The organism is Chitinophaga sp. (assembly GCF_019236475.1).
GTDB lineage: Bacteria > Bacteroidota > Bacteroidia > Chitinophagales > Chitinophagaceae > Chitinophaga.
In genome coordinates this window covers 1-57,671 of record NZ_JAFAIX010000013.1, presented here as the reverse complement: position 1 = coordinate 57,671, position 57,671 = coordinate 1, and the positions used below count along the sequence as shown (strand labels likewise).

The 57,671-nt window shown below is 45.1% G+C and carries 48 protein-coding genes (1 of these 48 running past the window's edge); 23 read left to right on the top strand and 25 right to left on the bottom strand.

What is annotated here, in order from left to right; genetic code table 11:
- The 4 genes from JO154_RS22305 to JO154_RS22290 form a co-directional block, all read left to right on the top strand.
- Positions 1–458 carry the 3' portion of an SDR family oxidoreductase gene (locus tag JO154_RS22305; RefSeq protein WP_291949885.1) on the top strand. Its footprint begins 325 nt before the window's first position, so only the last 458 of its 783 coding nucleotides appear in the window; its start codon lies off the left edge, out of view; it ends in the stop codon at positions 456–458.
- 51 nt (positions 459–509) lie between these two features.
- Complete coding sequence (locus JO154_RS22300; RefSeq protein ID WP_291949882.1) at positions 510–1,748, top strand: sugar MFS transporter; 1,239 nt, start codon at positions 510–512, stop codon at positions 1,746–1,748.
- 70 nt (positions 1,749–1,818) lie between these two features.
- Positions 1,819–2,595 (top strand): MbnP family protein, encoded by a 777-nt coding sequence (locus JO154_RS22295; protein WP_291949879.1) that lies wholly within the window; start codon positions 1,819–1,821, stop codon positions 2,593–2,595.
- 16 nt (positions 2,596–2,611) lie between these two features.
- Positions 2,612–3,676, top strand: a complete 1,065-nt coding sequence (locus JO154_RS22290; protein WP_291949876.1) for a cytochrome c peroxidase — start codon at positions 2,612–2,614, stop codon at positions 3,674–3,676.
- On the opposite strand, the gene JO154_RS22285 is transcribed toward JO154_RS22290, so the two are convergent.
- The 4 genes from JO154_RS22285 to JO154_RS22270 all read right to left on the bottom strand — a co-directional run bounded on the left by JO154_RS22285 (position 3,673) and on the right by JO154_RS22270 (position 11,081).
- Positions 3,673–4,242: a DNA-3-methyladenine glycosylase I gene (locus JO154_RS22285; RefSeq protein WP_291949874.1), complete on the bottom strand. Its 570-nt coding sequence runs from the start codon at positions 4,240–4,242 to the stop codon at positions 3,673–3,675. The genes JO154_RS22290 and JO154_RS22285 overlap by 4 nt on opposite strands.
- A gap of 189 nt (positions 4,243–4,431) precedes the next feature.
- Entirely contained in the window at positions 4,432–6,633 is a 2,202-nt protein-coding gene (locus tag JO154_RS22280) for a DUF4954 family protein (protein WP_291949871.1), read from the bottom strand.
- Positions 6,634–6,649: 16 nt separating this feature from the next.
- Positions 6,650–8,485, bottom strand: coding sequence for a glutamine--fructose-6-phosphate transaminase (isomerizing) (gene glmS / locus JO154_RS22275; RefSeq protein WP_291949867.1), 1,836 nt, complete (start codon positions 8,483–8,485; stop codon positions 6,650–6,652).
- A gap of 235 nt (positions 8,486–8,720) precedes the next feature.
- On the bottom strand, positions 8,721–11,081 hold the full coding sequence (locus JO154_RS22270) for a prolyl oligopeptidase family serine peptidase (protein WP_291949864.1): 2,361 nt from the start codon (positions 11,079–11,081) through the stop codon (positions 8,721–8,723).
- A gap of 104 nt (positions 11,082–11,185) precedes the next feature.
- On the opposite strand from JO154_RS22270, the gene JO154_RS22265 reads away from it, so the two are divergent.
- Complete coding sequence (locus tag JO154_RS22265; protein ID WP_291949861.1) at positions 11,186–11,716, top strand: histidine phosphatase family protein; 531 nt, start codon at positions 11,186–11,188, stop codon at positions 11,714–11,716.
- 300 nt (positions 11,717–12,016) lie between these two features.
- Here JO154_RS22265 and JO154_RS22260 read toward each other — a convergent pair whose 3' ends face one another.
- The 3 genes from JO154_RS22260 to JO154_RS22250 form a co-directional block, all read right to left on the bottom strand.
- The gene (locus JO154_RS22260) at positions 12,017–14,887 is read right to left on the bottom strand and encodes a TonB-dependent receptor (RefSeq protein ID WP_291949859.1); all 2,871 of its coding nucleotides are present in this window, start codon (positions 14,885–14,887) and stop codon (positions 12,017–12,019) included.
- 178 nt (positions 14,888–15,065) lie between these two features.
- Complete coding sequence (mgtE, locus tag JO154_RS22255; RefSeq protein WP_291949857.1) at positions 15,066–16,442, bottom strand: magnesium transporter; 1,377 nt, start codon at positions 16,440–16,442, stop codon at positions 15,066–15,068.
- 57 nt (positions 16,443–16,499) lie between these two features.
- A complete protein-coding gene (locus JO154_RS22250; RefSeq protein ID WP_291949855.1) occupies positions 16,500–17,378 on the bottom strand; it encodes a bestrophin family protein in 879 nt (292 codons plus the stop codon).
- 144 nt (positions 17,379–17,522) lie between these two features.
- Between JO154_RS22250 and JO154_RS22245 the strand changes: the two genes are divergently transcribed.
- From JO154_RS22245 to JO154_RS22215, 7 genes are all read left to right on the top strand, one after another.
- On the top strand, positions 17,523–17,969 hold the full coding sequence (locus tag JO154_RS22245) for an SET domain-containing protein (RefSeq protein WP_291949852.1): 447 nt from the start codon (positions 17,523–17,525) through the stop codon (positions 17,967–17,969).
- A 120-nt stretch (positions 17,970–18,089) separates the two neighbouring features.
- Positions 18,090–18,569 carry a MarR family transcriptional regulator gene (locus JO154_RS22240; RefSeq protein ID WP_291949848.1) on the top strand — a complete coding sequence of 160 codons (480 nt, stop codon included), beginning with the start codon at positions 18,090–18,092 and terminating at the stop codon, positions 18,567–18,569.
- Between the two features lie 40 nt (positions 18,570–18,609).
- Complete coding sequence (hutH, locus tag JO154_RS22235; protein WP_291949845.1) at positions 18,610–20,178, top strand: histidine ammonia-lyase; 1,569 nt, start codon at positions 18,610–18,612, stop codon at positions 20,176–20,178.
- A complete protein-coding gene (hutU, locus tag JO154_RS22230; RefSeq protein WP_291949842.1) occupies positions 20,156–21,826 on the top strand; it encodes a urocanate hydratase in 1,671 nt (556 codons plus the stop codon). Before hutH ends, hutU begins: the two co-directional genes overlap by 23 nt.
- Positions 21,827–21,870: 44 nt before the next feature.
- The gene (hutI, locus tag JO154_RS22225; RefSeq protein WP_291949839.1) at positions 21,871–23,067 is read left to right on the top strand and encodes an imidazolonepropionase; all 1,197 of its coding nucleotides are present in this window, start codon (positions 21,871–21,873) and stop codon (positions 23,065–23,067) included.
- A complete protein-coding gene (hutG, locus tag JO154_RS22220; RefSeq protein ID WP_291949836.1) occupies positions 23,064–24,068 on the top strand; it encodes a formimidoylglutamase in 1,005 nt (334 codons plus the stop codon). Before hutI ends, hutG begins: the two co-directional genes overlap by 4 nt.
- A 145-nt stretch (positions 24,069–24,213) precedes the next feature.
- The gene (locus JO154_RS22215; RefSeq protein ID WP_291949833.1) at positions 24,214–25,041 is read left to right on the top strand and encodes a CHAD domain-containing protein; all 828 of its coding nucleotides are present in this window, start codon (positions 24,214–24,216) and stop codon (positions 25,039–25,041) included.
- On the opposite strand, the gene purU is transcribed toward JO154_RS22215, so the two are convergent.
- Positions 25,038–25,901, bottom strand: coding sequence for a formyltetrahydrofolate deformylase (gene purU, locus JO154_RS22210; protein WP_291949830.1), 864 nt, complete (start codon positions 25,899–25,901; stop codon positions 25,038–25,040). The two genes, JO154_RS22215 and purU, sit on opposite strands and share 4 nt — an antisense overlap.
- Before the next feature lie 63 nt (positions 25,902–25,964).
- On the opposite strand from purU, the gene JO154_RS22205 reads away from it, so the two are divergent.
- Positions 25,965–26,438: a metallophosphoesterase family protein gene (locus tag JO154_RS22205; protein ID WP_291949827.1), complete on the top strand. Its 474-nt coding sequence runs from the start codon at positions 25,965–25,967 to the stop codon at positions 26,436–26,438.
- An 87-nt stretch (positions 26,439–26,525) separates the two neighbouring features.
- Positions 26,526–27,587, top strand: a complete 1,062-nt coding sequence (locus JO154_RS22200) for a DUF4421 domain-containing protein (protein WP_291949823.1) — start codon at positions 26,526–26,528, stop codon at positions 27,585–27,587.
- Here JO154_RS22200 and JO154_RS22195 read toward each other — a convergent pair.
- Together JO154_RS22195 and JO154_RS22190 are read right to left on the bottom strand one after the other, a co-directional pair.
- Positions 27,556–28,140 (bottom strand): TIGR00730 family Rossman fold protein, encoded by a 585-nt coding sequence (locus tag JO154_RS22195; protein ID WP_291949820.1) that lies wholly within the window; start codon positions 28,138–28,140, stop codon positions 27,556–27,558. The two genes, JO154_RS22200 and JO154_RS22195, sit on opposite strands and share 32 nt — an antisense overlap.
- Position 28,141: 1 nt before the next feature.
- Positions 28,142–28,771 carry a hypothetical protein gene (locus JO154_RS22190; protein WP_291949817.1) on the bottom strand — a complete coding sequence of 210 codons (630 nt, stop codon included), beginning with the start codon at positions 28,769–28,771 and terminating at the stop codon, positions 28,142–28,144.
- Between the two features lie 80 nt (positions 28,772–28,851).
- Between JO154_RS22190 and JO154_RS22185 the strand changes: the two genes are divergently transcribed.
- Positions 28,852–30,510 carry a hypothetical protein gene (locus JO154_RS22185; protein ID WP_291949814.1) on the top strand — a complete coding sequence of 553 codons (1,659 nt, stop codon included), beginning with the start codon at positions 28,852–28,854 and terminating at the stop codon, positions 30,508–30,510.
- Between the two features lie 72 nt (positions 30,511–30,582).
- Here the strand turns inward: JO154_RS22185 and JO154_RS22180 are convergent, their stop codons facing one another.
- Positions 30,583–32,853, bottom strand: a complete 2,271-nt coding sequence (locus JO154_RS22180) for an aconitate hydratase (protein ID WP_291949812.1) — start codon at positions 32,851–32,853, stop codon at positions 30,583–30,585.
- Between the two features lie 255 nt (positions 32,854–33,108).
- Between JO154_RS22180 and JO154_RS22175 the strand changes: the two genes are divergently transcribed.
- Together JO154_RS22175 and JO154_RS22170 are read left to right on the top strand one after the other, a co-directional pair.
- Positions 33,109–33,330 (top strand): PspC domain-containing protein, encoded by a 222-nt coding sequence (locus tag JO154_RS22175; RefSeq protein WP_111592056.1) that lies wholly within the window; start codon positions 33,109–33,111, stop codon positions 33,328–33,330.
- Between the two features lie 110 nt (positions 33,331–33,440).
- Complete coding sequence (locus JO154_RS22170; protein WP_291949805.1) at positions 33,441–33,644, top strand: hypothetical protein; 204 nt, start codon at positions 33,441–33,443, stop codon at positions 33,642–33,644.
- Between the two features lie 228 nt (positions 33,645–33,872).
- Here JO154_RS22170 and JO154_RS22165 read toward each other — a convergent pair whose 3' ends face one another.
- Positions 33,873–34,277, bottom strand: coding sequence for a hypothetical protein (locus JO154_RS22165; RefSeq protein WP_291949802.1), 405 nt, complete (start codon positions 34,275–34,277; stop codon positions 33,873–33,875).
- Between the two features lie 79 nt (positions 34,278–34,356).
- The gene (gene kdsA / locus JO154_RS22160; RefSeq protein ID WP_291949798.1) at positions 34,357–35,172 is read right to left on the bottom strand and encodes a 3-deoxy-8-phosphooctulonate synthase; all 816 of its coding nucleotides are present in this window, start codon (positions 35,170–35,172) and stop codon (positions 34,357–34,359) included.
- A 242-nt stretch (positions 35,173–35,414) separates the two neighbouring features.
- Between kdsA and JO154_RS22155 the strand changes: the two genes are divergently transcribed.
- Positions 35,415–36,353 carry an NAD-dependent epimerase/dehydratase family protein gene (locus JO154_RS22155; RefSeq protein ID WP_291949795.1) on the top strand — a complete coding sequence of 313 codons (939 nt, stop codon included), beginning with the start codon at positions 35,415–35,417 and terminating at the stop codon, positions 36,351–36,353.
- Between the two features lie 90 nt (positions 36,354–36,443).
- On the opposite strand, the gene JO154_RS22150 is transcribed toward JO154_RS22155, so the two are convergent.
- From JO154_RS22150 to JO154_RS22110, 9 genes are all read right to left on the bottom strand, one after another.
- Entirely contained in the window at positions 36,444–37,691 is a 1,248-nt protein-coding gene (locus tag JO154_RS22150; RefSeq protein WP_291949792.1) for a GTP-binding protein, read from the bottom strand.
- A gap of 103 nt (positions 37,692–37,794) precedes the next feature.
- Positions 37,795–38,703 carry a sulfate adenylyltransferase subunit CysD gene (gene cysD, locus JO154_RS22145; RefSeq protein ID WP_291949789.1) on the bottom strand — a complete coding sequence of 303 codons (909 nt, stop codon included), beginning with the start codon at positions 38,701–38,703 and terminating at the stop codon, positions 37,795–37,797.
- A 47-nt stretch (positions 38,704–38,750) separates the two neighbouring features.
- Complete coding sequence (locus JO154_RS22140; RefSeq protein WP_291949786.1) at positions 38,751–39,434, bottom strand: phosphoadenylyl-sulfate reductase; 684 nt, start codon at positions 39,432–39,434, stop codon at positions 38,751–38,753.
- A gap of 147 nt (positions 39,435–39,581) precedes the next feature.
- On the bottom strand, positions 39,582–40,001 hold the full coding sequence (locus tag JO154_RS22135) for an Rrf2 family transcriptional regulator (protein ID WP_199074298.1): 420 nt from the start codon (positions 39,999–40,001) through the stop codon (positions 39,582–39,584).
- Positions 40,002–40,103: 102 nt separating this feature from the next.
- The gene (gene dapB / locus JO154_RS22130; RefSeq protein WP_291949780.1) at positions 40,104–40,820 is read right to left on the bottom strand and encodes a 4-hydroxy-tetrahydrodipicolinate reductase; all 717 of its coding nucleotides are present in this window, start codon (positions 40,818–40,820) and stop codon (positions 40,104–40,106) included.
- Positions 40,821–40,855: 35 nt separating this feature from the next.
- Complete coding sequence (locus JO154_RS22125; protein WP_291949777.1) at positions 40,856–41,578, bottom strand: DUF5683 domain-containing protein; 723 nt, start codon at positions 41,576–41,578, stop codon at positions 40,856–40,858.
- Complete coding sequence (locus JO154_RS22120; protein WP_291949774.1) at positions 41,571–42,494, bottom strand: ParB/RepB/Spo0J family partition protein; 924 nt, start codon at positions 42,492–42,494, stop codon at positions 41,571–41,573. Before JO154_RS22120 ends, JO154_RS22125 begins: the two co-directional genes overlap by 8 nt.
- Positions 42,478–43,299: an AAA family ATPase gene (locus JO154_RS22115; RefSeq protein WP_291949771.1), complete on the bottom strand. Its 822-nt coding sequence runs from the start codon at positions 43,297–43,299 to the stop codon at positions 42,478–42,480. Before JO154_RS22115 ends, JO154_RS22120 begins: the two co-directional genes overlap by 17 nt.
- A gap of 68 nt (positions 43,300–43,367) precedes the next feature.
- Positions 43,368–44,048, bottom strand: a complete 681-nt coding sequence (locus JO154_RS22110) for a metal-dependent hydrolase (protein WP_291949768.1) — start codon at positions 44,046–44,048, stop codon at positions 43,368–43,370.
- 497 nt (positions 44,049–44,545) lie between these two features.
- On the opposite strand from JO154_RS22110, the gene JO154_RS22105 reads away from it, so the two are divergent.
- From JO154_RS22105 to lon, 4 genes are all read left to right on the top strand, one after another.
- Positions 44,546–45,718 carry a metallophosphoesterase gene (locus JO154_RS22105; RefSeq protein WP_291949766.1) on the top strand — a complete coding sequence of 391 codons (1,173 nt, stop codon included), beginning with the start codon at positions 44,546–44,548 and terminating at the stop codon, positions 45,716–45,718.
- A gap of 139 nt (positions 45,719–45,857) precedes the next feature.
- On the top strand, positions 45,858–46,766 hold the full coding sequence (locus JO154_RS22100) for a hypothetical protein (protein ID WP_291949763.1): 909 nt from the start codon (positions 45,858–45,860) through the stop codon (positions 46,764–46,766).
- 108 nt (positions 46,767–46,874) lie between these two features.
- Positions 46,875–47,480 (top strand): porin family protein, encoded by a 606-nt coding sequence (locus JO154_RS22095; RefSeq protein ID WP_291949760.1) that lies wholly within the window; start codon positions 46,875–46,877, stop codon positions 47,478–47,480.
- Positions 47,481–47,666: 186 nt separating this feature from the next.
- Positions 47,667–50,069, top strand: coding sequence for an endopeptidase La (lon, locus tag JO154_RS22090; RefSeq protein WP_291949757.1), 2,403 nt, complete (start codon positions 47,667–47,669; stop codon positions 50,067–50,069).
- 277 nt (positions 50,070–50,346) lie between these two features.
- Here the strand turns inward: lon and JO154_RS22085 are convergent, their stop codons facing one another.
- The 3 genes from JO154_RS22085 to ahcY all read right to left on the bottom strand — a co-directional run bounded on the left by JO154_RS22085 (position 50,347) and on the right by ahcY (position 53,531).
- Complete coding sequence (locus tag JO154_RS22085; protein WP_291949754.1) at positions 50,347–51,093, bottom strand: hypothetical protein; 747 nt, start codon at positions 51,091–51,093, stop codon at positions 50,347–50,349.
- A 281-nt stretch (positions 51,094–51,374) separates the two neighbouring features.
- A complete protein-coding gene (locus JO154_RS22080; RefSeq protein ID WP_291949751.1) occupies positions 51,375–52,106 on the bottom strand; it encodes a pyridoxine 5'-phosphate synthase in 732 nt (243 codons plus the stop codon).
- A gap of 96 nt (positions 52,107–52,202) precedes the next feature.
- Positions 52,203–53,531 carry an adenosylhomocysteinase gene (ahcY, locus tag JO154_RS22075; protein ID WP_291949747.1) on the bottom strand — a complete coding sequence of 443 codons (1,329 nt, stop codon included), beginning with the start codon at positions 53,529–53,531 and terminating at the stop codon, positions 52,203–52,205.
- Positions 53,532–54,038: 507 nt separating this feature from the next.
- On the opposite strand from ahcY, the gene JO154_RS22070 reads away from it, so the two are divergent.
- The coding region (locus JO154_RS22070) for a hypothetical protein (RefSeq protein WP_291949746.1) at positions 54,039–57,671 on the top strand (3,633 nt) is incomplete at its 3' end.

The following is a 57,671-nucleotide window of genomic DNA, read 5'->3' as shown; positions in this document are numbered from 1 at the left end:
TGAAATCCCTGCAGAACAACCTGTCCCACTACTATAACCTGGCACACTATGCACTGCCGTACCTGAAAACCACAAAAGGTAATATCGTTAACATCGGTTCTAAAGTAGCGAGTACCGGACAGGGAAATACTTCTGGTTATGCAGCCTCCAAAGGCGCTATCAATGCCCTCACCCGCGAATGGGCGGTAGAACTGTTACCTTATTCCATCCGTGTCAATACAGTTATTCCTGCAGAAGTATGGACACCGCTGTATGAAACCTGGATCAATTCACTGCCTAATCCGCAGGAGAAACTAGCGTCCATCACCGCAAAAATTCCTTTCGAAAAAAGAATGACCACTTCCGAAGAAATTGCCAACACCACTGTGTTCCTGCTTTCCGGAAGATCTGGGCATACAACCGGACAAATTCTATACGTAGACGGAGGTTATACACACCTCGATCGTTCCATTAGCTAGGCAGAGCCAACTGATACACACTTTATATTCACTTGAACACAACATCTCATTATGGCCGGAGGCGCAGTTAGTAATTCCACCTATACCAGCAAAGCTCCAGTAGGAGGGAAACAACCTAGTTACCTGTTTCCGTTTATCCTGGTAACAAGTCTTTTCTTTTTATGGGGCCTTGCATATGGCCTGCTGGACGTGTTGAATAAACATTTCCAGGAAGTTTTAAGTATTACGCCACGCAGATCTACCCTGTTACAAGGCGCTTATTTTGGCGCATACTTCCTGATGGCATTGCCTGCTGGCGCCTTCATGAATAAATTCGGGTACAAAAAAGGTATTATCATGGGACTCCTGCTGTATGCTGCAGGTGCTTTCCTGTTCTTCCCGGCTGCTAATGCACTGAGTTTTGACTTTTTCCTGATGGCATTGTTTATCCTGGCTTGCGGACTGGCATGCCTGGAAACGGCTGCAAACCCTTATGTAACGGTATTGGGTTCGCCTGCTACCTCTGAACAGCGTCTGAACCTTTCCCAGTGTTTTAATGGCTTAGGCTCCTTCCTGGGCCCCATCATTGGCGGTGCATTGTTTTTCGGTAGCGGTAAAGACGACCTGTCAACTGTAAAACTGACCTACATTGTTATTGGGGTGGTGGTACTGTTGATCGCAGGATTCTTCTACAAAACACAACTCCCTGAAATTAAAGAAGATGTAGCCGAAGGGCCGCAAGTAGTAGCAGATGAACGTCCGCTGTTTGCACACAGACATTTTGTACTGGGCGTAGTAGCGCAGTTCTTTTATGTGGCTGCTCAGGTGGGCGTAGGCGCTTTATTCATCAACTATGTAACCACTTACTGGCAAGGCGCTTCCAACGAAAAAGCGGCGTATCTGCTGTCGGTAGGTATGGTGCTGTTCCTGGCAGGTCGCTTTGTAGGTACAGCTATCATGCGTAAAATAGCGCCTAATAAAATGCTGGCCCTCTTCGCCATCATCAATGTGGCGTTATGCGCGGTAGTGATGAGTGGTAGCGGCGCAGCATCTGTATATGCGCTGATCGCTATGTTCTTCTTTATGTCTATTATGTTCCCTACCATCTTCGCACTGGGTGTGAAAGATCTGGGAAGAAATACCAAAAAAGGTGCTTCCTTCATCGTAATGTCCATTGTGGGCGGTGCTGCGGTACCTTACCTGATGGGAGTTGTTACAGAAGCGCAATCACTAGCTTTCTCCTATGGTATCCCGTTAGTATGTTTTGTAGTAGTGTTCTACTACGGCGCATTGGGTTATCGCAGAAAATAATATCACTAGGCTACTGGTGAGTAGTCAAATCCGCAAAATCATCGTACCTTCCTGACATAAACAGGATATCATGATTTTGCGGATTTTTTATGCCTGGCTGACTATCCTCCTATCCGGAACCCTGCTTGTAATGGCCGCTTGCTCTAAATCACTGCAGCCACAAGCCAATGCCCCTATTACCGCCGTTCATATTCAGTTTAACAATTATGTAGGCAATGTTCCCCTCCAGCTTAACGCAGGCGCCTATATGAATACCGCCGGCGAACAGTATACCGTTTCCAAATTTCTCTATTACGTCAGCAATTTCCAGTTGACAGATATCAACGGTAAAACGATCACCTTGCCCCAACGATATTTCCTCGTGGATCAAGCCACCGATTCCACCAAGAAAATAACGCTGGACAGTGTTCCTGTAGGGCAGTATACGGCCATTAAATGGACGATCGGAGTAGATAGTATCCGCAATGTCAGCGGGGTACAGGCAGGCGCACTTGCGCCGGAAAACGGGATGTTCTGGACCTGGAACAGCGGTTATATTATGGCCAAAATGGAAGGACATTCTCCCCAGGCAACTACTGCACTGAATGTATTCCTGTTTCATATAGGCGGCTTTAAACAGCCTTATAATGCCTTGAAAACAATTTCCATTACCTTACCGTCTACATTAACCGCAGGTGCTAATCATCAAGCCAAAATCAATATAAAAGCAGATGCAGACAAATGGTTTCATACACCCAATACCGTTAGTATCGCGCAAAGCAGTATCATCATGGCTGCTGGCGTAAATGCGATGGCTATTGCAGAAAACTACCAACAGATGTTCTCTGTTATGTCTATAGCAAACTAAGCTGCAAAAATGCCCTATGAATCGTAAAGTATTATTTATCGTAGGCGTGATATGCCTCGTGGTGGCGATCGCTGACGCCTGTAAGAAAGGTGGCTCCGGCGGCCCAGACGGCTTCGTGTCTCCCGAACCCTATACCCTGCAACTCCCGCCAGGATTCCCTGCGCCTGTATATGACCTTTCACAAAATCCACTGACAAAAGAAGGCATTGCCCTTGGCAGGTTTATGTTCTATGACTATCGATTGTCGAAAGATAGTACCGTTTCCTGTGGCTTCTGTCACCAGCAATTTGCGGCATTCGGCCACTTCGATCATGCGCTTGGTCACGGTGTTGGCGGCCGCCAAGGCAATCGTTCAGTGCCCGTTATCTTTAACATGTTGTTTCAAAAAGAATTCATGTGGGATGGCGGTGTGAATAACCTGGAGATACAGCCACTTACACCATTGACAGACCCTAATGAAATGGGCGTAGATCTGAAAGTGCTGCTCAGTAAAATGCAATCAGACCCGCAATACAGAAAAATGTTCCGGGATGCCTATGGTACAGAGGAAATTACCAGCCAGCGCATGTTTCGGGCTATTACCCAGTTTGTAGTAACAATGGTTTCCGGTAATAGTAAATATGACTCGGTGATCAATCATGTGGGCGGGGCCTCCTTTACGGCAGAAGAACAAGCGGGCTATCATATCTATCAACAGAAATGCGCCGCCTGTCATAAAGAACCGCTGTTTACGGACCTCTCTTATCGCAGCAATGGCTTACCTTACCTGAAACAACTCAACGATGTAGGCAGAATGAAAATCACAGGAAATACCGCTGATTACCTGAAGTTCAAAGTGCCTTCACTGCGCAATATTATCAAAAGCGCTCCGTATATGCATGACGGCCGCTTCTTCGATATATACCAAGTATTTGATTTCTATGATCATGGGGTGGAAGTCACTTCGGCTACTGATCCACTGGTGAAAAACGGTATCCCGCTTACAGATGCAGAAAAACGACAACTCTACTTTTTCTTGAATACCCTCACGGATTACACATTAATTCAGCGCTCCGCGTTAAGTGAAGTACGGATTAACTAAGCCTTTGCCTTCCAGCAATCGCCAAAATGGTCATTTACCATGCCCACTGCTTGCATATAAGCATAACAGATAGTGCTGCCAACAAACTTAAATCCACGCTTCAGCAAATCCTTACTCATGGCGTCGGAGATAGCTGTTTTTGCAGGTACCTGCTTCATGTCTTTGAACTTATTTTTGATGGGCTGATGATTTACAAATGACCAGATATATTTATCGAAACTGCCAAATTCTTTCTGCACTGCCAGGAAAGCTTTGGCATTGGAAATAGTGGCATTTATCTTCAACCTGTTGCGAATGATACCTGCGTTACCCATCAAGGCTTCTACCTTTTTATCGTCGTATTGCGCGATTTTTTTGGCATCCCAATTATCAAATGCTTTGCGATAATTTTCACGTTTTACGAGCACAGTATACCAACTTAAACCTGCCTGTGCGCCTTCCAGGTTCAGCATTTCAAAGAGATGTGTATCGTTGTGCTGAGGGGTACCCCATTCGTTATCGTGGTAGTCGATGTACAACTGATCTTTCGTGCACCAGTTGCATCTTGCTTTTTCTTTCGTTGCCATAACTCAAATATACTTGCTTTTACAAGGCAACCCAACAACAAAGAGGGTGCAAAACGCTACTATCTATTGTCCCTGCCCATCGGGCAGGGACAACAGAAAAAAATAAAACAACAAAATTGACGTCGCAGACGTCAATTTTGTTGTTTTTGATACACCCTCTTTCAATTAATACAGGTAAAACGAATTTGATTACAATTCCCATTCATTGATCATGCGGCGTACTTTTTCTTTGTACTCGCCCAGCTCATTCATGGTTTCATTGATAAAGCTGTTATGTTCCAGGCTTCCTACAACGATGTTCATTTCTTGCTCGTTGCTGTAAGCCATTTTACGGAATGGATTGATATAATCTTTTTCTCTGGATTTATAGATGCCTTCCGCCATCCATTCCAGGGTTTGCACGCTGTCTACCAGCCATTGTGAGAGATGTTCGGTACTGAAATTCTTCAATGGCACTTCCTTAATTTCCAACATACTGGCTACGGCGTGTTGTAGTTTGTCGCCTAAGTATTCCTTGCTGATATCGCTGTAAGCTTCATGCAGTTGAGGCCATCCAGAAATACGGTTTTTGCGTATCCTTTGTTTCAGTGCCTCTACTGTTTCTGCTTTCATCAACTGACCGCCGATATTCAGCCATGGCGTACGTTTGGCGTTCTTTATGGCTGCTTGTAAAGCCAGGAAAGAAGGCTTGCCAGCGCTTATGATATTTTTGATACCATAGTATACAATCAGGTCCCTGAAAATAGGATAGGCTTTATGTACCTTCAGGAGTTGCGTACGACGGCTGCTATTCTCGAAGTTTTCTGCGTAGATAGTCAACCTGCTTACGTCTTCTGGTTTTTCCAGGAGCAGTTCCTTCCCTTTTTTTCGTAGGTCCTTTTCCGTTAGGTCCTTTTTAGGTTTGTTTTCCGGCAGTGCTAACCAGGCTTTGGCAGTAGCAATTTCCATGATCGCCATCGCGTGGAACATTTCTTCCACGGAGTCTGGCGCCAGGAAATCGTATTCTATCAATTGTACTTTATCTGTACGCCTGTCTCTGTCCACATATTTCCAGGAATTCCTAGCGATGGCGTACATGTTATACATGAACCAATAGGCTGGCATTACCCGAAGGGTATTGTCATGCTCGTCATTGCTGACGAGGGAGAATGGAATCGGGATGTGTAACTCCGACATATAATTCCCTTTAGACAGCAGTGTGAAGTTGGCGAAGCGAGAATTATGCTTCAGACTAACACATAGACCAGGCCAGAACCCTCTGCCGGCAATGATTTCACCATCGGCGCCACGGGAGTTGTGGTTGGAACCAACCGTTGCTCCTGCCGCCATATTACTTTGTCCCATCACGAGGGAGGCACAAAGGAAGGAGTTGTTATGGTGTTGCTCATGTGCTGGAAATATGAGAGAATTCAATACTTCACAGCAGGAAATAGTAGAATTATTACCGAGATAAGAGTTGATCAGACGTGCGCCATATTTCAGTTGACTGTGAGACGCCATTACAAAACGCACTGCCTTTACACCATAGAAGGCACGACAGCCATAACCAACAATACCATTCACCATTTCGCAGCCTTCTCCAATCTGGGAGCGGGCTTCCGCGCTACTGTTGATGGTTAGGTTTTTTAGTTTGTTAGCTCCTTTTAGGTAGGCATCCGTACCAATGGTAACGTCTTTGATCATGCGACAGTTCTTAATAACGCTGCGATCGCCTACCATGCCATAATAGCCACGTCTTTTATCAAATTGCTTTTCGGTAAAGTTGCGGAACTGTTGTTGTAATTGCTCATCATCCCGGTAGCGGGTCCACAGATAAGCGTCTCCCGGCAACATCCCATCGAAGGGCAGTACTGCACGGCCACCGTTTTCATTACAGAGTTCCAGTTCTATACGGAGATTTTCCTGCTCTCCGCTTTTCACCACACCATTCCCGAATTTGGCTACATCGGAGGTCACCATCTCATTTACATTGGCAATGATGACTTCATTACCCAGGATGTAGTGAGAGAGATAATTGACATTATGGACCACCACATTATCCCCGAAATCGCAAGCGCAGATCGTACTGTTATACAGTCCCACCGGCAGTTTCAGGTTACGATATTCGAGGTAATAGGGCTCTAATTTACCGATGCGTACCATTCCGAAGAAATGGCAGTGTTGTACCAGTTTCGGATTGAATTCATTGGATACGAAGATATTATTCCAGTTATCGGAAGTATTGTCATTACGCACCAGTGCTTCCACCTCGTAGGCTGTCAACTGGCGATACTGATCCTGACGTTGCCATTGTTCATTGCGCAGGTAGTATTCGTCTTTCCCTTTTGGAATTTCGTCTTCAATAAAATTATACCCCAGTTGTTCCAGGGGCATTTTTCGGATGTTGTTCATGGATACAAACTTAAGTCTATTCAACAGTTACACTCTTTGCGAGGTTTCTGGGTTTATCCACGTCATATCCTTTTGATACGCCGATATGATAAGCCAGTAACTGCAAAGGTATAACACTAATGATTGGCGCCACCAACTCATCTGCGGATGGAACTACAATCACATCATCCACCATAGACGGAATAGTATCGTCGCCTTCTGTTACAATGGCTATCACTTTGCCTTTGCGGGCTTTTATCTCCTGAATATTGGAAACAATTTTTTCGTAATAGCTATCTTTTGTTGCAACAATCACTACTGGTAAATTTTCATCTACCAGTGCGATAGGACCATGCTTCATCTCTGCAGCAGGATATCCTTCTGCATGTATGTATGAAATTTCTTTGAGTTTGAGTGCGCCTTCCAGGGCAACAGGGAAATTGTATCCACGGCCGAGGTAGAGGAAGTCGCGCGCATTTTTATATTTCTCTGCCACTTTATGCACTTGTGCATTCAGTTCCAGCGCAACGGCTACTTTATCTGGTACCTGGTTCATTTCATCCAGGAGATGCTGGAATCTTTGCGTAGTAATGGTACCTTTTTCCATGGCTACTTTCAGTGCAATGAGTGCGAGTACGGTCAACTGTGCCGTGAATGCTTTGGTGCTGGCTACGCCGATTTCCGGACCTGCGTGTGTATAAGCGCCGGCGTCGGAGATACGTGCAATAGAGGAGCCTACCACATTACATACGCCCAGGATGATCGCCCCTTTTGCCCTGGCGCTGTCTATGGCCACCAGTGTGTCGGCTGTCTCCCCAGACTGTGATATCGCAATAATCACATCACCTTTGCCTACTACCGGATTCCGATAACGGAATTCAGACGCATATTCTACCTCTACTGGAATACGACATAATTCTTCGATCATGTATTCTGCCACCAGGCCCGCATGCCAGCTAGTACCACATGCAACGATGATGATACGATTGGCATTTTTCAGCAGGTCCATATGTTCGCGAATACCACCTAATGTGAGCGTGCCTTTTGACGCATCCAAACGGCCGCGCATACTATCGTAAATAGTTTGTGGCTGTTCGAAAATTTCTTTCAGCATGAAGTGATCATAACCGCCTTTTTCAATGGCTGCCAAGTCCATATCCAATTTTTGGATATAAGGCGTCTGACGTTCATTGCTGATATTTTTCAGGATCAGTTCATCCGGTTTGATAATGGCAATTTCATAATCATTTACGTAAACTACTTCCTTGGTATACTCGATGATAGGAGAAGCATCGGAAGCGAGGAAATGTTCATCTTTGCCTACACCGATTACCAGCGGACTACCTTTCCTGGCAGCGATGAGCGTATCCGGATTTTCTTCATCGAGGATAACGATCACATAGGCGCCTACTACGCGTTTCAGGGCAATGCGCAGGGCTTCTTCCAGCGCGCAGTTGTTGCTCCTTTTGATTTCTTCAATGAAGTGCAGGAGTACTTCTGTATCCGTGTCACTTTCAAAAATGTGACCTTTACTTTCCAGCTCTTGTTTCAGTTGTATGTAGTTTTCAATGATACCGTTATGTACCATCGCTAGTTTACCATCGCTGGAAACGTGAGGGTGGGCGTTACGGTCGCAAGGTTCGCCGTGTGTGGCCCAGCGGGTGTGGCCAATGGCAATGCGGCTGCGCATATCTTTACTGGAAGCATAATCTTCCAATGCGGCCACTTTGTCCTTCTTTTTATAAATTTTGAGGCCATCATTGATGATAGCAACTCCGGCGCTGTCATACCCGCGGTATTCCAGCCTTTTAAGGCCTTTCAGGACGATCGGGTAAGCTTCACGCTGCCCGATATAAGCTACGATTCCACACATATGGTTCTTATATTTTTTGTTGAGGTTTTGAATTGGGAGATAGAACTAAATACAATTGAGCTGCCTGCTGAGAGACAGCTAGTTTAACATGACGCGTGCATTCAAAAAGTTTTTAAAAATTTAAAATAAAAAAAGGGATACGGTGAGATGACAACCAGTCATTAACATAGTGTTAATACTGTTTTTCATCATTCACCGTATCCCTATAATGTTTTTCTATTGGGACAGGAACGAGTTACTTCAGAAGTGTTTCGTTAAAGAGTTTCAAAATTCTTTTGTACTCGTCTGTCCAACTGCTGGGGGTAGTAAATCCGTGATCTTCCACGGGGAATACCGCCAACTCCCAATTATCTTTCTTTAGCTCAATGAGGCGTTGTGATAGTCGCACAATATCCTCAAAGTGTACATTCGTGTCTACCATTCCATGACACATGAGCAGTTTGCCTTGCAGTCCTTCCGCGTGGTAGATGGGGGAGGAGCGAATATACGCAATACTATCCTTAAAAGGTTCATTTAGGATATTGCTGGTATACCCGTGGTTATAGTGCGCCCAGTCTGTTACGCTTCTCAGCGCTGCTCCTGCGGCAAAGGTACCTGGTTTGGTGAACATAGCCATCAAGGTCATAAATCCGCCGTAACTACCGCCATAAATACCTATGCGTTTGGCATCTACACCTGCTTTTTCTGCCATATATTTAGCCGCATCCACCTCGTCGTCCAGGTCTTTTCCGCCCATGAAGCGGTAAATACCTGTTCTCCAGTTCCTACCATACCCTGAGCTGCCGCGGTAATCCACGTCCATCACGGTATAACCGAGGTCTGTCAATAGATTATGGAACATATATTCCCTGAAATACTGACTCCACCAACGGTGGGCATTTTGCAAATATCCGGCTCCATGTACAAAAATTACGCCTGCTCCATTTTTCTTCGCTGGATCAGGGGTATAGAGTCTGGCATACACCTGCTGATTGTCGCCGGTAGTATAAGTGATAAGCTGTGGTACGCGCCAGTTATAGCTTTTGAATTCGGCTGATTGTGCCAGATTCGTTACCTGTTGGGCTTTTGCGCCTGGTGTATTGGGCTGGATGTATAATTCCCAAGGTTGATTGGAAGAGGAATAACGGAAGGCGATCCATTTTTCATCCGGACTCACACTCACTTCGTTGGCGCCTTGCATTGTGGTGATTCGTTCCGTTTTTCCACTAACCAGACTCAACTTGTAGAATTGTTTCTCACCCGGATGCACTTCATTCGTGGTGATATAGAAAGTCTTTTTATCATGGGAGAGATCGGCTTCCTGTACTTCATAATTGCCGCTGGTGAGCTGTTTTGCTGCACCTGTCAGCACATTGCTCGTGTACAAATGAGAATAACCGCTAGCTTCAGATTGATACCAGCAGGTATTTTCATCTATCCAACCCAGGTTAGCATTCCATCCAATACCAGGGCCTGCAATCCAGGCTTCATCCCGCTGACGATTAATGGATTTCAGTTTGCCGGTGGCAGGGTCCAGCAAGGCAATCCAACGATCCTTATTATCCTGGGAGCGAATATCCACTATGGCATGTGTACTATTTTCAGACCAGTATGGACCAAGAATAAGTACCTCCCGTACTACAGGGGAGTCTTTTTTCGTATAGTCTTTTACGTAATCAGGTAAATCCTTAATACCAGGTAATTCTTTGATACTGACAGGCAATACGGTATCTGCAACACGGTCGTAAATGAAGCTAGCAAAGCTACCTTCAGGGTTACCTACCTTTTCTCTGGAAGGGATATCCGTAGTAAAACCAGTGCTGGTAACGAAATCAGGAACTACCGTGTTTTTCGCATCTTTAGGAGCGGTAAATAATCGGTAAGTGATATATCTGCCGTCCGGACTTATCGTGGCATCCTGTAATTCTTTATCCTCAATATAGATGGGACGAAGTGGCTTAGGAATATATTGTTTATTGAAAGCGGTGGCGGCATCGGCTTTTGCTTTTTTGTCGCGGATCACTTCCAATAATTCCAGTTGCTGTGCTTTCAACCATTTTTCTTGGGCATTACCTTTTTCAAGGTCTGGTTTGACGGCTGGGGGAGCGGCACTGAATTTGAAATTGGTGAGTTGGGAAATACTGCCATCATTACGGTTCCAGGCATAGAAATCACCGCCTTGCTTGAAGGCAACCGCCTGACTGTTGTTGATGAAAACAGGCGCATATTCCTGTGCAGTCGTATTGGTGACACGGATTACCTTGCCTGTTTTGGTTTCCATCAGGTAGATATCACCATAGAGGGAATAGGCGAGGAGGGAGCGATCCGCATTATAGGTGCCATTTTTCCGTGCATTCAGGAGTGCCCTGTCGGCGGCAACGGTTTTATGTGGATTAATATCCTTTGTATGAATAAAATACAAGGAATCGGCCATAGCTTGGTCTGGATTCCAGTTGAAATAGACCGTTTGATTGTCTGTACCCCAGAATACACGGTCTGGGGAAGTGCCCATCCACTTAGGATCGCGCATGATTTTGTCCACTGTTAATGGCGACAATTGGGCATAGGCGGTATGGGCAGATAAAAAAATAATGGCAGGAAGAAACCATTTTCTCATAGCGGTTGATAAATTTGTTGGGAATTAAAAGTAATGGATAATGTCAGAAAATCCTCTTTTATAGGGATATTCGGTTCCATTATTATATGCCTTAACTTTACAGTATGCGAATCCTGTGCTTAATAGCCCTGGTGAGTCTTGCGGCATGCAAGCCCAAAACTCCCGCCCGATTGCCGATACCGGTTTCGGAAGACACGACTTTTCTAACAGGCACCTTTTACTTGGTGCGGCATGCGGAGCGATACGAAGGGCCCGACTCTACACTGACGCCGGAAGGGCACGCCAGGGCTGGAGCATTATATCATCTGCTGAAAGATTCTGCTATCAAAAAGGTATATATTACCCCTTATCGTCGTAGTATTCAGACTGCGGATAGTCTGCGTTTATTATTACCGGTAGACACGAGCTTCTACAAACCGGATACCTCCGGCGAATCATTGATTTATGAACTCACACGTCATGAGGACTGGGGAAAGCATGTAGTCATCATTGGACATGCAAATACCTTGATACCTATTATCCGTAGCCTAGGGGCTAAGTCGCCAGTGGATTCTATTGGAGATAAAGAGTTTGATCGGTTGTTTATCATCAGGAAAACCCATGAAGGAACTACGATAAAATCGACTTGCTATTAATAGGCAAAACGCTACTGTCAATCGCCCTGCCCACTAGGCAGAAGCAACAAAAACGCTACTGTCTGTCGTCCTGTTCACTAGACAGAGTAACAAAAAATCTACAGTCAGTCGCCCTGCCCACTAGGCAGAAGCAACAAAAACGCTACTGTCTGTCGTCCTGTTCACTAAGCAGAAATAACAAAATCTTTCCTATCTGTCGTGCCTGCCCAGCGGGCAGGCACGACGAAAAAAATAAGAAAGGGGATTTGACGTCGCAGACGTCAAATCCCCTTTCTTATAATAAAAATACACTATAGACGCCTAGAAATTAAACGCCACTTTAGTAAACAACCTTATCCCATTGAATCCCATCTGCACCGCATCCCAAGCACCACCGGTTTCTCCGTCATAGGCAGATAGTTTGGCGCCAGGTACATAACCAAGACTAGGATGTACATTGAAAACATTATCCGCCCCTAGGAACCAACTGATATGTGAAGAAAACCGCCAGCTCGCATATACATCGGTGACGGCTTTGCCTTTGTAGTTGAATTCTTCTGGAACCAAAGCGCCGTTGCTGTCGAGCGCTACGAGGGGACTGATACCGGTACCTTCCAGGTTAGGGTCTCCTGGAAGCCCAGTGCCCGTTTTAGCGGGATCTCCCGCAAAGCCATAGCCCAACAACACAATCTTACCGAAGTAGGTAACGCGTGCACCTACACTGAATTTATTGACGCCATATTCCACGTTTAATCCCAGCTTTACGGGCGGGGCAGATGCGAGCACAAAATGTTGTTCACGCTCACTGAAAAATTCGCCGCGGTGCAGATAGCTGTCATTCAGTTTATCCGGCACATTGATTTTATTGATATCCATGTGTTGCAGGTTGCCGGTAAACAAAGTTCTGAAATGCTTATTGCTCCATTTTTTGTTGTAGTCTATTACGATGTCCACGCCATAGTTGGTAGTGTTTACGGCATTGGCAAAGAACTGAGCATTATTGATCCTAAGTGAATTGAGCGTATCCCGGAATTGTGGATTAAGCGTAGCATCGCTGGCATCAAACTGTCCGGATAATACGATACGGTCTTTCACCTTTACGAGGTAACCATCAATTGTGATGGTCAGTTCGTTGAGCGGTTTCCAGGAGAATCCGAGACTGGCATTCACCGACTTTTCCTGTTTCAGTTCAGGGATACCAGCGGCTTTTGTAATAGGACTATAATTGGGTGCTATTTTTACTTCCGTAATACGACCTCCTTGTACATTGGTGAATTGTGAGCTATAATTAATCTGTTGCAGAGAAGGAGCGCGATAACCAGTACTAACGGAACCGCGTATATTAAAATGTGGTGCTACCTTATAACGTGCTGCCAGCTTGTAATTGCTGGTAAAACCAAAATCGCTGTAGTTTTCTGCCCTAATAGCAGCGCCCAACAGGAATTTAGTAGTAATATCCCATTCTGCATCTACATATCCTGCAATATTGGAGCGTTTGGCATTTACCACATCGCTAGGGCGATATCCCGGAAAGCCCTGTGCACCGCTGGCCTGAATGGTATCCGGGTCAAAGTTGCGCCATGATTTTTCTTCACCCGCATAAATCTTATAATTCTCATAACGGTATTCTGCGCCCAGTGCCAGGTTGAAGCCTGCGCCCATGTTAGGGATTTCTTTGGTGAAAGTGAGGTTGGCAGTATTTTGTAAGAAAGAGAAACCACCATCATCAAAGTGGGTAGGACTGGCGGTACCTATCAATGATGCATTGAAGGTCTTATCGCCGTAAAAATGGAAATCATTTCTGCCTAATGTATTACTGAGATCCCATTTCCAGTTGTTGCCCAAGCTACCCTTCACGCCTGCTGCCAGCGAGGCATCTTGGATATGTGTCTGTATATGCGGATTATACACAGTATCTGGAAGATCGCCTGGAGTAGGAATACTTTCCATAATGCCTGGAACAAAAATAGCATTGCCGCCTTTCTGTGTAATGGGGAACCGGTTAGGATGTGCGCTGGATAAAGGATTGAAGCCATGCAATGTTCTTGTATAGGCATAAGCGTCGGAAGCTTTATAGTTATAGCCACCAAATGCATAAACCGTGGTATTGCTATGCGCTACAGGTATTTCCAAGTTTACCATACCGCCACCAGTGGTCACGGAGCCATCGCCATGCGCACGACGACCGGGATTGATGGGCAATCCGTCGGGATGGGTTAAATTGGTATCCAGCACCTGCCGGAAGGTTTTACCCTGCCGCAGGAAGTTGCCTGATAAATTGAGAAATCCGCCGTTCTTTCCTATAGGGAACCCGTAATTGGCGCCTATAGTGACCGTGTTACCATCTATAGCACTGGCAGATTCATATTGATTTAAACTGCGCTTAAACCAGGTATTAAACTTATGATCGTAAAAGCCTGCATAGCCGGCATTTACCGTTAGATGGTTCACATCCTTTTTGAGGATGATATTGATAACGCCAGCGATGGCATCAGAGCCATATTGTGCGGAAGCGCCATCACGGAGAATTTCCACCCGGTCGATGGCCGATTCGGGAATGGCATTCAGGTCGGTACCGGAGTTACCACGACCACGAGTGCCAAACACCGATACAAAGGCGGTTTGATGTCTTCTTTTACCGTTGACCAATACCAGTGTTTGATCCGGGCCTAATCCACGAAGGGTGGCCAGGTCTATCTGGTCGGCGCCATCACTACCACTTTGTTTATTGTAGTTGAAAGAAGGAGCGGCGGCATTGAGCAAAGAAGTCAGTTCCATTTTAGCGCTGGGTAGTCCGGCCTGATTGACACTGATAACATCTACTGGTACCGGTGTTTCTGTTTTGGCGCGTCCGCCACTGCGACTACCTACCAGCACCACCTGCGTCAATTCGGCCACTGCCGACGCTAGGTGTATATTTATTTCCGTTCGTCCGTCCACACTCACCTCCTGAGGGATAAAGCCCACAGAACTGAACTCCAGCACACCATTGGCCGGAGCTTCCAGGGTATAGATCCCATCTTTATTGGTTTGAGTGCCTTTGGGTGCCGATTTCACCCTAACGGTAATTCCTTCCAGTGGCGCGCCTGAACTAGCATCAGTGACTTTACCACTGATTTTTAGATTTTGGCTGAATGCGTGACCTGCACATAGCAAGAGGATTGCCAGACAGGATAGTAATTTGAGGTTCATATCTGGGGGTATTTGGGTATTTCCTATAATTTAAGGAAAAAAAGTCATAATTACCGTATAGGCGGTATAGTTGTTTTGGTATGCATGTGAAACGCCCTTTAACAAAGCATAATCAATTATCCCCTAAACGTCAAAAGGCGCCGATAGGCGCCTTTTGACAAAAAAAATATCTCCTTGATTAAAGTAAAATCCCACGCATAAGCGTATAGGCAACAGTAAAATAGATCAACAATCCCGTTACATCAACGAGCGTCGCTACAAACGGCGCCGAAGACGTCGCCGGATCCGCCCCTAATCTCTTCAACAGCAGCGGCAGCATAGAACCCGAAAGGGTCCCCCACAACACCACCCCGATCAGGGAAAGACCTACCGTCATACCAATAAGCACCGTATGTTCGCCATAAGTATGGAAAAACGAGTTCCAGAGCAGGATACGGATAAATCCGATGGCACCCAGTACACTTCCCAACAGTACGCCGGAAATAATTTCCCGACGCATTACGCGCCACCAGTCACTAATGGTGATCTCACCCAATGCCATGGCCTGAATGATCAGGGTAGAGGCCTGAGAACCACTGTTACCGCCACTGGAGATAATCAATGGCACAAAGAGCGCCAGTACGACCGCTTTGGCAATTTCATCTTCGAAAAAGCCCATGGCTGTTGCAGTTAGCATTTCGCCGATAAATAATACCACGAGCCAGCCTATACGTTTTTTTACCAGTTTGAGCAGGGGCATATCCAGGTATGGCTCATCCAATGCCTCGGTACCCCCGATTTTCTGGATATCTTCTGTATGTTCTTCATTGGCAATCCACAACATATCGTCGATGGTGACAATACCGAGGAGAATACCCTGGTCGTCTACAACGGGAAGGGCTACACGGTTTTCCATTCGGAATATCTGTATGGCTTCTTCCTGATCATCATTGACGTGCAAGGATACAAAACGATCATCCATCAAGGTATGTACCACCGTATCCGTAGATACCAGCAGAAATTCCCGGATACGGAAGTCGTCCAGCAGATGGCCATTGCTGTCGATCACATAAATTACATCAATCGTTTCACTATCCTTTCCATATTCCCGGATATAATCCAGGACCTGTTTCACTGTCCACTCTTCCCGAACGGCGATATAGTCCGGGGTCATGATACGGCCCACACTGTTCTCCTTGTAGCCCAGTAGGGACAAGGTGATACGGCGCTCTTCTGGATCCAGGAGCTTAATCAGCTCCTTTACCGCCTCACTGGGAAGTTCTTCCAGGAAAGAGGTACGGTCATCCGCGGGCAGCTCATTCAATAGCTCGGCGATTTTGGCGGGGGCTAACGATTTGATTACATCCTCTTGGAGAGGAAAGTCGAGAATACGGAATGCAGCAGCAGCACGACTAATAGAGAGATTATTGATGATAATCCCTGCATCGTCAGGCTCCTCATGAATAAGGTCTGCAATGTCCGTAATCAGCTGGTCATCCAAGTAAACTGTCAATTCACGGTAGTTTTTCTCTTCCGTCAGTTCGCTGAACTTTTCCTGTAATGCTTCATTTTCCATGTACAAATTGACTCTGGCTGCGAAATTAAGTTAAAATAATACGCATACGGGCAGGAACTATAATATTTCTCCCACATGTTGACGAATATTACCGCAAATGCTGTCTGTTGGCAGATCATTGGCATCTTTACCAAATGGATCTTCAATCTCCTCGGCGATCAATTCAAGACTCGCCAGTACGAAGAAAATGAAGACAATCATAGGTATAATTAGGTAACCCAGACTAAATACATAGCCAAAGGGCATCGTCATGATATAAAAAAAGATGAACTTCTTAATAAAAACAGAATAAGAAAATGGTATCGGGGTATTCTTAATACGTTCGCAAGCACCGCAAACTTCTGTAAAGGATTGTAATTCGTTGTTCAAGATGATGAGCTGCTCTCCACTCAGTTGCCCCTCCCGATGTAATTCCATGGTTTTTTGCATCATCATGCCCGCCAGTTGGTTGGGAATATGTTTGTTGGGATCTATGGTAACGGACTGCCCATCGGGTAAGGCCTCCATCTCTTCTGGCAGCCAGGTTTTACGCAGATGATTTTTTAGACAGAAAGCATAATTGGGAATCATCACTTTAAACCAGGCCCTGGTGGCTGTATTGCTGGCTGGCAGCATTGCCTGCAGCTTGATGGAGAGATTGCGGCTACTATTCACAATAGTTCCCCACTGCCTGCGACCCTCCCACCAGCGGTCATAAGCAGTATTCGTGCGAAAGACCAGCAGCAGGGATATTACAAAACCCAGCAAACCATGCATCAGAGAGATATTCTTCACTTCACTGTTGGAAGATAGTTGCCAGTACTCCAGTTCTAGCCAAGCTATTATAGCAGCATATATAGACAAGGCTACAAACATGGGAAAGAGCTTTCTTACCGTATCCGCTTTGTGAATACGGAAGATAAACGTAAACCATTCCTTTGGATTATAATTTATCATCAGTCCTTATTGATTCAAAATACAAAAATTGCATGACCCCCGAATAAACCGTTTCGGGGCGCAAACCTAAAATTTTTCAGGATGATTTTGATAACTTCCTGCTTTAACTTTACTTTACGCCTTCTTTTATATTGAAATAGTGCTATGATTAAGCCATACTTGTACGTGCAAAAATCCAAAGGTAAAGGCCGTGGAGTTTTTACTAAGGAAGACATTCCCGCAGGAACAAGGATAGAAACATCCCCAGTATTGGTACTCAACCATGAAGATACCGTCCTGGCCGATAAGACTTTCCTGCATAATTATATTTTCCTCTGGGGAGAAGATGAAACTGAATCCTGCATATCCTTGGGTTTCTGCTCCATTTATAACCATGATTACACACCTAACTGTAAGTATGAAATGGATTTTGAAGAGGAAACCATGAGCATCATCACCCGCCGTGCTATCAAAAAAGGGGAAGAACTGTTCATCAATTACAACGGCGTTCCTACCAGCAAATCCCCGCTCTGGTTCGACGTGAAGTCCGATGATGCCCAAAAAGCCACCGGCGAGAAAAAGGCAAAAAAAGCTAAAGAGAAGAAAAAGTAATTACGAATCTTTGCTACCAGATTACCGGACAATACCCCCAGGTATTTTCCGGTAATCTATAATTATGCGGATTCGTTATTATTTTGTAATATTGTATAAGTGCTTATATAATTTACCGACATGTCATTCTACGCATCCTTAGGTCATCTCGTATTCGGCACACGTCTGCGCCGCCTTAGCGAATACTTCCTCATGGAAGTAAATAAAGTCTATGAGCAAGAAGGCATTCCCTTCGATGCTAGCTGGTTTCCGGTATTCTATATCCTCTCCGAAGGCCAGCCCATGCCCATGATAGACATCGCTGATAAACTGGAAATCTCCCATAGCGCCGTCAGTCAGATGGTAACAAACCTCCGCAAACGCGGACTGGTACGCACCGATTCCTGTAATGATGACCGCCGCCGCCAGTTGGTGGCCTTTACACCTGAAGGAGAAGCGCTCCTCAAAAGAGTCCAACCTATCTGGGCTGCCATCACCAAAGCAATGGAAGGTGTAGCCGAAGAAAATAAACACAGCCGCAAAATATTGGAGGCCATTACGGAAATGGAACAATCCGTGCAGCAAGTGCCCCTCTCAGAAAGAGTAAGACGAGAAATTTAATCATACACCAAAGCAATATATCACCATTAACTACGCAACAATGACCAACGTTTTTAATTACGGTATCGATACCTTAACGGTGGCGAAAGTCCTGGACATCGCCAGCGGTAAGATCAAAGGCATACTCACGCCGGAAGCCGTTGCCCGTATCCAAGCCAGTGCCGGATATGTACAAACGATTGTATCCCAGCATACTACTGTTTACGGTATCAACACCGGATTTGGCCCGCTCTGCGATACCAAAATCTCTGAAGAAGATACCCGCACCCTTCAATATAATATCCTCCAAAGTCATAGTGTGGGCGTAGGAGAAAGCATACCGGAAGAAGTTGCCCGCATCATGCTCATCACCAAAGTGCATGCCCTGGCACAAGGCTATTCCGGCGCCGCTCTCGCTACACTGGAACGTATCATCTGGCATATCGACAATCGCGTAACACCACTGGTGCCTGAAAAAGGCTCTGTTGGCGCCTCCGGCGACTTGGCCCCGCTCTCTCACCTCTTCCTGCCCCTCATCGGTTTAGGTAAGGTGTGGTACAAAGGCCAAAAAACAGATATGCAGGCGGTGTTTCAACAGGAAGGACTACAATCTGTGGCCCTCGGCCCTAAAGAAGGCCTCGCCCTCATCAATGGTACACAATTCATCCTCTCGTTCGCAGTGAAAGCGGTAGCCCGCCTCCACAACGCATTAGACGCTGCAGATATCATAGGAGCCCTCTCATTGGAAGGCCTCATGGGCACGTCCAAACCATTTGACCCGCGTCTCCATACCATCAGACCATTCGCTGGTAATCAGCTCGTGGCACACCGACTCAAAACTATGCTGGATGGCAGTGAAATCATGTATTCACATGCGGATTGCGGTCGGGTACAAGACCCATATTCCCTGCGCTGTATGCCACAGGTACATGGTGCTTCTCGCACGGCATGGCAACATCTGCATCACCTGACTACGATAGAACTGAATTCTGTTACGGATAACCCAATTATCTTCAGTGCAGAAGATACGATCAGTGGTGGTAACTTCCACGGTCAGCCAATGGCACTGCCGCTGGATTACGCTACTGTGGCGGCTGCAGAACTAGGTAATATCTCTGATCGTCGTTGTTATATGATGATCGAAGGCCGATTCGGTTTGCCTAAACTGCTCATCCAAGATGCTGGCCTGAACTCTGGATTTATGATCCCGCAGTATACTACCGCCGCCCTGGTGACAGAAAATAAAACACTCTGCTTCCCTGCTAGCGCTGATAGCGTTCCGACCTCTCTCGGTCAGGAAGATCACGTATCTATGGGATCTATCAGTGGTCGCAAATTGAACCAAGTGATTTCTAACCTGGAATATATATTGGCGATTGAATTGCTGTACGCTGCACAGGCGATCGATTTCCGTCGTCCGCTGAAATCAGGCCCTGTATTGGAAGCTGTACATGCATTCACCCGTCAGCATGTTACTTTCGCTGATAAGGATCGCATCTTCGCGCACGATATCGAAGCATTACACAATATCATCACCAATCAATCCCTGGTAAACGTTGCCAATGAAGCAGCTACCAGCCATCAATTATCTTTAAACGGTATTTATCATGAACAGTTTGGACTTTATTAAATCCTATGCGGCTCATCCGCATTATAAAGCGCCACATGGCGCCACGCTGCACGCTAAATCTTGGCAAACGGAAGCGCCGCTGCGCATGCTGCTGAACAACCTCGATCATGAAGTGGCCGAAAACCCTGATGAACTCGTGGTATATGGTGGTATTGGTCAGGCTGCACGTAATCGGGAAGCGCTGGAAAAAATTATTAAAATCCTGCTGGAACTGGATGAAAACCACTCCCTGTTGGTACAATCAGGTAAACCAGTAGGCATCGTTCGCACGCATCCACAGGCGCCACGCGTGATGCTGGCCAACAGTAACCTCGTTCCAAAATGGGCTACCTGGGAGCATTTCAACGAACTGCGCGCCAAAGGCTTGATGATGTATGGACAGATGACTGCTGGTAGCTGGATCTATATCGGTACGCAAGGTATCCTCCAAGGTACCTATGAAACCTTTATGGAATGCGGTCGTCAGCATTTTGGTGGTAACCTGAAAGGCAAACTCTTGGTAACTGCTGGTATCGGCGGTATGGGTGGCGCTCAGCCGCTAGCAGCCACTATGGCGGGTGCCGTATTCCTCGGTGCTGATATCGATCCTACTCGCATCCAGAAACGTATTGATACCCGTTATATCGATCGCATGACGCACTCTTATGAGGAAGCGGTGCAATGGGCGAAAGAGGCCATGGAAAAAGGCGAAGCCATCTCCATTGGCTTAGTGAGCGATGCAGGTGATATGCTGGAAAGACTCCTGAAAGATGGTATCATCCCAGATATCCTGACAGACCAAACTTCTGCGCACGATCCTATCAATGGTTATATTCCTAATGGCATGACCCTGGAAGCCGCTGCTGATCTGCGTAAGAAAGATCCTGCGCACTACAAGCAACTGTCGCTCAAGAGTATGGCGCGTCACGTAGGCTTCATGCTGGATATGCAGCAAAAAGGCGCTGTGACCTTCGATTACGGTAATAACCTCCGTGAATTTGCTAAAGAAGGCGGTGAACCAAATGCGTTCAACTTCCCAGGATTCACACCTGCGTATATCCGTCCACTTTTCTGCGAAGGAAAAGGACCTTTCCGCTGGGTAGCCCTCTCCGGAGATCCTGAAGATATTTATACTACAGATAAAGCATTGATGGAGGCTTTCCCTGAGAATACGCATCTCATCAACTGGCTCAAACAAGCACAAGAAAAAGTAGCATTCCAAGGATTACCTGCACGTATCTGCTGGCTGGGCCTCGGCGAACGCGAAAAAGCAGGCCTGATTTTCAACGACCTGGTGAAAACAGGTAAAGTGAAAGCACCCATTGTTATCGGTCGGGATCACCTAGATTGCGGTTCTGTAGCTTCTCCAAACAGAGAAACAGAAGCCATGAAAGATGGCTCCGATGCAGTGAGCGACTGGACCCTGCTCAACCTGATGTCCAACACTGGTGGCGGCGCTACATGGGTGTCTTTCCACCACGGTGGTGGCGTAGGGATGGGGTATTCTCAACATGCCGGTATGGTAGTGTTGGCTGATGGTACTGACCGCGCTGCAGAATGCTTGCGCCGTGTGCTTTTCAACGATCCAGCAATGGGTATCTTCCGTCATGCAGATGCAGGATATGAAAAAGCACAAGAATGGGCAGATAAATTTGGTATCAACATCTAAAATAAAAAACGATGTTAATAGGTCCTTTTACACAAATACTTCCCATGAGCGGACTCCCGCTGAAAGGAGCCCTGCAGGATGAACAACTGCCGGTAATTGCCCATGGTGGTATTGTTGTGGAAAATGATAAGATTCTTGCTGTGGGCGACTTTAAGTCGCTCCAGCAAGAGTACGCCGGACATGAGCTGCATTGGATCGATGAGCCAATGGTGCTCATGCCTGGATTTATAGACTGTCATACGCATATTTGCTTTGATGGTAGTCGCAGTAGAGATTACGCCATGCGTATAGCAGGCAAATCCTATCTTGAAATTGCCCGTGCTGGTGGCGGTATTTGGGACTCTGTCACAAAAACGCGTGTAGCCGATATCGTTACACTGGCGGAAAATACCGTTGCTCGTGCGAACCGTCACCTTCAAGAAGGTGTTACTACCATAGAGGTAAAAAGTGGATACGGTCTTAATTTTGAAAGTGAAGTGAAGATGTTGCGGGCTATTCAACAGGCTGGTCTGCATACGAAGGCTACACTTATTGCTACCTGTCTGGCAGCACATATGAAGCCGCGTGATTTTGAAGGTAGCGAAACCGAATATCTGGATGTTGTTTTAAACGAGCTGCTGCCAATATTAAAGCAGGAATCACTGACCAACCGGGTGGATATTTTCATCGAAGAAACTGCTTTTTCCACTGATGCCGCTACCAATTACCTGCGTAAAGCCGCAGCATTGGGTTTTGCAGCAACCGTACATGCGGATCAGTTTACCGCAGGTGGCGCGGAAGTTGCGGTAGCAGTAAATGCGCTCTCTGCCGATCACTTGGAAGCAAGTACTGATAGGGAAATACAGCTATTGGCAAAATCTGATACGGTAGCCGTAGTATTGCCAGGCGCTTCTTTGGGATTGGGGATGCATTACGCTCCGGCACGGAAACTGCTGAATGAAGGAGCATGCTTGGCGATTGCGAGCGACTGGAATCCGGGATCTGCGCCAATGGGAGACTTGTTGATGCAGGCAGCGGTGATGAGCGCGGCAGAAAAGCTATCTTCTGCGGAAGTATTTGCTGCACTTACTTTCAGAGCTGCGCCAGCATTGCAGTTGACAAATGTGGGAAAACTGGCTCCGGGATTTGTAGCAGATATGCAAGCATATCCTACTACAGATTATCGCGAGATCCTTTATTTCCAAGGAAAATTAAAGCCTTCCCGCGTTTGGAAGAAAGGTGAAATAGTTTCGAACTTATGATAACAAATGAATTCTATCATCCAACCGCTGCTGGTACTTGGGCAGGTCGCATGGATGGCGCTTCGGCGGATCTGTTGCGCTGGCATCAAGTAGTGCAGCCGGTTGATTTGTTGAAAACAACCTTGCCAAAACTGCTGCCGAATCAGAAAGGTGTTGCCTTGTTGGGTTTCGCTTGTGATGAAGGCGTCAGGAGAAATAAAGGTAGGATAGGGGCAAAAGATGGACCTGCCGCCATTCGTGCGGTGCTAGGCAATTTGCCGGTACATCTCACGGAAGGGGCAGTGCTTGTGGATGCGGGCGATGTGGCCTGTCTGGATGGCCGCATGGAAAATGCCCAAGCAGTGCTGAGTGAAGTGGTGAAAAATATCCTGACGGCAGGATACCTGCCAGTTTTGCTGGGAGGTGGCCATGAGATCGCTTATGGCCATGCTGTTGGTATCCGCGAATACGGAAAGCAAAAGATAGCGACAGTAGGTTATATCAACTTCGACGCTCATTTCGATATTCGTGTGCCCGGTGCAGAAGGTAATAGTTCTGGTACCAGCTTCTTCCAACTGTCGCAGGATGCTAAATTGGCCGGAGAGCCTTTTCATTACCTGGCATTGGGTATTCAAAAGCTGGGAAATACCCGTCAGTTGTTCAATATCGCCGGTGAAGCAGGTGCAACATATGTAGGGGCAGACGCGTTTCATCTGAATGATAAGGATACCCTCTTCGCTGCAATTCAGCATTTTCTCAGCCAGGTGGATTTTGTTTATTTAACTACTTGTTTGGATGTATTTGCAGCGGCATATGCACCAGGGGTAAGCGCTACAGCGTATAACGGTATTCAGCCCAACGGACTTTTCTTGGAAAGTTTCCGTGCTATCCTTGCCAGTGGTAAGGTAAAAGGTACCGATATCGCAGAACTGAACCCTACATTTGATATTGACAAGAGAACCGCGAAACTGGCGGCAGCACTGGTTTTTGAAACCGTGATGGCGTATTGTGGAGAAGATTAGTAGTAAGACCGATGTTAGCACCAGTGGCAGCGTTCCACTTGTGGAGAAGATTTAGATTAACACCAATAGCATCGTTCCGCGCGTAGCGCGGAACGATGCCCCCAAAAATTGACATCGAAGATTTATATATCTACATTTCAAATCAATGGTGAAGGCTACTATAATCGATTATCTCCAAACAGAATGTACCGCTCTCATTGCGGCACACGATAAGCTATTGACACAGCCCCGCAATGCCTCAGCAGTACACGAACAGCGGGTAGGAGTGAAGAAGCTCCGCGCCTTCTTCGCACTGACGGATAATATTCCCCATCTTTCGTTTAAGCATAGTCGTTATCTCAATAAACTCCGGGTATTGCAATCTATTGCTGGTATTGCAAGGGATGCGCAATTACAATCACGTGCATTGACTACCATTGAAAAGCAGGAAGGATGGCGGTTTTCGTATGCGCATTTTTTGCTACAAGAGCGCCAAGAAGTGGCTGCTGAATTGCTGACTACTGCCAGTAAAAGATTAAAACCAGGAACACTGAAAGAAGTGCCAGGCGTGTTTCGCCAGAAGCTGGAGAAAGTACGAGAAGAAACGTTGATGGAGGAATTGCTGGCATATATCGACAGTCAGTATAGGGAGATTGCCAGTCCTGATGTGCGTGCAGGTCATGCTGCATGGCATGAGGTCAGAAAACAAATGAAAACCGTTTTTTATCAGTTGACCATTCTCCAACCAATATTACCACCGGAACCCCATTACAAACAGATGTTAGCCTACTCAAAAAGGGCAGGAGAACTGCTCGGTGGCTGGCACGACCTCACCGTGCTGCACCTTTTCGTGCAAGACACTATTCGTAAAGCCAAAAAGGAAAGTATGCCGGTACCCGTGAAAGCCATGCGGTTATTGAAAACCCTCCGACAAAATGCGCAGGAGGAATTGGCCCTGAGTGCTGCGTATCTCCATAAAAAATCACTCGATTAAAAGACAATCGTTTTATTGCCTACTACTATCACTCTGTCGTCAATGTGTGCTTTTACAGCACGGGTTAGCACGTGTCTCTCAATATCCCTACCCAACATCACCAGATCGGCAACTGCATGTTTATGGGTAACCCTGGCTACATCCTGCTCAATGATAGGGCCTTCATCCAATTCATCCGTCACATAGTGCGCAGTGGCGCCAATCAGTTTCACACCTCTGTCATAAGCATGCTGGTATGGCCTAGCCCCTGCAAATGCAGGTAGGAAAGAATGATGAATATTAATGATACGATGTGGATATAAACTGACAAATTGGGGCGACAAGATCTGCATATACCTGGCCAGTACCATAAAATCTACGTTATTTTCTTCTAGCAGTTGGGTGATGGCTAACTCCTGTTCTGCTTTAGTGGCGGCAGTTACGGGCAGATAATAAAATGGAATACTGAGTTGCTTACAGTCGTTTTCCAGGCTGTTATGATTGGAAATAACCAATGGAATGTCTACTTGCAATTCCCCGCTACGCCAGCGCCATAGCAGATCTAGCAAACAATGATCGTAAGCAGACACCAAGATGGCCATGCGCTTCCGATGATGGGAATAACTAATTTGCCATTCCATTTCCAGTGGCGCCGCCACTTGCTCTTGAAATGCTTGATGGAACCCAGGCTGCTCCTGGATTTCCAGTTCCATGCGCATAAAAAACAAACCTTCAGCGGGATCTGTGCTGTGTTGACTGGCATCCAGTATATTTGCACCGGATTGGAACAGAAATTGAGAAACACGGGCTACAATTCCTGGCTTGTCAGGGCAACTAATTAATAACCGGGCCGTTTTTGGGGAGATATCAAGTTGTTCCATTGTGTATCAATCTGAAGTCTACCCGCCCAAAATATAGAAAAATCATTGAAAAAAATAGGCTTGATGTCGGACACCCATAGCTACCTGCATCCGCAGGTATTCACCTATTTTGAAGGGGTCGACGAAATATGGCATGCCGGCGATATCGGCGATAGTAAGATTGCCGATCAACTGGAAGCATTTAAACCTTTCCGCGCCGTTTGGGGAAATATTGACGGCAAGGATATCCGTGTCCGTTACCCTGAAACCTTGCATTTTAACTTAGAAGGGGTGCAGGTCATGATCACCCACATCGGTGGTTATCCAGGGAAATATGCGCCAGGCGTTAAAGCGGAACTGATAGCCCATCAATCCAAATTATTCATCTGCGGTCATTCGCATATCCTGAAAGTAATGCCCGATCCAGCATTAGGATTACTCCATATGAACCCAGGAGCCTGTGGCCAGCAGGGTTGGCATAAAGTAAAAACGCTGCTCCGTTTCCAATTGGAAGCAGGTCGTATTCAAGAACTGGAAGTTATAGAATTGCCCAAATAACGACAAAAAGCCATCATTTGGCTATTTTTTAAAGGTATTGAACGGGGAATTTGTATTTTGCCGCGCCCCTCCAACTGAATGACGCATATGACTAAACGATTACTCCTGTTAGCTTCTTTGATCTGCGCTGCTGTCATCCCCGCAGCCGGACAAAATGCGTTCTGGAGATTTCTCAAAACAGATACGGACACTGCTTACGTAGAAGACTATACGAAAGAACTGACAGCTAGGGTATATGCATCACGCAAGTATAATCGCTACGATATTGTAGATGCCAGGCAAAAAAAAGATATTCTTTATCGGCCCAATTCGCCCTTGAATATTGGGTTTGGAGCCAATTACAAGTTTCTTGGCCTTAACCTGGGTTTCAATTTCCCGTTTATCAATAGGCATAATGATAAGTATGGGAAGACGAAATACCTCGACCTGCAAACGCACATTTATCTGCGTAAGGTGGTAGTAGATTTTTACGGACAAACGTACAAAGGCTTTTATATCGCAAACCCTGATAAGGTATATGGAAATGATAATGCTGCCCAAAACCCTCATCCACAGCGTCCCGACATACGCAATGCCGCAGTAGGGTTAAATGCGCAGTATATCTTCAATGACAAGAAATTCTCCTATCGCGCGCCGAATTTGCAGAATGAATACCAAAAGAAAAGTGCCGGTTCCTTCCTCGTAGGCGGCGATATTTTCCACATACAAGTAAAAGGAGATTCTTCATTGGTGCCTTTTAACTTAACTGATACAGCATTCCTGCACGATTTCCACTATTATAAGTCCAGTATCATCAGTACTACTGCCAATGCGGGCTATGCCTATACTTTTGTATATCGCCATCACTGGTTTTTATCCTTGTCGGTTACAGGAGGATTGGGGATTAACCGTACCAAGTTATTCCTGGAAGATGGTACTATCAGCAGAAGTTTCGGTTGGCAGGTCAACAGTACCATCCGTGCCGCTTTGGGATATAACTCGGCCAACTTCTTTGCAGGCGTTCACTATGTTGGCACCTCTAACCGAAGTGAAATGCCTTTGCCAAATGCTTATCAGACCTTTGGCGCAGGCAATTTAAGGTTCAGTATTGTGAGGCGTTTTAAGATTAGCCACAAAATCAACTTTCCTTCGCGGAAGGTATCCACTTAGGACCTTCCAAAGGCTTGTACTGCTGCATCTTTTCCAGCAATAGATGGATATCAGCGCTGTGAAGCAGCATTTCCCGGTTCGCATCAGAGAGGAATCCATTGGCCGACATATTCACACTTAAAGAAATCAATGCATCATAGAAGCCGTTTGTATTCAGCAGGCCAACTGGTTTGTTGTGCAGGCCTAGTTGCCCCCAAGTGAGCATTTCATACAATTCTTCCATGGTGCCGAAGCCGCCAGGTAAAGCAATCGCACCATCGCAGAGTTCATTCATTTTCGCTTTACGTTCATGCATGGTATCTGTGAGGATCAGCTCTGTGAGGCCCACATGTGCCAGTTCTTTCTGTTGCAGGAAGTGAGGGAGAACACCAATTACTTCGCCGCCTTCAGAGAGTGCACCATCTGCTACAGCGCCCATCAGTCCTACTCTGGCGCCGCCATATACTAGCCCGATTCCTTTTTGGGCGAGGGTCGCGCCGAGGAGCATAGCCTGTTCCCGGAAAATGTTGTCATTTCCCATACTAGAACCACAATAAATCGCTATTCGTTTCATATTATAAAGTTGCAATTTCGTTTTCGATATTAATTCTGGCACGTTGTTCGCGCTCATTCCTGAAAATTTCTGTACGGTAAATAAATGGCATCTCAAGGAAATGATACAGCACTTTTTTCCGGCCAGGAAGATATAGTTCATCCGGAAACATCGCATATTCCTTGCGGATATTGGCCGCATATTCCTGGTATACTGCTGGTTCAGCACTCAATATTTCCAGGTCCAAATCCAGGAAAAGGTTCATGTCTGCATCACTGTTTGTGGCCGGATGTGTTTTGGTAGCGAGGATCAGGTCCTGTACCTGATTTCTTTCTTCTTCCCAAAAATCTATCTTTTCCAGGAAAAACAGGGCTTTTTCGGCACTTTTCTCCTCATTGTCTTTGCTCGTGGCATCATAAATAACATCATGAAAGAATATAGCAAAGAGAAAAGCATCTTTATCCCGGATGAGCGCCTCATGTGTGACTGCACTATTTAGCATGTTGCGTATATGCGTCATCGTATGATAAAAACGACCACTTTCTGCGTAGTGATGACTGAGATCAGCAAGGGTTTGTGCAATAAGCGTCTGATCTGAAGTGTATTTCTCACATAAGTCTGTCCAGAGATAGGCTGTAATAGACGATTTCATAATTAACAAATGTAAGCATTATTCCCTCCGGGAAATTTGAGACCCTTGATCTTAGAAAACAGCAGATAAAAAGCATCCTCATGATAAAGCAAATGTTAACCACGGCGATTGGAATCCTATTATCTTATGGAACAATAATAGCACAACAACCGGAAATCGCCCTCAGTGCCGGGTTTGCGGATCCTGGCGAAGAAGTATGTAAACTCCTGCTAATGGAAAACGGCAGTACAATGTTTTTCCACTTTAGTCCTAAAAACGGGATCAATACCACGGTGTATGATGCGGAGCATAAAGTGGTGTCCACGGTGAATAACCAAATTTCCAGCTTTAATGCCAGCCGGCTTAAAAATGTCTTCTTCAGAGGAATGTATGACATGAATGGCCAGGCGGTATTGTTCTTAGTACGGTATCAACGAAAATCTTCCACCTTGTATCGTTTCACATTTAATGGGAAAACGGGAAAATTAGCCGAAGAAAAAATCGTGGACGATGTGGCCAGATCCCCAATGATACTGGGTATTAAAGGAATGCCTGATTATTGTGTGAAAAAAGACCCAGCTTCAGGATACTATGCAGTAGCATCATTGAACCTGAATGAAAACTATGGCAAAGGTCAGATCAAGGTGACCCATTATGCGCCTGATCATCATGTTATTCATCAAGCAACCTATACCACTCCTGAGCAACAATTTAAATATTTACGCTTAAAGGATATGTATGTGCATGGAGCGGATTATGTCTTCCTAACAACGCTCGGTATTAATATTTCCTTCCCGGCACACGGCAAGGTTTTTATTACTCGAATATCAAAGGAGCATGATACTGTCGCAGAAAAGTATGTTGAATTAGGGAAGCTCCTAGCAGAGCCTTTAATCGGTATAAAATATAATCCAGCCAATCAGTTGCTGTATATGTTGACTGCGGTAGGGGGCAGAAATCCCTGGCAGGAGTCTGTCATGAATAGTGCAGAAGGTGGAATGTTACTTAAAATGCATACTGTTAATCCTACCACCATGGAGATAAGCCCAGAAGCATCTATCACGCATCCGGCATTATCCACCTATGCCAAAGCAAACTTGAAGTACAGAGATCCTTATAGAGGAATCATACAGGATTTCCGGCTGCATAAAGATGGTAGCGTTACAGTAATGCAGGAAGAGTTGCATATCAGTAAGGATACTTCGGCTAGGCTGGACGAAGGCGTTGAGTTTTCTGGTGCCGGTAGTACCACGTTTGGAGATATAGGCATATTCCGGGTAAACGCAGAAGGGAAGGAATTACCAGGCAGTTATGCCATTGCAAAATCGCAACACACCCATCATTGGATCAACCCATATCTCATTTACAGAAGGCCGGAAATTGCTTGGAATTACTACCCAGCGGTGCACTTAGCGGGTGTATACAATGATAATTATTGCTCTTATGATTATTTGGAAGCAAATGATAAGTCTTATATCGTTTACAACGACTATCCAATAAACATCAATCGCAAAACCGAGGATCACCGGAAAAAGCGGTTATTGCAATCATTGAAACCAGCCAACACAGTGCTAGCCTGGTTCGACGGGGAAAAAGTACAGCGTATGTATCTTTTTGGTGATCCGGAAGGGGAACATATTGCCCAATACAGCAGGATAGACATGATTACCCGAGGGGCAGGAGATTCCTCATTTGTAACGTTGATGGTAGAACGAAAAGGTAGTCAGAGAGAAGCCCATATTGCCTGGGTGAAGTTATAACTGGAGTTTACCTCCATAAAAAAACGGACAGCAATTGCTGTCCGTTTTCATTTATTTCCATTCAAATGGTGCTTACGCTTTCTTTGCAAACTCTGCACGGATTACGTTCAGAGCGCCACCAGCTTTAAACCACTCGATTTGTTGTTCGTTGTAAGTATGGTTTACAGCAAATTCGTCTTTGCTACCATCTTTGTGATTCAGTACAACGGTCAGTTGTTTGCCAGGAGCGAAGCTAGTCAGGCCCAGGATATCGATGTTGTCATCTTCCTGAACTTTATCATAGTCTTCTTTATTAGCAAAAGTCAGACCCAGCATACCTTGTTTTTTCAAGTTGGTTTCGTGGATACGGGCGAAAGATTTCACCAGGATTGCACGAACGCCCAGGTGACGTGGTTCCATTGCTGCGTGTTCGCGGCTAGAACCTTCCCCATAGTTTTCGTCACCAACAACAACTGCACCCAGACCAGCAGCTTTGTAAGCGCGCATGGTAGCTGGAACTGCACCGTATTCACCAGTCAGTTCGTTTTTAACGGTATCAGTTTTGTCGTTGAATGCGTTTACTGCGCCGATCAGCATGTTGTTGGAAATGTTATCCAGGTGACCGCGGAATTTCAACCATGGACCAGCCATAGAGATGTGGTCAGTAGTACATTTACCTTTTGCTTTGATCAGGAGTTTCAGACCTTTCAGATCAGTACCTTCCCAAGCTGCGAATGGAGCCAGGAGCTGCAGACGCTGAGAATCAGGAGATACGATTACTTGTACTTTGCTACCGTCAGCGGCAGGAGCTTGGTAACCAGCATCTTCAACTGCGAAGCCTTTAACAGGCAGTTCAAAACCTACAGGTTCATCCAGTTTCACCTCTTCCCCGTTTTTGTTTTTCAGGGTGTCGGTCAGTGGGTTGAAAGTCAGGCTACCAGCGATGGCCAGTGCAGTAACGATTTCAGGAGAAGCAACGAAAGCATGGGTAGAAGCCAGACCGTCGTTTCTTTTCGCGAAGTTACGGTTGAATGAAGTGATGATGGAGTTTTTGCGGTTTGGATCATCGATATGACGAGCCCATTGACCAATGCAAGGTCCGCAAGCGTTAGCCAGTACAACACCACCTACTTGTTCGAAGGTATTCAGCAGACCATCTCTTTCGATAGTGTAGCGTACCAATTCAGAACCAGGAGTGATAGTATATTCAGATTTCATATCCAGTCCTTTGTCGATGGCTTGTTTAGCCAGGGATGCAGAACGGGAGATGTCTTCGTAAGAAGAGTTGGTGCAAGAACCGATCAGGGCAACTTCCAGTTTCTCTGGCCAGTTGTTTTCTTTAACTGCCTGAGCGAATTTAGAAATAGGCCATGCCAGATCTGGAGTGAAAGGACCATTTACATATGGTTCCAGCTCATCCAGGTTGATTTCGATTACTTGATCGTAGTATTTTTCAGGAGAAGCATACACTTCAGCATCTGGGCGCAGATGTTCTTTAACGCCATCAGCCAGTGCAGCTACATCTGCTCTGCTAGTCATTTTCAGGTACTCCGCCATTTTGGTGTCGTACGCAAACAGAGAGCAAGTAGCACCGATTTCAGCACCCATGTTACAGATAGTTGCTTTACCTGTAGCGCTAAAGCTGTCAGCACCTTCGCCGAAGTATTCAACGATGCAGCCAGTACCACCTTTTACAGTGAGGATACCTGCTACTTTCAGAATGATATCTTTTGCAGAAGTCCAGCCACTCATTTTACCGGTCAGTTTTACACCGATGAGTTTAGGCATTTTGAGCTCCCAAGGCAGACCCGCCATAACGTCTACGGCGTCAGCACCACCCACACCAATAGCGATCATACCCAGACCACCAGCGTTTGGCGTGTGAGAATCGGTACCGATCATCATACCACCAGGGAATGCGTAGTTTTCCAGTACTACCTGGTGAATGATACCTGCACCTGGTTTCCAGAAACCAATGCCGTATTTGTCGGAGATAGAAGACAGGAAGTCGTAAACTTCTTTGTTGGTATTGTTAGCTGCTGCGAGATCTTTTGCAGCGCCATTTTCAGCTTGTATGAGGTGATCACAGTGTACAGTAGAAGGAACCGCAACTTTGTCACGACCACAGGTCATGAACTGAAGCAACGCCATCTGGGCCGTTGCATCCTGCATCGCAACACGGTCAGGTGCAAATTCAACGTAAGATTTGCCTCTTTCGTAAGGAGTAGCAGTTGGTGCAAAAAGGTGTGCGTATAAAATCTTTTCGGCCAGAGTGAGCGGACGACCTAACATCTTCCGGGTCGCTTCCACCTTACCCGGTAAGGCCGCATACACTCCTTTAATCATGTCAATATCAAACACCATGATAAAAAAATATTTAAGAGCGGTTATAAATTGCTTGCAAAATTAATCATTAATCAACAAGTTTTCGAATTAAATACCATGAAGATGAAACCTCACGATGTTAATGTTAATTATTATATTAAATAATTGAACATCGTTCAGCCTGGCAGTTTCACCGCAGTAGATGACAATAATCTGATTTTCAGTCAGAAATAAGTCATCCATATTGCCTTGCCAATGCTTGTTTTTATAGGGGGAAAATGATAAATTTGAAGCATGAACCGAATTAAAGACTTCGTTGAATGGAAGGCCTTCGGTGTCTGCAGTACTATCGGTGATAAACTTGGTGTTGCTACCTCCCGAATTCGCCTTTTTTTTATTTATGCCACTTTCCTAACCATGGGATCACCCGTCATTGTTTATATGATCCTCGCTTTCTGGGTTAACATGAAAAATTATATCCTGAATGCGCGTCGTAATCCCGTGCGGTATCTCTGATTTTTGTATTCATGCCCTTTCATATTACTTTTAGTACTTATTTTAAGTGCACAGAAGTCCTATGAAAAATTTACTATGTACCAAGACAATTTTCACTCTATCTGCCTTTCGTGGATGAAGTAAAGAATAATATCAAGCATATCAGCTTCAGCTACCTCACCCCTGCGCCTAATGACAAGTATTATGCGGATATGGAGTATTCCTATGTATACGACAAATGGGGAACCAAAATAGATACGGCTTATATAGATTACAAACTCTTAAACGGCACTACCGGCAGATGTTACTTTAGCATGGGCTATAATTGCCAATAACGCTTATCAACTTATGAGAAAGCGTATCTGTATTGATTTTGGCAGACACGCTTTTCTCGCACCAATAAGTTCACTGCTGATCCCAATGCTTGGCCATCAGGCATAGAACGGCCAACAGGCCCGCTGTTCAATGCGAATCAAAATACAATCCAACCACCATCGCTTTGGTGGGAATAAATAAAAAGACCCCGGACTGTAAGGCCCGGGGTCTTTTTTATGTCGTCTTGATTACTCCAGATGGAAATTGGTCATACCATGATAATGATTTTGTAATTCATTCAGCGTGATATGATGTGTCAACTGGCGGGATTCATCCCGGTAATGCAGTACTATCAAGGGTTCATGCCCATCAGGAAACCAACGTACAGAAAATGGCCCTCTCACATAGAGCGTACCCTTTCCCTGACCTGATTGCGATTCATCCACATGAAACTGTAGCTTGAGCAAGGTTTCAGGCGTCAGATGAATCGGATGGAGACTATCCAGATCATACCAGAATTCATTATCATTTTCAGTGGCTACCAGCACTTTCTTTTCGATATGATCCACCTGGATTATTTTGCCAGGTTTTTCCACTCCTCCAAAATTGGTAATCACTGAATCACCGGATTTCAATTGGTGTAAGTTTATCATATAGAAGACGATTTAAGTGTTATATGAATATACGTAAAACGCCGTAAATCGTCAAGATGTTCGCCACGAAAACAATCAACTATTTCACCACCTTGCGGATCTCTACCAGTTTTTCCAGCAGCTCTTCCAAGTGATCCAGGTGCAACATGTTGGCGCCATCAGATTTCGCACATGCAGGGTTCGGATGTGTTTCGATGAACAGACCGTCTGCCCCAGTCGCAATAGCAGCTTTGGCAATTGTGCTGATCATTTTTGGATTACCACCAGTAACGCCACTGGTCTGATTTGGCTGCTGCAGGGAATGCGTACAGTCCATAATCACCGGATGTCCAAATTCGCGCATCACAGGAATATTACGATAATCTACCACCAGATCCTGGTAACCAAATGTAGTACCACGCTCTGTCAGCATAATATTGTTATTGCCTGCTCCTTTGATTTTCTCTACGGCGAATTTCATAGACTCGCCACTGAGGAACTGGCCTTTCTTCACATTTACCACTTTACCAGTTTCCGCTGCTGCCAACAGGATATCTGTCTGACGACACAGGAACGCCGGGATCTGCAATACATCCACGTAAGCAGCGGCCATGGCAGCTTCTGCAGCGGAGTGAATATCTGAAGTAACAGGTACATTGAATGTTTTACCTATTTTCTGCAACAACTCGAGTCCTTCTACATCTCCAATACCAGTAAAAGAATGAACACTGGTACGATTGGCTTTACGATAGGATGCTTTGAAAATATAAGGGATTTCCAGTCGCTTACAGATGCCGGTAATTTTCTCGGCAACGGTCATCAGTAACTCTTCTTCTTCAATCACGCAAGGACCTGCAATCAGGAAGAAGTTTTCTGGGTTATACTGTTCCTGGAACAATGATTTTAAATGCTTCATCTTGAAATTTTTTCTGTTGAATCAGGTTGCAAAGGTAACTCTTATATCCCAGTTATTACCCCTTCCAACCACCCTCAAATGCTAAGAATGTCATAATATTGTAATCCAGTAACTATTCCGCTCACAAAAGGGATGAGCTATTGTTATTACATTGTCATGGCCGGTGTGAAACCGTTGGAAATAGCGGGGAACCCGTTAATATTACGTCCGTTTTCAAAATATTGCTTCAATATAAAGTTGTTATGAAGAAAGATAAGATCCTGGTAATTGGTGCCTGTGGACAAATTGGCGTGGAGCTGACGCTGGCGCTCAGGAAAATGTATGGTGAAGCCAATGTACTGGCCTCCGACCTCCGTGAAGAACATGATCTCCTGAAGGGTACTGGCCCGTATGTGTCGCTGGATGTGATGAACAAGGAAATGCTGCACGTACTGGTGATCCGTCATAATATTACCCAGATCTATCTGCTGGCGGCAATTCTGTCTGCGACCGGTGAGAAAAATCCACTGCTGGCATGGCATATCAATATGCAGTCTCTGCTCAACGTATTGGATATCGCAAAAGAAGAACACCTGGATAAAGTATACTGGCCTAGCTCTATCGCTGTATTCGGTCCTAATTCTCCGATGCAGGATACGCCACAACATACCATCATTGAACCTACTACTATCTACGGTATCAGCAAATTTGCGGGCGAAAGATGGTGTGAATACTACAACCACCGCTATGGCGTGGATGTAAGAAGTCTGCGTTACCCTGGCCTCATCAGCTACAAATCAGCTCCAGGCGGCGGTACCACTGATTATGCAGTGGAAATCTTCCATGAAGCAAAAGAGAATAAGCAATACACCAGCTTCCTCTCTGAAAATACTTATCTGCCAATGATGTACATGCCAGATGCTATCCGCGCTACCATCGAACTGATGGAAGCCGATGCCTCCAAAATCTCCATCAGATCAGCATATAACCTTTCTGCTATGAGCTTCTCTCCAAAAGAGATTGCAGCGGAAATCAAGAAGCATATTCCTGACTTCACTATCAGCTATGAGCCGGATTACCGCCAGCAGATTGCTGATGGATGGCCAAACAGCATGGACGATCATCTCGCCAGAAAAGACTGGGGCTGGAAACATGAATATGACCTGGCAAAAATGACCAAAGATATGCTGGATAACATCTAAACCATATCCTGGAATAATAACTATTCTTAAAATGCAGAAAGCCGGCCTTTACATCGTGAGCCGGCTTTTCTGTTGTATATATCTTCGTATCTATTCTATGAAACCAACGCCTACAGTGGTGTTGTTGAATTCATCTATCAGGATGAATGCACCATTTGCTGGATTGCTGGCGTAGGTATCTGCCAGTATGGGAGACGCGGTTTTCAACGTAATGCTACCGATATCATTCAAACCGAGTGAGGCTTTGCCTTCTACTGGCTGGTGACTGGTAACATCCGTTACGTAGTGGAGCTGTTGCACTTTGGCTTTCACCCGGTTTACGCCATGTTGCACCAGGTAAGTTTTGCCAACCGTCAGTGGCTGTTGGTCCATCCAGCAGATTTGGGCCTTGATTTCTTTCAGTTGCTGTGGCTGATCTTCAGGCTTTACTAGCATGTTACCGCGACTACTATCAATTTCATCTTCCAGGGTAATCACTACGCTTTCTCTTGCCTGGGCTGTCTGCAACTGCTTTTCAAATTGTTCAATCGTTTTGATTTTGCTTTTCTGACCGGAAGGAAGACTAATCACTTCATCGCCTACACTGAAATGGCCGCTGGCCACTTTTCCTGCAAACCCTCTGAAATCATGGTACTCCGTTGTTCTCGGACGAATCACACTCTGAATAGGGAAGCGAGCGGGATGCTTACTATCCGCATGATCAAAGCTGATTTGTTCCAAATATTCCAACAGGGTAGGACCTTGATACCAGGTGATAGCGCCATTGGTAGTGGCCACATTTTCTCCATAGAGGGAGGAAACCGGTATGAACACTACTTCCGTAGCCTGATAAGAAGCATTGGCCAGCAATTGCTGGAACTCTTCTACAATCTGGTTAAAACGTGCCTGGCTGTAATCTACCAGGTCCATCTTGTTCACACAGATAACGAGGTAGGGTATACGTAGCAGACTGGCAATAAAGAAATGCCTGTAAGTCTGTTCCACAATGCCTTTGCGGGCATCAATCAGGATCAGGGATGCCTGCGCGTTGGAGGCGCCGGTCACCATGTTACGGGTATATTCAATATGGCCGGGAGTATCGGCGATAATATATTTACGGGTAGGAGTAGAAAAATAGATATGTGCAACATCTATGGTGATGCCTTGCTCTCTTTCCGCTACCAGTCCGTCTGTCAGCAGGGAGAGGTCGGTGAAATCCAGCCCTTTGCGTTTACTGGCGGCATGGAGTGCCTCCATTTTATCCTGGGGGATGGAATGGGTATCGTAAAGTAAACGGCCTATGAGTGTGCTTTTACCATCGTCAACACTGCCGGAAGTGGCTATACGTAATACTTCCATTTATCGTTAGATTTTGGGCAGTATAAGAATAACTGCCGGATGATTCCGTGCCGGGTGGCCCGGAGTATTGTTATTTTGCCTTTGCGGTATTTTCAACTGCGGATTAGAAATATCCTGCCTGTTTGCGTTTTTCCATAGCAGCTTCGGAGCGTTTATCATCAATACGTGCACCACGCTCAGAGATTTTGGCTTCCATAATCTCTGCGATGATATCTTCCAATTTATCTGCTTCAGACAGCACAGCAGCAGTACAGGTCATATCGCCCACGGTACGGAAACGTACAGTTTGGCGGAATGGTACTTCATCTGCAGAGGTGTTGAGATAGGAGGAGTAAGGCCAGTAGAGCCCGTCGCGCTCGATGATTTCTCTCTCATGTGCAAAATAGATGGAAGGAATCTGCAAGTTTTCTCTGCGGATATAATTCCATACATCTAATTCTGTCCAGTTGGAAATCGGGAACACGCGAACGTTTTCGCCTATATTAATTTTACCGTTGAGGATATCGAAGAGTTCCGGACGTTGCATTTTAGCATTCCATTGTCCGAATTCGTCCCTTACGGAGAATATTCTTTCTTTGGCGCGTGCTTTTTCTTCATCACGTCTGGCGCCGCCGATGCAGGCATCAAATTTACCTTCTTCGATGGCATCCAACAGGGTAACGGTTTGCAGCGCATTTCTGCTGGCGTATTTTCCAGTTTCTTCCTGTACCTTCCCTTGATTGATGCTATCCTGTACGGAGCGCACAATGAGGTCCAGCCCTAATGATTCCACGAGCCAGTCGCGGAACTGGATGGTTTCAGGAAAGTTATGACCAGTATCTACATGGAGTAACGGAAAGGGGATTTTCCCCGGATAGAAAGCTTTTTGGGCAAGTCTGACAAGTGTGATAGAGTCCTTTCCACCTGAGAAAAGCAACACAGGCTTCTCGAACTGGGCGGCTGTTTCACGAAGAATATAAATACCTTCATCTTCCAGTGCCTGCGGAAATTCCCAATTGATCTGATTCGTCATTGGACTATAATTAAGTTGATACAAATATAATTAGTGTGTGTTGGAAATTAGCCATGGAGGCCACATTCCTTGTGCGATGTTTCCCACCACCAGCGGCCGGCTCTTGGATGTTCGTCTGGCTCGATGGCGCGGGTACATGGTGCGCACCCTATGCTGATGAAACCCTTATCATGCAGTTTGTTGTAAGGAACATTGTTTGTCGCAAGATAAGCCAGTGTTTCATCATATCCCCAATGAATCAGGGGATTATATTTGTATAACCGTCTTTGTTCGTCCCACTCAATGATCTTCATATCATGACGATTGTCCGACTGTTCTGCACGCAACCCAGTGATCCATACCTTGACGCCTTCCAGGGCCCTATTCAAGGGTACGACTTTCCGTATGCCACAACATTCTTTCCTGTTCTCTACGGATTCATAAAAGCTATTGGGTCCCTTCTTTTGCAGGAGCTGTTCTACTGCAGCGGTTTCTGGGAAATACACGTCAATGGGCTGTTTGTATCGCGCCATTGTCAGATCAATCAAGTCATAGGTTTCCTGGAACAGTCGCCCTGTATCCAAGGTAAATACCCTGACTGGTAGTTGGTTACGCCAGATAATATCTGCAATTACCTGGTCTTCCTGGCCAAAAGAGGTACTGAAAGCAACCGCTCCAGGGTATTGCTCCGTTAAATATCGGATGCCTTCTTCTACCGACTTATTGTCCAGCGCAGTGGTAATGTCTGTCATGTAATACTTCCTTATGGTGATATGCTTGTGCCAGCAAGTATACAAAATTACATAAATCCTATAAAAAAGATAGACTAAATAGAAAATTCGATAAAAAAAATACCCCTGCGGATGCAGAGGTATTCTAAATAGTTGAAAATCTATCTTTTAGCTATTTCTAGTTAAGATGTCTTTCAGTGTTTTGTTTTCCAGAATTTTCAAAGCGGAATCCCTCACTCTTCCCATTACTTCATTGAGGCCACATACCGCTTCATCGCGGCAGTTTTCGCAACGTTCGTAATAATTCAAACTCACGCAGGGAAGAAGGGCAATAGGTCCGTCCAGCAGGCGAATAATCCTTGCCAGCGGAATTTCTTTTGGAGGTTTCATGAGATAATAACCTCCTCCCTTACCTTTTTTACTGCCTAGAATGCCGGCGTTTTTCAACTCCAGCAGGATATTTTCAAGAAATTTTATGGATATGTTTTTTTCCTGCGCTATCTCAGAAATAAGGATAGGTCCTTTGTCTACATTCTCGGCTAGGTAAATTAAAGCGTGAAATGCGTATTGTGTTTTTTTCGATAACATACCGTCTGATTTGCATCCCTCCTGGATGAACTTTAGGTGCAGCGAACATTATTTATCTGAACAAATATAAGTTGTTCCTGCGTCTTTTTGGACATTTTGACTTTAGAGGTTCAGCACATCTTTCATGGAGTAGACCCCTGATTTGCCTTTCAGCCACTCTGCGGCTACTACAGCACCGGCAGCAAAGCCTTCGCGACTATGAGCGGTGTGGGTAATACTAATATCGTCTATAGGAGAGGTATAAGTAACGGTGTGTGTGCCTGGAGCCGGATCTATACGTTTGGAGATGATCACCAATTTATCATCTACAGCACTTTCTTGATTAATCCACTCATGTTTGCGTGGAATACCTGCCAGCACCTGTTCTGCCAGGGTAATAGCGGTACCGCTAGGACTGTCCTTTTTCTGGGTATGGTGGATTTCTTCCATACGCACATCGTACTGTGGCTGGGTAGCCATCAGTTCAGCCAGTCTTTTATTCACTTCAAAGAAGATGTTCACGCCAATACTGAAATTGGTAGCATGGAGGAATCCTTTCCCTTCTTTGGTAGCAATAGCATTGATTTCCGGCAGCTTTTCCAGCCAGCCAGTAGTGCCAGAAACAACAGGTACATTCGCTTCGAAGCACTTCATCACATTGAAATAGGCTGTTTCTGGGGTGGTGAATTCTATGGCTACATCTGCCTGGCCCAAGTGTTCCTTGTCCAGCAGGTGTTTATTATTTAAATCTACTCTGAGAATTACTTCGTGTCCTTTGGCGGTGGCAATGGCATCAATGGCTTTACCCATTTTACCATATCCGATAAGCGCAATTTTCATGACCTGACTTGTTTTATTATGGTTGCTGAAAGGTGTTATCTGCCTGCATAATACAGTCGCTTCGATTTCTTACCTCCAACGGAGATATTAACACCTATTCCTAATGTACGATTGTTGATAATGGTGGGTGAAATCCGCATGGTAAGGTCATTGGAAACATCAAATGACCGCAAATGCGCGAACACCGTTGCATCTACTATATTCAGTCCGTAGGAGAGTACAAAGAACAACACGGAATAATCCACGTATTCCCGGTACTGATCCCTGATTAATTTGATCGCTTCCGCTGGGTAAGTACGAGGATAGATAGTTTCAAACTCATCATGTATATCCGGATTTTTCAGCATACGGATACGGTAGGCATCACGGTAACGCGTATACTCTTTCATATTAAAGATGAAAAAGCCGGTACAAGTACCAATAGCAGCGTATATGATGGGGATTTTCCAATATTCCCTGTTATAAGCTTGTCCTAGCCCTGGTAATACGGCAGAGTACAATGCTGCTTTCCTGGGACTGTGGATTTTAGGTTCCACGGCTGCCCGCATATCTGCTGTGGAGTCGATCCGGATGCCTTTAATAGCGGAGTCGGACGCCAAATGCGCGGCTCTGCTGCTATCTTGCGATTTCAGCACAGGAGCCACGGTATCTGCCTGTGGGAGCACAGTAGATATAGCTGATGCCGATAGTGAGCACACTACCAGCAACAGGAAAAATATATTACGTAAAAAATGAGTGATCTGTCCAGCCTTAGCCACCGTAAATGTCTATTTTTTCCAGAATACTGTTCAGTTCTTCATCTGAATAGAATTCGATCATGATACTGCCTTTTCCTTTCTTATCTCTGTCCAGTTTAACTTTAGTGGAGAAGTGTGATGCCAGGTTATCCTGAATTTTCTGGAATGCTGGCGCCAGTTTAACTTTCGCCTTTTGCTGGTTTCCTTTATTATCTTCTGCCTGATGCATGCGGCGGGCCAGTTCTTCTGTCTGACGAACGGAGAGGCCACCTTTCAGGATTTCATTAAAAAGAAACAGTTGATTTTCCACCTTCTCGATACCGGTGAGCACGCGGGCATGGCCCATGCTCAGGTTTCCGTTGCGCACAGCCACCTGGATATCAGGAGGTAATTTCAGCAGGCGGATATAATTGGTAACAGTACTTCTTTCTTTGCCCATACGGTCGGCTACTTGTTCCTGGGTGAGGTTACATTCCTCCATCAGGCGTTTGTAGCTAAGTCCAACCTCTATGGCGTTCAGGTTTTCGCGCTGTAGGTTTTCCAGCAGGGCGAGTTCCAGCAGTTCTTGGTCGTTGACCTGGCGAACATAAGCCGGAATGTCTTTCAGTCCTGCCATTTTGCTGGCACGCAGCCTGCGTTCACCTGCAATCAGTTGGTATTTTTTATTGCTGATTTTGGCTACAGTAATCGGCTGGATAATATCATGGAGCTGGATTGATTGACTCAATTCCTGTAATGCCATCTCATCAAAATCACGGCGGGGCTGTTTGGGATTGGTCACAATCTGGTCCAGGGGAATACGCTCTATTCCGGCCGCAGTAGCTACAGCAGCTTTATCGCCGAGTGCACCGGCGGTTTGCTTCAGATCTGTATCAATATTCTGCAGGAGTGAGCGGATGCCTTTACCCAGCGCCTCTTTCTTACTTGGATTGGTCATCGTTAATTGCTAAGATTTTATCTTTTGTTTTGATTTTCGTGAAGTTATGTTTTTGCAGGATTTCCTTGGCCAAGTTTAGGTAATTAATGGCGCCGGTGCTAGCTGCATCGTACATAATAACGGATTTACCAAAGCTGGGGGCTTCTCCCAGTTTGGTATTGCGATGTATAATAGTATTGAAGACGCTTTCTTCAAAATGCTGCTTCACCTCATCCACCACTTGGTTGCTGAGTCGCAGACGTCCATCGTACATGGTCATGAGAATACCCTCAATTTCCAGTTCCGTATTCAAACGGCTCTGCACAATTTTAATGGTATTCAACAGTTTGCCCAACCCTTCCAGTGCGAAGAACTCACACTGTACTGGAATAATCACAGAATTGGATGCCACCAGGGCATTCACCGTAATCAATCCCAAAGAAGGAGAACAGTCAACAATGACAAAATCATAATCCGCCTGGACACTATCTATCACTTGTTTCATCACTCTTTCCCTGTTGGGATGATTGATGAGTTCCAGTTCTGCACCTACCAGATCTATATGGGAAGGAAGTACTTTCAAATTGGGTGTATCTGATTCCAGGATCACATCTTTCGCCTGGATATCATTGACCATACAGTCATACAGACTTTGCTGCACATTGCGCAGGTCAAAGCCAAGACCAGTGGTACTATTGGCCTGAGGATCGGCATCTACCAGCAGCGTCTTGAACTCCAGCACGGCCAGGCTGCTTGCCAGGTTGATTGCACTTGTAGTTTTTCCTACGCCACCTTTTTGGTTAGCGATTGCGATAATTCTTGCCATTGTCTAAAATAATAATTCAAGGTTTATTTATAGGATATAAAGGATAAATCAGTCTTACCACCTATTCCTCAAACCTCTGTAGTACTCCCGATTTCAGGTAACAACAGTTCCAATCCAGCTTCGTCGAATTGTTCTATTGCTTCCTTATGGTCAATCTTAATATAACCAAAAGTATCGAAGTGGACGCCAATAATTTTACTGCACTCGATCATTTCTGCTGCCGCAATCGCATCTTCCACACCCATGGTGAAATTATCACCAATCGGTAATACCGCGAAATTTAGTTTGGCCGCCGCAGGAACCAGTTCCATATCGTATGTCAGGGCGGTATCTCCGCTATAATAGAAATTACCTTCGTCTGTAATGAAAATGAATCCCATTGGGTTGCCACCATAGCTGCCATCAGGCAAACCGCTGCTATGTTGGGCCACAGTACATTTTACCACTCCAAAATCAAACTTCCACTTGCCCCCCGTATTCATGGGATGTAATTTTTCCAGGCCTTGCTTGCCTGCCCAAGTCACAATCTCAAAGTTAGATACTACGGTGGCGCCTGTACGCTTTGCTAGCTCCACCAGGTCGGCGGTATGGTCCTCATGTCCGTGCGATACAAAAATGTAATCTGCCTGTATCGCGTCTATATCCACTTTTTTTGCCAGCTCATTATGACGGATAAAAGGATCAAATAATATCTGCTTACCCTTTATCTCCACAGCAAAGCAGGAATGTCCGTAATAGGTGAATTTCATAAATTAATGATTTGAATGAATTACAGAGACACAACTACACAGGAAGGCTGTCTGCAATTTGGATTTCAATATTAATTTTACACAATTAAAAGTAACCCCAATCGGACAAAAATACAACGATTAGGCAAAAATCAGGCGCTGTAGTATATTTATTTATTCACACTATAAGCGTTTGAAAGCTATTCACCACTCAAACACTGCCTGAGACCCAATGTTAATGGGTTAATTCCTAATAACTTCTGATCGTTTCAAATGTAACGGTTTCTTTCCCACGAAAAAAAATAAAACATACAATTAATCTTCTTGTTATTCGTCTTCATAACAACTGAATGATATTTAACTTTTTGGAGCCAGGGAGAATTGCTACCTTGCCCCATTCATTATATATATTAACAGAAAATCTAATAATGAGACCTGGCTCGAATTCCTTTATCCTAATTTTTATCCTTCTCCTGTTGGACATTTATGTATTCCAAGCTGTGAAAGCTATGGTGTACATGTCATCTCCCCGGGTCAGAAATATTACCTATAGTACTTATTGGCTTATTTCGATTTCCTGCCTCCTGGTGGTGGCTTTATTACCTTATATCAAGTGGCAGCATTGGCCAACCGCTGTTCGTTCCTATGTGCTAGCGATCATTATTGGTCTGGTTGTGGCCAAACTGCTAGCGGCCGTATTCCTCCTCCTAGACGATGCCAGAAGAGGTATCACTTGGCTGATTCGCCGCTTCTCTGCATCTAAACCAGTGGAAATGGAAGCCATTAGCGGACTTTCCCGCTCCCAATTCCTGAACAGACTGGGCCTGATTGCCGGCGGTAGTCTCTTCGCAACTCTCGTATACGGTTTTTCTAATAAGTATAATTATCATGTACGTAAGCTGAAATTATCTTTCAGCCACCTGCCTGCCAGTTTTAAAGGGATGCGCATCGTACAGATATCCGATATCCACTCCGGTAGCTTTTCCAACCGCCAGGCGGTATTGAAAGGTGTGAAAATGATCAATGACCAGAAACCAGACCTCATTCTCTTTACGGGCGACCTGGTGAATGACCGAGCCATTGAAATGGAACAATGGATGGATGTTTTCAGCCAGGTGAAAGCGCCGATGGGCGTATATTCTACCCTCGGAAACCATGACTATGGCGATTATTACCCTTGGCCCGACAAACAGCCCAACGGCTACAGCGCCATGCAGCACCAAAACCTGGAACATCTGAAACGCATACACGGAGAACTGGGTTGGAACCTGATGATGAATGAAAGTGCAGTACTCACACGTGGAAATGATAAAATTGCCCTGCTGGGTGTGGAAAACTGGAGCGCTATGTCCCGATTCCCTAAATATGGGGACCTGAAACGGGCCCACGAAGGCGTTGCGGATATTCCGTTTAAGATCCTGTTGTCACATGATCCTACCCATTGGAATGCACAGGTAAGACCTGAATACCCAGATATTGCCCTCATGCTGGCTGGCCATACCCATGGCATGCAGTTCGGTATTGAGATTCCCGGCCTGAAATGGAGCCCAGCCCAATATATTTATAAAGAATGGGCAGGCCTCTATAAAAAAGGAGAACAGTTCCTCTACGTGAACCGTGGCTTCGGTTTCCTTGGTTATCCAGGAAGGGTAGGCGTACTCCCAGAAATTACCGTTATCGACCTCGTTTAAATGGATCACCCTGCTTGTTTATCGACAAATAAGCAGGGTATACCTACACTTACCGCCTCTTCACCCAAAGCTCCCCCTCTTTAATCGACTTTAACCCCTATATTGCATATAATATAAAAATTAGGGTAAAAGCATTTTCATGCGCGTATACTTAGTATTCCTGTTGCTGTTTTGCATCCATTCTGCGATGGGCCAATCTTTAGCTGAGCTAGAAAACCAGTTAGATTCTCTGTTAAGCAAAAAAGAGAAAAGCGAGCTGGTTGCTGGCATTGGATATGGCAATAATCCCGCCTATGGAAGCAAAGTTCCCAATTACGACGAACCGCTCGTAATGAAGACTTTTATTACCCCATCTCTAACTTACTACCACAAGAGCGGCTTCTATGGCAGCTTTAGCGGTTATTACCTCTTTGACGCTTTTAAGAATCCTTGGTTCGAATGGGATTTTACCGCTGGATATGATTATTCCAAGAACGATAAATTTATCACAGGCGTTTCCTATACCCGATATTTCTTTACAGATAGCAGTGATGTACCACTATCGCCCATCAAAAATGAAACTTTCGCCTATTTCTATTACCGGGGATGGTGGTTACAACCTGGTGTGAGTTTGGATTATGGTTGGGGAAAAACTGTCACTGAGGGTCTTCATACCAGGGAAACACTTCGCGGCAGCGATTTTAACGTGATTACAACGGTACGTCATCCATTCATATTTACCGGATTGCTATCCGCCAAAGATGCTGTCTTACTAACTCCTTCCGTATCCTTAACCATGGGTACGGCCAATTATTTCAGCAATCTGAAAGCATTTCAATACTATACACGTACCCCAAAGGTGAATAAACTGGTGAAACACCCTGGCAAAGAAACATCCATAGAACAAAGGACTGAATTTCAACCAAGGGCAGTAGATCTCACCGTTAATTTCTCTTACTTAATTGGTAAAGTAACAATCTCACCTTGTTACACGATGTTCGAAACTTTTAATCTCGGTGAAAGTGGCCTCCTGAGCTACTTTACAGCACGTGTTTCCTATACGTTCTAAAATACTTAACATATAGCACGGAATTTGTATAAAACGCCACTGCGGATAGTCGTAGGGGTGAGAGTCCTCTTATGCGTCTATATTTTAACCATGATTAATATTGTTTGTATGAAAAAACTATTCCTCGCTGTTGTACTGATGTCAGTAACAGCCGTTTCGACTGTAAATGCGCAATCACTACTGCGCTGGGGTGTTAAAGGTGGCGCCAACCTGGGTAAACTGGATGGTACCGGTTATCAGAATGGATTTAACCTGGGTTACCATCTGGGAGGTTTCGTTCAGCTCAACCTGACAAAAGGTTTCGGAGTACAGGGAGAAGCAATTTTCTCTTCTACCAAAACCAAAACTACCGATGATTTCAGCCAGATTTACAACACAGGAAATTTGAGTGATAATGGTAAAACTATCAACCTCAATTACCTGAGCATTCCTCTCCTGGCAAATATTGACCTCGGTACTCCTCGCCTGAAACTCCAGCTCGGACCTCAGTTCAGCGCATTAGTGAGCGACAAAAAAGTATTTGGTGCAGCAAATCAAGCATTCAAAGGTGGTGATATCTCCGGCGTTGGCGGTCTCTGGCTGCAACTGCCTATTATCAACATCTCTGCCCGCTACATCATTGGCTTCAACGATGTAAAAGACATCAACAGTGTTACCAACACCAGCAACTGGAAAAATCAAGCGATCCAGTTGGGTGTAGGTGTAACCCTGTAAGATATTTACCCATAACCGTTAAAGGCGCTTTTATTGCTACTCATTTGGATAGTAGCAATAAAAGCGCTTTCTTTTGGCAGGGGTTTTCACTTGGCATTAATCTTGACTAAGTACCCCTGCTATTAATCCGAGCGGATTTGGTTGGCTAATCTGACAGAATGTCCTCGGTGGCTTTAAATATTTCAGATGAACAGATTTTATTTAGGAAATTCGGAAGATGAAATGGAGTTCATGCCTATTATTCCCTTGAGTGAAGACGGAGAAGGGCAGGAGGACGAAAAGATCCCCGATGAACTGGCATTATTACCATTACGAAATACAGTACTCTTCCCTGGCGTTGTGATTCCTATCACTGTTGGCAGGGATAAATCCATAAAGGCAGTGAACGATGCATACAAGACTGACAAAATGGTCGGGGTTGTTGCACAAAAAGACAGTTCAGTTGAAGATCCCACTGTAAACGACCTCAGCGAGGTTGGTACCGTAGCACGTATCGTTAAATTGATTAAAATGCCGGATGGTGGCACCACCATCATCATCCAGGGCCGTAAACGCTTCAAAATCGAAGAAGTAGTAACGGAAGAGCCTTATTTCAAGGCAAGAGTGGAAATCCTTCAGGATGAAACCGCAGAAGATGATACAGAATTTGATGCCTATATCGCGTCTATTAAAGACCTGGCCACTCAAATTATTCAGTTGTCTCCCAATCTGCCTTCAGAAGCCAGCATTATCCTGAAAAATATTGAGAATCCTGGGTTCCTGGTGCATTTTGTCTCCTCTAACCTGAATTCTGAACTGAAGGATAAACAGCAACTGTTGGAGATCAACAACCTGCGCCAACGTGCAGAACTGCTGATGAAACTCCTACAAACAGAATTGCAACTGGCAGAACTGAAAAATAAAATTACCAATAAAACCAAAGCCGATCTTGATAAACAACAGCGCGACTACTTCCTGCAACAGCAGATGAAGTCGATCAAGGAGGAATTGGGCGGCGATTCCAACGATCGGGAAATCCGTGAAATGAAACGCAAAGCAGAGGACAAAAAATGGCCTGCTGCTGCAGCGGAAGCATTCACAAAAGGCATCGAGAAACTGGAACGCATGCATCCTAGCACGCCTGATTACAGCGTGGTTTACAACCACCTGGATCTCTTGCTGGATCTGCCTTGGAATGAATATACCACCGATAGTTACGACCTGAAAAAGGCGAAGAAAGTACTGGATAATGACCACTACGGCATGGAGAGAATCAAGGAACGTATCCTGGAATACTTAGCCGTACTGAAGTTGAAAGGCGATATGAAATCTCCGATCCTCTGCTTTGTAGGCCCTCCAGGTATTGGTAAAACCTCTCTGGGTCGCTCTATTGCTAATGCAGTAGGACGTAAATATGTACGTTTGAGCCTAGGCGGTATGCACGACGAAAGCGAAATCCGCGGACACCGTAAAACCTATATCGGTGCGATGCCAGGCCGTATTGTGCAGTCCATTCGCAAAATAAAATCTTCTAATCCAGTGATGATCCTGGATGAAATAGATAAACTGGCCAATGATCATAGGGGAGACCCGAGCTCCGCGATGTTGGAAGTGCTGGACCCAGAACAGAATAGCACTTTCTATGATAACTACCTGGAACTGGAATATGACCTGAGCAAGGTGTTATTCATTGCTACCGCCAATAATATCAGCGCTATCCCTGCGGCACTGCGCGATAGGCTGGAAATCATCGATTTGAGTGGTTATAGCATCGAAGAGAAGGTGGAAATCGCGAAGCGTCACCTGATCCCAAAACAGAAGGAAGCACATGGCCTGAAAGACATGAAATTCCGTATAGCCAATAACGTTATCGAACATATTATTGCTGATTATACCCGCGAAAGTGGGGTGCGTGAACTGGATAGACATTTTGCCTCCATCATGCGTAACCTCGCCAAGGAAGTGGCTATGGAGAACGAACTGCCAGAGGCCGTGACCAATGACCGGGTAGAGGAAATCCTCGGTAAACCGCGTTATTCCAATGAGATATACAAGGTGGGCAATCCTCCAGGTGTGTCTGTAGGACTGGCATGGACTTACGTAGGCGGGGAAATCCTGTTTATTGAAAGTAGTTTGAGTGAAGGTAAAGGTGATTTGAAACTCACTGGTAACCTGGGTAATGTGATGAAAGAATCTGCTGTAACGGCGATGACTTATTTACAGGCCAATGCAGCCGACTACAAAATTGACCCGAAAGTATTCCGGGAAAAGAGCGTACATATCCACATTCCAGAAGGCGCCGTGCCTAAAGATGGTCCTAGTGCGGGTATTACGATGTTGACAGCGCTGGCGTCTTTGTTTACTGGTCGGAAAGTGAAGTCTTATCTGGCGATGTCAGGGGAGATTACCTTGCGTGGACAGGTATTACCAGTAGGAGGACTCAAAGAAAAAATTCTGGCGGCAAAACGTGCCGGAATCCGTGAAATCATCCTCTGCTGGCAGAATGAGAAGGACATAAGAGAGATCAATCCAGATTATATCAAAGGATTGAAGTTCCATTATGTGAAGCAAATGAACCAAGTGCTGGAAATTGCGTTATTAAAGAAGTAAATCCGTGTATCATTACTGTCAATCCTGACGGTAACTATTATAGCATTCATACCGGTTTGTTGTGACCCCGGTATGGATCATGTTGATTGTTTTAAGGGTTCGATAAAGCCATTTGCGTGAGTGAATGGCTTTATCGCTTTTTAGGCAAGACATGAAAAAGGCCTTTGGTGCTTTCCTGGAAAAGGAAGAGCGCCAAAGGCCTTTTAATTATTGGTTAGAGCGGGACTGGATAGAAAGCATGGATAATGCTATCTATCCAGCGGGTATCCACTATTTGTTATTGACAGAAAGGTACACCTGGATAATCCGCACTGTTGCTAGTCACGCCCTCGAATCTATTCGCTTTGATATCATAGGTAGCATGCTGTGTACCACTGAAGATGATTAACTTATTAGTAGTGGAGAACCAGGTACTAACATAAGTTGCACTGAAGGTACTGAATGGCACGCCTGGATAGTGGCTAGCGATATCGGTAATACCCTTAAAGGCATTAGTAGGAATATCAACACGTGCATATTGGGTACCACTGAACAGGTAAAGCTGTGGCGTTGAATAGGTCACGGTATCCACATAGGCGGCATCAATAGAGGTGAATGTCACTCCTGGATAAGCATGGGAGATGCTATCCAAGCCTAAGTAAGTATTGGACTTAATGTCGTAACGGGCTACCTGCTTACCACTGAAAATAATCAGCTTTGGCGCCATGGGATCAATCCAGATGTTTGCATAGACAGCATCGAAGCTGGTGAATGGTACGCCTGGATAGCCAGCAGAGATAGGGTTAAGACCTTTGTAGGTATGTGTCAACAAATCTACACGGGCATACTGATTTCCATGGAAAATATACAGTTGTGGGGTGGTATAATGCCATACGTCAGTATAGGTAGCTCTGTAGCATGCAGAATCAGGTAAAAGAGTAGTCGGTTTGTTTCCAGGAGTCTCTGGTTTGTCATTGCCTTTTGAACAGGATTGGCTAAGTAAAGCCATGGATGCGCCGAGCATCAGCATAAATACTTTTCTCATAGTAAGAATAAATAGGTTTTAAAGGGTTTGATGGATAAAAAACAGTTGAGTTATCAAAGAATACCGTGCATTCCGGTATCAGGGTATTCGATTGAACTTATAAAGTTTAAATGTATTGAAAATTGGATTTAGTAACAGTAAACGATATATAAACATTTTATGCTGGATAAGAATATTATATGACAGCATATTAGGTGTTGGTTACTTGTTGGGTTTATAAAGGAAAGGCCAAAAGAACTCAGTTCTTTTGGCCTTTCCTTTTCAATTTTTCAAGTAATATTTTAATCAGCTAATTGCCTTTTATACAACTGGATGGTATTTTCCAGACCGAAGTAGATGGCATCAGCAACGAGGGCATGGCCGATAGAAACCTCTTTCAACTGTGGGATATGCAGTTTAAAGAAACGGAGGTTATCCAGGTTGAGATCGTGGCCTGCATTGAGGTCCAGACCGATGGCGGTGGCTTCTCTGGCGGTGTTTTTATAGTCGTTGAACAGTTGCAGGTTCTGTGGCTGCGTACGCGCATTCGTATATTCTTCCGCGTAAGGACCGGTGTATAATTCAATACGATCTGCACCAGCAGATTTAGCGCCTGCTACTTTGTCGACTTCCGGATTGAGGAAGATGGACACGCGGATACCTGCTTTTTTCAGTTCCGAGATAACATCTTTCAATTGAGATTGATATTTGATTGTATCCCAACCGGTGTTGGAAGTGATGGCATCAGGAGGATCTGGCACCAGTGTACATTGGTGAGGTTTTACGGACAATACGAGGTCCATAAACTCTTTGCTGGGATATCCTTCGATGTTGAACTCCGTTGTTACAAGTGGTTTGAGGTCAAGAACGTCCTGGTAGCGGATATGGCGTTCGTCAGGGCGAGGGTGAACGGTAATACCGTCTGCGCCAAAGCGTTCGCAGTCCTGTGCTACTTTCAATATATCTGGGATGTTGCCACCGCGAGCATTGCGCAGTGTTGCAAACTTGTTGATATTAACACTAAGCTTTGTCATGCTGCGAAATTATTGATTTTTTCTTGCATAGTAGTGATATAAACAAAAAGCTCCTGCTTGCGGCAGGAGCTTTTTGTTATAATATTTCGTGACTGATTAGTAACGATAGTAATCAGGTTTGAATGGACCTGCAACTGGAATACCGAGGTATTCAGATTGAGCAGAGGTCAGTACATCCAGTTCTACGCCAATTTTTTTCAGGTGCAGACGGGCAACTTTCTCATCCAGGTGTTTAGGCAGTACGTAAACTTCGTTTTTGTAGTTTGCGGAATTCTGCCAGAGTTCCAGTTGAGCCAGTGTTTGGTTGGTGAAGGAGTTACTCATCACGAAAGATGGGTGACCAGTAGCGCAACCCAGGTTAACCAGGCGGCCTTCAGCCAACAGGATGATATCTTTACCATCGATAGTGTATTTATCTACCTGAGGTTTGATTTCAACTTTAGTATGACCGTAGTTTTGGTTCAGCCAAGCTACATCGATTTCGATATCGAAGTGACCGATATTAGAAACGATACATTTATCTTTCATCAGTTTGAAGTGCTCGCCGTTGATGATATCGCGGCAACCAGTAGTAGTAACTACGATATCCGCTTCTTTGATAGCATCGTTCATTTTTTTCACTTCATAACCTTCCATAGCAGCCTGCAGTGCGCAGATTGGATCGATTTCAGTTACGATTACGCGAGCGCCAGCGCCACGGAGAGACTCCGCAGAACCTTTACCTACGTCACCGAAACCAGCAACAACCGCTACTTTACCAGCGATCATTACGTCAGTTGCACGACGGATAGCGTCTACGCAAGATTCGCGGCAACCGTATTTATTATCGAATTTGGATTTGGTAACAGAGTCGTTGATGTTGATCGCAGGCATTGGTAAAGTACCATTTTTCATGCGCTCATACAGACGGTGAACACCTGTAGTGGTTTCTTCACTCAGACCTTTAATGTGCTGGATCAGTTCTGGGTAACGGTCCAGTACCATGTTGGTGAGGTCACCACCATCGTCCAGGATCATGTTCAGCGGACGGTCAGCACCACCGAAGAACAGGGTTTGTTCGATGCACCAGTCAAAATCCTGCTCGTTCAGGCCTTTCCAAGCGAAAACAGGCGTACCTGCAGCAGCGATAGCAGCAGCAGCGTGATCTTGTGTAGAGAAGATGTTGCAAGAGCTCCAACGTACTTCCGCACCCAGGTGAACCAGGGTTTCGATCAGTACAGCAGTCTGGATAGTCATGTGCAGACAACCAGCGATACGAGCACCAGCCAGTGGCTTAGTGTTACCGTATTCTTCACGGAGAGACATCAGACCTGGCATTTCAGCTTCTGCCAGTTCGATTTCTTTACGACCCCACTCTGCCAGGGACATATCTTTTACCTTATATTTCAGGCTAAAGTCAATGTTAGATTTTGAAACAGTAGACATTCTTACTTTTTTTTACAAATCTATGGTTATTTTTTCTTTCTGCATAGTCTTTCACCTCATGATTTTTCTTTTTAACCGTTAAATTTTCTACAAAAAATCTAAAATACCAGGGTTTTGACCACTTGCATATTTTTATTTGAATAAATATATTTTATGTTATAGATTTGTAAATTAAAATATATGATTTTATAATTTATTGTTCGGAAGTAGTAGACAAGAGGTAGTAGATATAATAAATTATATAAATCATCCCCAGTGCAGCAAGTGTGCAGGGAACTTGTTTCCCCCACGTTGCTATGCCAACGAACTAAAACGATAGATACACGACACACCGGCAGCAAGGTTTTTCTGCACCTGGAGAGGTGTAAGCCGTCGGGAGCCATTAAAGGAAATTCGCATCAACGCATATAGGTTGGGTAAAGAATAGTTTTTTTCATTTTGTGACTTAAGAATCTATATGCATAAATAGAAATTTACAAGCTTATTATGTTAGTTCAGTCCTATCCTATGAAAGATACCCAGACTGCTATGCCCCTATTTTTCCGTCGGCTTGCCGGTGGCCTAGTAATGGCATTGATGTTACTGTTCTCCACGCAAAATGCCTCCGCACAGGTTATCATTAATCCCTCAGGTGGAACAAATGCCAGTGATGGGCTCAAAATTGTTGTTCAAGCCAATGGCGATTTCCAGGTTTTCAGAAATGGAAGAACGGAAACTGGAGTGGATCGTCTCGACGCTGGGAAAGTGGGGATCCGGAATTATTTCAAATTTTTCAACTATACTGGTGGTGTTTATACCGATACCATTTCCCCTACTTTTGACCAGATAACCGGTGTAATGGGGGATGGTACTACTGCCAATCCTTATGAAGTAATCATCTTCTCTCATTTGGATGTACCGAAGGGTGCAACAACTTATCGCTTTGTGCTCAGGAAGACGATCAGTTATGAGGCCCCTAAAAAATATTTCCACCTGAAATATAACCTTTATTGCACCACTACTGGGGCTACTAATCTTTACCCGATCCTGTACTTTACAGAATACCCTAAGCTCCAGGATAATATAACAAATCCCCAGGACGATAATAACCGTAACAGCTTCGCATCCACAGATAATGGAACATCTACCAATGCGAAGTTTGCAGGGATATATAGGTCTGCAACCACCACTGCACCAAATGCTAACAATGGTAATTACTCCCATGTGTTTCGTACAATAGATACTTCCAAATTTCTTGGAATGAGTATCAACTATGATTATGACAGGGAAGATGATCCTAATATACCAGGTCAATTCCTGAACGGAATGTTGAATACCAGTAACCCACTGAATTATTACCGTGGAATTGGGCTTTGCGTTTTAATGCCAATGACTGGTTTGACATCTACCTATGCCTCTTCAGGAACTGTTATTCGTGTTGGTTATGATGATACCCAAACGATTAAAAACACTACTGCATACACTGATCCAATGTCTACTGCACACAGTGGAAAGAGTACTCCAGTGACAGTCGCATTTGCAAGTGCTGCGCAGTCGCAGCCGGAAGGCGATGTTGTCGCTACCGCAAGTAATCTGAATCTCACCGTGTCCGGAGGAATTTTGACTGCACCCGCCTTCGTACAGATAGACGTGGCCCCGCCTGATGTAGGTGAATTACATCCAGCTATAGAAGGAACTGATTTTACAATTAACAGAGTAGGGTTCATGATTCCAGCAGGCGATTACACTGCCGGAAAAGTAGTTCCTGTCCCTGTGGTCACTATTAGAGGAAATAAAATCCTGGAATATGATAGACGACTGAATTTGAAGTTGTTGGCGTCTCCCGATAATATGATCAAGTTGGGCTCTCAAACTACTACACAATATACGATAGTAGACGATGAACCCAGTGACCTCAGCACTACAACGCCGACCCTTACTGTATTGGAAGGCAATAGCGCCACTATTCACGTGCAATTACCAACTGGGATCAACGCGTCTGAAAGAATAAAAGTTTCGGCAACTGCTATTAATGATGCTACGCCAAATTTAGCGACGCCTGGTCTGGACTATGTAGACCCAATCCCTGACGCCTATATTGAAATAGGCGCTAACGGTACAGATCTTACCCTGACCGCAAAAACAGACCTGGTGCTGGAACCAGATGAACTGGTGAAACTGAATATCACTGCGGTAGTAATGGGGAAAACAAAAACGATTACCCAAACGACCACTATCCAGGATGCTACCCGCCTCGATGCCAATAATACAAAACTGACATTCTCCACCATTCCTGCTACAGGCCTGACAGAAGGTTATACTGGTAAACTGGCAGTGGCACTACCTGCGAACGTTACTACCACCGTTCCTATCAATATTAACCTGAATAATATTACAGGAACTGCGTCTACACTGGATTATACAATAACCTCTCCGTTCACGCTGAGCACCGGCAATGCCACCACTACAGACTTGGCATTATTAACGGATAATCTGCTGGAAGGAGATGAAACCATGATTCTAGGAGGAGTTGCCAGCGATGGTATTACTAACTTTACGTTGAATCCATTTACGATTACCATTGGTGATGCGAGTTATCCACCTGCTCATCCTGTGATCGTACACTTGGATCAAACTTCCGTGAAAGAAGGAGATGCCACCGGCGCCGCGTTCTGGCTGGAATTACCAGACGGACTGGTAGCTGGTAAACAGTGGACTTTCAACCTGGCTGCCGACGCTACTTCTACTGCGGCTGCCTCCAGGTATGTACTTCCTGCTACCATCACCATAAATACTGGTAAATCTGCCTCCGATAAAATATATATCAAGGCAAACACCAACAATGTGCTCTATGATGATGCCATCCTCAAAATTAATACTACTTGCACCGACCCAAATATTCCAACAGATGGGCAGAAACAACTGACCATCCTGGATAATACCAGTCAGACAAATGCAGGCAGTAAAGTACTGACTATCACTCCTGTGAAGTCTACTATCAAGGAAGGAGAGACGGTGAAATTCACCATTGCATTACCTGCCAATGTGACTAGTACTAAGGATATTAATATTACCCTTACGAGAGATGCTGCGTCCACTGTTGGTTTAACAGGAGACTATACGCTCCTGAAGAATGTGATCACATTGCCAGCAGGAACTAACAGCATCACTACTATAGATGATATTGTAAGAGCTGAAACAGATTTGATCATTGAGAACACAGAAACGCTGTTCCTCAATACCACTGCTGATGTAGATGTAACCACCAACCAGGTAAGACTGGATATTACAGATGTAACTCGCAATGATCCGAATAATCTCAAACTGAGCATTACTTCTCTCGCTGCTCCAGCAGATCTGAAAGAAGGCTACACCGGACCATTAACGGTATCACTGCCACCGAATGTTACGACGGAAGTGGAAATTAATTTCACTTTCAAACCGAATACAGGAACTGCTAGCCCGGCCGATTATACAATTACACCGTCAACTTTCACGCTGTTGGGTCACTCTCAGGATGTAAGTCTGGCGCTGCTCTTGGATAATCTTGTGGAAGGGCCTGAAACACTGGTATTGGATGGTACGGCAACAGATGCTATCTCGACACCATATACTGTTACTGGCAAAACCATCACGATTATAGATGCGGATTATCCTCCAGGTAATATACTACTCCATTTGGATCAATCATCTGTAAAAGAAGGCGATGCCACTGGCGCCGCTTTCTGGGTAGAATTACCAAACGGTCTTACCACTGCATCTCAAATGAACTTTACCTTAAGTGCTGGTACAGGAACCACCGCTGCGGCTGCTCGTTATAATTTGCCAACCACTATCAGCATTCCTGCCACAAAAGGTACTTCTGATAAAATTTATATTAAAGCTCCCGCGAACCTGGTGCTCAATGATGATGCTGTGTTGTACATCAATGCAGTGTGCACCGATCCTATGATCACTACGGTGCCTGCTGTAAAACTGGATATCCTGGATAACACCAGCGTCACTTCTCCAGGAAGTAATGTACTCACCGTAACGCCTGTAAGTACCACACTGAAAGAAGGAACGGCGACTAAGTTTACCATTTCCCTGCCAGCGAACATCACGTCTGCGACAGCTATCACGGCAGATCTTACACCTGTATATGTAGCTGGCGGCGCAAGT

What these genes read in the sequence shown, in the direction of transcription:
- JO154_RS22300 (WP_291949882.1), top strand. Translation starts at nt 510, where the DNA reads ATGGCCGGAGGCGCAGTTAGTAATTCCACCTATACCAGCAAAGCTCCA.
- JO154_RS22295 (WP_291949879.1), top strand. Translation starts at nt 1,819, where the DNA reads ATGATTTTGCGGATTTTTTATGCCTGGCTGACTATCCTCCTATCCGGA.
- JO154_RS22290 (WP_291949876.1), top strand. Translation starts at nt 2,612, where the DNA reads ATGAATCGTAAAGTATTATTTATCGTAGGCGTGATATGCCTCGTGGTG.
- JO154_RS22285 (WP_291949874.1), bottom strand. Translation starts at nt 4,242, where the DNA reads ATGGCAACGAAAGAAAAAGCAAGATGCAACTGGTGCACGAAAGATCAG.
- JO154_RS22280 (WP_291949871.1), bottom strand. Translation starts at nt 6,633, where the DNA reads ATGAACAACATCCGAAAAATGCCCCTGGAACAACTGGGGTATAATTTT.
- glmS (WP_291949867.1), bottom strand. Translation starts at nt 8,485, where the DNA reads ATGTGTGGAATCGTAGCTTATATCGGGCAGCGTGAAGCTTACCCGATC.
- JO154_RS22270 (WP_291949864.1), bottom strand. Translation starts at nt 11,081, where the DNA reads ATGAGAAAATGGTTTCTTCCTGCCATTATTTTTTTATCTGCCCATACC.
- JO154_RS22265 (WP_291949861.1), top strand. Translation starts at nt 11,186, where the DNA reads ATGCGAATCCTGTGCTTAATAGCCCTGGTGAGTCTTGCGGCATGCAAG.
- JO154_RS22260 (WP_291949859.1), bottom strand. Translation starts at nt 14,887, where the DNA reads ATGAACCTCAAATTACTATCCTGTCTGGCAATCCTCTTGCTATGTGCA.
- mgtE (WP_291949857.1), bottom strand. Translation starts at nt 16,442, where the DNA reads ATGGAAAATGAAGCATTACAGGAAAAGTTCAGCGAACTGACGGAAGAG.
- JO154_RS22250 (WP_291949855.1), bottom strand. Translation starts at nt 17,378, where the DNA reads ATGATAAATTATAATCCAAAGGAATGGTTTACGTTTATCTTCCGTATT.
- JO154_RS22245 (WP_291949852.1), top strand. Translation starts at nt 17,523, where the DNA reads ATGATTAAGCCATACTTGTACGTGCAAAAATCCAAAGGTAAAGGCCGT.
- JO154_RS22240 (WP_291949848.1), top strand. Translation starts at nt 18,090, where the DNA reads ATGTCATTCTACGCATCCTTAGGTCATCTCGTATTCGGCACACGTCTG.
- hutH (WP_291949845.1), top strand. Translation starts at nt 18,610, where the DNA reads ATGACCAACGTTTTTAATTACGGTATCGATACCTTAACGGTGGCGAAA.
- hutU (WP_291949842.1), top strand. Translation starts at nt 20,156, where the DNA reads ATGAACAGTTTGGACTTTATTAAATCCTATGCGGCTCATCCGCATTAT.
- hutI (WP_291949839.1), top strand. Translation starts at nt 21,871, where the DNA reads ATGAGCGGACTCCCGCTGAAAGGAGCCCTGCAGGATGAACAACTGCCG.
- hutG (WP_291949836.1), top strand. Translation starts at nt 23,064, where the DNA reads ATGATAACAAATGAATTCTATCATCCAACCGCTGCTGGTACTTGGGCA.
- JO154_RS22215 (WP_291949833.1), top strand. Translation starts at nt 24,214, where the DNA reads ATGGTGAAGGCTACTATAATCGATTATCTCCAAACAGAATGTACCGCT.
- purU (WP_291949830.1), bottom strand. Translation starts at nt 25,901, where the DNA reads ATGGAACAACTTGATATCTCCCCAAAAACGGCCCGGTTATTAATTAGT.
- JO154_RS22205 (WP_291949827.1), top strand. Translation starts at nt 25,965, where the DNA reads ATGTCGGACACCCATAGCTACCTGCATCCGCAGGTATTCACCTATTTT.
- JO154_RS22200 (WP_291949823.1), top strand. Translation starts at nt 26,526, where the DNA reads ATGACTAAACGATTACTCCTGTTAGCTTCTTTGATCTGCGCTGCTGTC.
- JO154_RS22195 (WP_291949820.1), bottom strand. Translation starts at nt 28,140, where the DNA reads ATGAAACGAATAGCGATTTATTGTGGTTCTAGTATGGGAAATGACAAC.
- JO154_RS22190 (WP_291949817.1), bottom strand. Translation starts at nt 28,771, where the DNA reads ATGAAATCGTCTATTACAGCCTATCTCTGGACAGACTTATGTGAGAAA.
- JO154_RS22185 (WP_291949814.1), top strand. Translation starts at nt 28,852, where the DNA reads ATGATAAAGCAAATGTTAACCACGGCGATTGGAATCCTATTATCTTAT.
- JO154_RS22180 (WP_291949812.1), bottom strand. Translation starts at nt 32,853, where the DNA reads ATGGTGTTTGATATTGACATGATTAAAGGAGTGTATGCGGCCTTACCG.
- JO154_RS22175 (WP_111592056.1), top strand. Translation starts at nt 33,109, where the DNA reads ATGAACCGAATTAAAGACTTCGTTGAATGGAAGGCCTTCGGTGTCTGC.
- JO154_RS22165 (WP_291949802.1), bottom strand. Translation starts at nt 34,277, where the DNA reads ATGATAAACTTACACCAATTGAAATCCGGTGATTCAGTGATTACCAAT.
- kdsA (WP_291949798.1), bottom strand. Translation starts at nt 35,172, where the DNA reads ATGAAGCATTTAAAATCATTGTTCCAGGAACAGTATAACCCAGAAAAC.
- JO154_RS22155 (WP_291949795.1), top strand. Translation starts at nt 35,415, where the DNA reads ATGAAGAAAGATAAGATCCTGGTAATTGGTGCCTGTGGACAAATTGGC.
- JO154_RS22150 (WP_291949792.1), bottom strand. Translation starts at nt 37,691, where the DNA reads ATGGAAGTATTACGTATAGCCACTTCCGGCAGTGTTGACGATGGTAAA.
- cysD (WP_291949789.1), bottom strand. Translation starts at nt 38,703, where the DNA reads ATGACGAATCAGATCAATTGGGAATTTCCGCAGGCACTGGAAGATGAA.
- JO154_RS22140 (WP_291949786.1), bottom strand. Translation starts at nt 39,434, where the DNA reads ATGACAGACATTACCACTGCGCTGGACAATAAGTCGGTAGAAGAAGGC.
- JO154_RS22135 (WP_199074298.1), bottom strand. Translation starts at nt 40,001, where the DNA reads ATGTTATCGAAAAAAACACAATACGCATTTCACGCTTTAATTTACCTA.
- dapB (WP_291949780.1), bottom strand. Translation starts at nt 40,820, where the DNA reads ATGAAAATTGCGCTTATCGGATATGGTAAAATGGGTAAAGCCATTGAT.
- JO154_RS22120 (WP_291949774.1), bottom strand. Translation starts at nt 42,494, where the DNA reads ATGACCAATCCAAGTAAGAAAGAGGCGCTGGGTAAAGGCATCCGCTCA.
- JO154_RS22115 (WP_291949771.1), bottom strand. Translation starts at nt 43,299, where the DNA reads ATGGCAAGAATTATCGCAATCGCTAACCAAAAAGGTGGCGTAGGAAAA.
- JO154_RS22110 (WP_291949768.1), bottom strand. Translation starts at nt 44,048, where the DNA reads ATGAAATTCACCTATTACGGACATTCCTGCTTTGCTGTGGAGATAAAG.
- JO154_RS22105 (WP_291949766.1), top strand. Translation starts at nt 44,546, where the DNA reads ATGTCATCTCCCCGGGTCAGAAATATTACCTATAGTACTTATTGGCTT.
- JO154_RS22100 (WP_291949763.1), top strand. Translation starts at nt 45,858, where the DNA reads ATGCGCGTATACTTAGTATTCCTGTTGCTGTTTTGCATCCATTCTGCG.
- JO154_RS22095 (WP_291949760.1), top strand. Translation starts at nt 46,875, where the DNA reads ATGAAAAAACTATTCCTCGCTGTTGTACTGATGTCAGTAACAGCCGTT.
- lon (WP_291949757.1), top strand. Translation starts at nt 47,667, where the DNA reads ATGAACAGATTTTATTTAGGAAATTCGGAAGATGAAATGGAGTTCATG.
- JO154_RS22085 (WP_291949754.1), bottom strand. Translation starts at nt 51,093, where the DNA reads ATGAGAAAAGTATTTATGCTGATGCTCGGCGCATCCATGGCTTTACTT.
- JO154_RS22080 (WP_291949751.1), bottom strand. Translation starts at nt 52,106, where the DNA reads ATGACAAAGCTTAGTGTTAATATCAACAAGTTTGCAACACTGCGCAAT.
- ahcY (WP_291949747.1), bottom strand. Translation starts at nt 53,531, where the DNA reads ATGTCTACTGTTTCAAAATCTAACATTGACTTTAGCCTGAAATATAAG.